Origin of the sequence: Streptomyces marincola, assembly GCF_020410765.1 — a bacterium.
GTDB lineage: Bacteria > Actinomycetota > Actinomycetes > Streptomycetales > Streptomycetaceae > Streptomyces > Streptomyces marincola.
This window is the reverse complement of sequence record NZ_CP084541.1, coordinates 6,245,630-6,300,615: the sequence shown is the minus strand read 5'-3', so window position 1 is coordinate 6,300,615 and position 54,986 is coordinate 6,245,630. Positions and strand designations below refer to the sequence as shown.

55 protein-coding genes and 1 pseudogene (2 of these 56 running past the window's edge) are annotated in these 54,986 nt (G+C 73.3%); 25 read left to right on the top strand and 31 right to left on the bottom strand.

The annotated features are described in order from the left end of the window. Positions 1-113 (top strand): annotated as a pseudogene (locus tag LC193_RS27855) (two-component system response regulator); its annotated part reaches 52 nt to the left of the window's first position; the annotation flags it as partial. Positions 114-175: 62 nt separating this feature from the next. Here LC193_RS27855 and LC193_RS27850 read toward each other — a convergent pair. The 4 genes from LC193_RS27850 to LC193_RS27835 form a co-directional block, all read right to left on the bottom strand. Then, complete coding sequence (locus tag LC193_RS27850) at positions 176-2,350, bottom strand: MMPL family transporter (protein WP_226078139.1); 2,175 nt, start codon at positions 2,348-2,350, stop codon at positions 176-178. A gap of 56 nt (positions 2,351-2,406) precedes the next feature. Further along, complete coding sequence (locus LC193_RS27845; RefSeq protein WP_226078138.1) at positions 2,407-2,970, bottom strand: TetR/AcrR family transcriptional regulator; 564 nt, start codon at positions 2,968-2,970, stop codon at positions 2,407-2,409. A 95-nt stretch (positions 2,971-3,065) separates the two neighbouring features. Next, positions 3,066-3,413 (bottom strand): plasmid stabilization protein, encoded by a 348-nt coding sequence (locus LC193_RS27840; RefSeq protein ID WP_226078137.1) that lies wholly within the window; start codon positions 3,411-3,413, stop codon positions 3,066-3,068. A 126-nt stretch (positions 3,414-3,539) separates the two neighbouring features. Next, the gene (locus LC193_RS27835; RefSeq protein ID WP_226078136.1) at positions 3,540-4,187 is read right to left on the bottom strand and encodes a ScbR family autoregulator-binding transcription factor; all 648 of its coding nucleotides are present in this window, start codon (positions 4,185-4,187) and stop codon (positions 3,540-3,542) included. A gap of 207 nt (positions 4,188-4,394) precedes the next feature. Here LC193_RS27835 and LC193_RS27830 point away from each other — a divergent pair, with 207 nt between their 5' ends. After that, on the top strand, positions 4,395-5,336 hold the full coding sequence (locus LC193_RS27830) for a ScbA/BarX family gamma-butyrolactone biosynthesis protein (protein WP_226078135.1): 942 nt from the start codon (positions 4,395-4,397) through the stop codon (positions 5,334-5,336). A 77-nt stretch (positions 5,337-5,413) separates the two neighbouring features. On the opposite strand, the gene LC193_RS27825 is transcribed toward LC193_RS27830, so the two are convergent. Both LC193_RS27825 and LC193_RS27820 read right to left on the bottom strand, forming a co-directional pair. Continuing rightward, complete coding sequence (locus tag LC193_RS27825) at positions 5,414-7,303, bottom strand: calcineurin-like phosphoesterase C-terminal domain-containing protein (RefSeq protein WP_226078134.1); 1,890 nt, start codon at positions 7,301-7,303, stop codon at positions 5,414-5,416. 249 nt (positions 7,304-7,552) lie between these two features. Further along, positions 7,553-8,179, bottom strand: a complete 627-nt coding sequence (locus LC193_RS27820) for a LysE family translocator (RefSeq protein WP_226078133.1) — start codon at positions 8,177-8,179, stop codon at positions 7,553-7,555. Between the two features lie 225 nt (positions 8,180-8,404). Between LC193_RS27820 and LC193_RS27815 the strand changes: the two genes are divergently transcribed. The 8 genes from LC193_RS27815 (at position 8,405) to LC193_RS27785 (ending at position 17,719) form a co-directional block, all read left to right on the top strand. Further along, positions 8,405-8,719, top strand: coding sequence for a putative quinol monooxygenase (locus LC193_RS27815; RefSeq protein ID WP_226078132.1), 315 nt, complete (start codon positions 8,405-8,407; stop codon positions 8,717-8,719). Positions 8,720-9,467: 748 nt separating this feature from the next. After that, on the top strand, positions 9,468-10,478 hold the full coding sequence (locus LC193_RS27810) for a transcriptional regulator (RefSeq protein ID WP_226078131.1): 1,011 nt from the start codon (positions 9,468-9,470) through the stop codon (positions 10,476-10,478). Between the two features lie 128 nt (positions 10,479-10,606). Continuing rightward, positions 10,607-11,305 carry a class I SAM-dependent methyltransferase gene (locus tag LC193_RS27805; RefSeq protein WP_226078130.1) on the top strand — a complete coding sequence of 233 codons (699 nt, stop codon included), beginning with the start codon at positions 10,607-10,609 and terminating at the stop codon, positions 11,303-11,305. 483 nt (positions 11,306-11,788) lie between these two features. Further along, entirely contained in the window at positions 11,789-13,069 is a 1,281-nt protein-coding gene (locus tag LC193_RS27800) for an MFS transporter (RefSeq protein ID WP_226078129.1), read from the top strand. Then, positions 13,066-14,910 carry an alpha/beta hydrolase family protein gene (locus tag LC193_RS27795; RefSeq protein WP_318842195.1) on the top strand — a complete coding sequence of 615 codons (1,845 nt, stop codon included), beginning with the start codon at positions 13,066-13,068 and terminating at the stop codon, positions 14,908-14,910. Before LC193_RS27800 ends, LC193_RS27795 begins: the two co-directional genes overlap by 4 nt. A 5-nt stretch (positions 14,911-14,915) precedes the next feature. Next, the gene (locus LC193_RS29040; RefSeq protein WP_264086285.1) at positions 14,916-15,038 is read left to right on the top strand and encodes a hypothetical protein; all 123 of its coding nucleotides are present in this window, start codon (positions 14,916-14,918) and stop codon (positions 15,036-15,038) included. A gap of 64 nt (positions 15,039-15,102) precedes the next feature. Beyond that, on the top strand, positions 15,103-17,055 hold the full coding sequence (locus LC193_RS27790; RefSeq protein WP_226078128.1) for a RiPP maturation radical SAM C-methyltransferase: 1,953 nt from the start codon (positions 15,103-15,105) through the stop codon (positions 17,053-17,055). A 13-nt stretch (positions 17,056-17,068) separates the two neighbouring features. Beyond that, complete coding sequence (locus LC193_RS27785; RefSeq protein WP_226078127.1) at positions 17,069-17,719, top strand: DUF5825 family protein; 651 nt, start codon at positions 17,069-17,071, stop codon at positions 17,717-17,719. Positions 17,720-17,825: 106 nt separating this feature from the next. Here the strand turns inward: LC193_RS27785 and LC193_RS27780 are convergent, their stop codons facing one another. From LC193_RS27780 to LC193_RS27770, 3 genes are all read right to left on the bottom strand, one after another. Further along, positions 17,826-19,340 carry a VWA domain-containing protein gene (locus LC193_RS27780; RefSeq protein ID WP_226078126.1) on the bottom strand — a complete coding sequence of 505 codons (1,515 nt, stop codon included), beginning with the start codon at positions 19,338-19,340 and terminating at the stop codon, positions 17,826-17,828. 17 nt (positions 19,341-19,357) lie between these two features. Beyond that, complete coding sequence (locus LC193_RS27775; RefSeq protein WP_226078125.1) at positions 19,358-20,557, bottom strand: AAA family ATPase; 1,200 nt, start codon at positions 20,555-20,557, stop codon at positions 19,358-19,360. Positions 20,558-20,655: 98 nt separating this feature from the next. Then, a complete protein-coding gene (locus LC193_RS27770; RefSeq protein WP_226078124.1) occupies positions 20,656-20,916 on the bottom strand; it encodes a helix-turn-helix domain-containing protein in 261 nt (86 codons plus the stop codon). Positions 20,917-21,044: 128 nt separating this feature from the next. Between LC193_RS27770 and LC193_RS27765 the strand changes: the two genes are divergently transcribed. After that, positions 21,045-21,233 carry a hypothetical protein gene (locus LC193_RS27765; RefSeq protein ID WP_226078123.1) on the top strand — a complete coding sequence of 63 codons (189 nt, stop codon included), beginning with the start codon at positions 21,045-21,047 and terminating at the stop codon, positions 21,231-21,233. 253 nt (positions 21,234-21,486) lie between these two features. Here the strand turns inward: LC193_RS27765 and LC193_RS27760 are convergent, their stop codons facing one another. After that, positions 21,487-22,386 (bottom strand): bifunctional helix-turn-helix transcriptional regulator/GNAT family N-acetyltransferase, encoded by a 900-nt coding sequence (locus LC193_RS27760; RefSeq protein WP_226078122.1) that lies wholly within the window; start codon positions 22,384-22,386, stop codon positions 21,487-21,489. Positions 22,387-22,558: 172 nt separating this feature from the next. Between LC193_RS27760 and LC193_RS27755 the strand changes: the two genes are divergently transcribed. Further along, positions 22,559-24,778 (top strand): NADP-dependent isocitrate dehydrogenase, encoded by a 2,220-nt coding sequence (locus LC193_RS27755; RefSeq protein WP_226078121.1) that lies wholly within the window; start codon positions 22,559-22,561, stop codon positions 24,776-24,778. A gap of 98 nt (positions 24,779-24,876) precedes the next feature. Further along, a complete protein-coding gene (locus tag LC193_RS27750) occupies positions 24,877-25,422 on the top strand; it encodes a GNAT family N-acetyltransferase (RefSeq protein WP_226078120.1) in 546 nt (181 codons plus the stop codon). Between the two features lie 69 nt (positions 25,423-25,491). On the opposite strand, the gene LC193_RS27745 is transcribed toward LC193_RS27750, so the two are convergent. Both LC193_RS27745 and LC193_RS27740 read right to left on the bottom strand, forming a co-directional pair. Further along, complete coding sequence (locus LC193_RS27745; RefSeq protein WP_226078906.1) at positions 25,492-26,502, bottom strand: sporulation protein; 1,011 nt, start codon at positions 26,500-26,502, stop codon at positions 25,492-25,494. Between the two features lie 87 nt (positions 26,503-26,589). Next, positions 26,590-26,808 carry a hypothetical protein gene (locus LC193_RS27740; RefSeq protein WP_226078905.1) on the bottom strand — a complete coding sequence of 73 codons (219 nt, stop codon included), beginning with the start codon at positions 26,806-26,808 and terminating at the stop codon, positions 26,590-26,592. 324 nt (positions 26,809-27,132) lie between these two features. On the opposite strand from LC193_RS27740, the gene LC193_RS27735 reads away from it, so the two are divergent. The 4 genes from LC193_RS27735 (at position 27,133) to LC193_RS27720 (ending at position 31,968) form a co-directional block, all read left to right on the top strand. Next, entirely contained in the window at positions 27,133-28,443 is a 1,311-nt protein-coding gene (locus LC193_RS27735; protein ID WP_226078119.1) for a hemolysin family protein, read from the top strand. Continuing rightward, positions 28,440-29,462: a hemolysin family protein gene (locus LC193_RS27730; RefSeq protein WP_226078118.1), complete on the top strand. Its 1,023-nt coding sequence runs from the start codon at positions 28,440-28,442 to the stop codon at positions 29,460-29,462. Before LC193_RS27735 ends, LC193_RS27730 begins: the two co-directional genes overlap by 4 nt. A gap of 145 nt (positions 29,463-29,607) precedes the next feature. Beyond that, positions 29,608-30,645: a sodium:calcium antiporter gene (locus LC193_RS27725; protein ID WP_226078117.1), complete on the top strand. Its 1,038-nt coding sequence runs from the start codon at positions 29,608-29,610 to the stop codon at positions 30,643-30,645. Between the two features lie 291 nt (positions 30,646-30,936). Then, on the top strand, positions 30,937-31,968 hold the full coding sequence (locus tag LC193_RS27720; RefSeq protein WP_226078116.1) for an arabinan endo-1,5-alpha-L-arabinosidase: 1,032 nt from the start codon (positions 30,937-30,939) through the stop codon (positions 31,966-31,968). A 39-nt stretch (positions 31,969-32,007) separates the two neighbouring features. Here LC193_RS27720 and LC193_RS27715 read toward each other — a convergent pair whose 3' ends face one another. From LC193_RS27715 to LC193_RS27685, 7 genes are all read right to left on the bottom strand, one after another. Further along, a complete protein-coding gene (locus tag LC193_RS27715; RefSeq protein WP_226078115.1) occupies positions 32,008-32,688 on the bottom strand; it encodes a GntR family transcriptional regulator in 681 nt (226 codons plus the stop codon). A 98-nt stretch (positions 32,689-32,786) separates the two neighbouring features. Beyond that, positions 32,787-33,428: a DUF1648 domain-containing protein gene (locus LC193_RS27710; RefSeq protein ID WP_226078114.1), complete on the bottom strand. Its 642-nt coding sequence runs from the start codon at positions 33,426-33,428 to the stop codon at positions 32,787-32,789. Between the two features lie 66 nt (positions 33,429-33,494). Further along, the gene (locus LC193_RS27705) at positions 33,495-33,815 is read right to left on the bottom strand and encodes a hypothetical protein (RefSeq protein ID WP_226078113.1); all 321 of its coding nucleotides are present in this window, start codon (positions 33,813-33,815) and stop codon (positions 33,495-33,497) included. 262 nt (positions 33,816-34,077) lie between these two features. Next, on the bottom strand, positions 34,078-34,950 hold the full coding sequence (locus LC193_RS27700) for an ABC transporter ATP-binding protein (RefSeq protein WP_226078112.1): 873 nt from the start codon (positions 34,948-34,950) through the stop codon (positions 34,078-34,080). After that, positions 34,929-35,993, bottom strand: a complete 1,065-nt coding sequence (locus LC193_RS27695; RefSeq protein ID WP_226078111.1) for a FecCD family ABC transporter permease — start codon at positions 35,991-35,993, stop codon at positions 34,929-34,931. The genes LC193_RS27700 and LC193_RS27695 overlap by 22 nt, the downstream gene beginning before the upstream one ends. Beyond that, positions 35,990-37,036, bottom strand: a complete 1,047-nt coding sequence (locus tag LC193_RS27690) for a FecCD family ABC transporter permease (protein ID WP_226078110.1) — start codon at positions 37,034-37,036, stop codon at positions 35,990-35,992. The genes LC193_RS27695 and LC193_RS27690 overlap by 4 nt, the downstream gene beginning before the upstream one ends. A 23-nt stretch (positions 37,037-37,059) precedes the next feature. Next, entirely contained in the window at positions 37,060-38,109 is a 1,050-nt protein-coding gene (locus LC193_RS27685) for an iron-siderophore ABC transporter substrate-binding protein (RefSeq protein ID WP_226078109.1), read from the bottom strand. Positions 38,110-38,328: 219 nt separating this feature from the next. Between LC193_RS27685 and LC193_RS27680 the strand changes: the two genes are divergently transcribed. Continuing rightward, entirely contained in the window at positions 38,329-39,414 is a 1,086-nt protein-coding gene (locus tag LC193_RS27680; protein ID WP_226078108.1) for a Gfo/Idh/MocA family protein, read from the top strand. Between the two features lie 92 nt (positions 39,415-39,506). Here LC193_RS27680 and LC193_RS27675 read toward each other — a convergent pair whose 3' ends face one another. Further along, entirely contained in the window at positions 39,507-39,734 is a 228-nt protein-coding gene (locus LC193_RS27675) for an alpha/beta fold hydrolase (protein ID WP_226078107.1), read from the bottom strand. Positions 39,735-39,954: 220 nt separating this feature from the next. On the opposite strand from LC193_RS27675, the gene LC193_RS27670 reads away from it, so the two are divergent. Further along, the gene (locus LC193_RS27670) at positions 39,955-40,398 is read left to right on the top strand and encodes a nuclear transport factor 2 family protein (protein ID WP_226078106.1); all 444 of its coding nucleotides are present in this window, start codon (positions 39,955-39,957) and stop codon (positions 40,396-40,398) included. A 126-nt stretch (positions 40,399-40,524) separates the two neighbouring features. On the opposite strand, the gene LC193_RS27665 is transcribed toward LC193_RS27670, so the two are convergent. From LC193_RS27665 to LC193_RS27640, 6 genes are all read right to left on the bottom strand, one after another. Beyond that, positions 40,525-41,196: an AIM24 family protein gene (locus tag LC193_RS27665; protein WP_226078105.1), complete on the bottom strand. Its 672-nt coding sequence runs from the start codon at positions 41,194-41,196 to the stop codon at positions 40,525-40,527. Positions 41,197-41,390: 194 nt separating this feature from the next. After that, entirely contained in the window at positions 41,391-41,723 is a 333-nt protein-coding gene (locus LC193_RS27660; RefSeq protein WP_226078104.1) for a histone-like nucleoid-structuring protein Lsr2, read from the bottom strand. A 215-nt stretch (positions 41,724-41,938) separates the two neighbouring features. Next, complete coding sequence (locus tag LC193_RS27655; protein ID WP_226078103.1) at positions 41,939-43,066, bottom strand: Gfo/Idh/MocA family protein; 1,128 nt, start codon at positions 43,064-43,066, stop codon at positions 41,939-41,941. Continuing rightward, complete coding sequence (locus tag LC193_RS27650; RefSeq protein WP_226078102.1) at positions 43,063-43,824, bottom strand: ThuA domain-containing protein; 762 nt, start codon at positions 43,822-43,824, stop codon at positions 43,063-43,065. Before LC193_RS27650 ends, LC193_RS27655 begins: the two co-directional genes overlap by 4 nt. A gap of 105 nt (positions 43,825-43,929) precedes the next feature. Then, positions 43,930-44,520 (bottom strand): TMEM165/GDT1 family protein, encoded by a 591-nt coding sequence (locus tag LC193_RS27645; RefSeq protein ID WP_226078101.1) that lies wholly within the window; start codon positions 44,518-44,520, stop codon positions 43,930-43,932. A gap of 348 nt (positions 44,521-44,868) precedes the next feature. Continuing rightward, positions 44,869-45,591, bottom strand: a complete 723-nt coding sequence (locus LC193_RS27640; RefSeq protein ID WP_226078100.1) for a GNAT family N-acetyltransferase — start codon at positions 45,589-45,591, stop codon at positions 44,869-44,871. A gap of 208 nt (positions 45,592-45,799) precedes the next feature. Here LC193_RS27640 and LC193_RS27635 point away from each other — a divergent pair, with 208 nt between their 5' ends. Next, on the top strand, positions 45,800-46,618 hold the full coding sequence (locus tag LC193_RS27635) for an SAM-dependent methyltransferase (RefSeq protein ID WP_226078099.1): 819 nt from the start codon (positions 45,800-45,802) through the stop codon (positions 46,616-46,618). A 7-nt stretch (positions 46,619-46,625) separates the two neighbouring features. Here the strand turns inward: LC193_RS27635 and LC193_RS27630 are convergent, their stop codons facing one another. Then, positions 46,626-47,372 carry a class I SAM-dependent methyltransferase gene (locus LC193_RS27630; RefSeq protein ID WP_226078098.1) on the bottom strand — a complete coding sequence of 249 codons (747 nt, stop codon included), beginning with the start codon at positions 47,370-47,372 and terminating at the stop codon, positions 46,626-46,628. A 375-nt stretch (positions 47,373-47,747) separates the two neighbouring features. On the opposite strand from LC193_RS27630, the gene LC193_RS27625 reads away from it, so the two are divergent. The 4 genes from LC193_RS27625 to LC193_RS27610 all read left to right on the top strand — a co-directional run bounded on the left by LC193_RS27625 (position 47,748) and on the right by LC193_RS27610 (position 50,524). Further along, positions 47,748-47,888 carry a lasso RiPP family leader peptide-containing protein gene (locus LC193_RS27625; protein ID WP_226078097.1) on the top strand — a complete coding sequence of 47 codons (141 nt, stop codon included), beginning with the start codon at positions 47,748-47,750 and terminating at the stop codon, positions 47,886-47,888. Positions 47,889-48,013: 125 nt separating this feature from the next. Further along, the gene (locus tag LC193_RS27620; protein WP_226078096.1) at positions 48,014-49,876 is read left to right on the top strand and encodes an asparagine synthase-related protein; all 1,863 of its coding nucleotides are present in this window, start codon (positions 48,014-48,016) and stop codon (positions 49,874-49,876) included. Further along, the gene (locus LC193_RS27615) at positions 49,854-50,114 is read left to right on the top strand and encodes a lasso peptide biosynthesis PqqD family chaperone (protein ID WP_226078095.1); all 261 of its coding nucleotides are present in this window, start codon (positions 49,854-49,856) and stop codon (positions 50,112-50,114) included. The genes LC193_RS27620 and LC193_RS27615 overlap by 23 nt, the downstream gene beginning before the upstream one ends. Beyond that, a complete protein-coding gene (locus LC193_RS27610) occupies positions 50,111-50,524 on the top strand; it encodes a lasso peptide biosynthesis B2 protein (protein WP_226078094.1) in 414 nt (137 codons plus the stop codon). Before LC193_RS27615 ends, LC193_RS27610 begins: the two co-directional genes overlap by 4 nt. 27 nt (positions 50,525-50,551) lie before the next feature. On the opposite strand, the gene LC193_RS27605 is transcribed toward LC193_RS27610, so the two are convergent. From LC193_RS27605 to LC193_RS27590, 4 genes are all read right to left on the bottom strand, one after another. Next, positions 50,552-50,848 (bottom strand): hypothetical protein, encoded by a 297-nt coding sequence (locus tag LC193_RS27605; RefSeq protein ID WP_226078093.1) that lies wholly within the window; start codon positions 50,846-50,848, stop codon positions 50,552-50,554. Positions 50,849-51,021: 173 nt separating this feature from the next. Then, positions 51,022-52,479, bottom strand: coding sequence for an MFS transporter (locus LC193_RS27600; RefSeq protein WP_226078092.1), 1,458 nt, complete (start codon positions 52,477-52,479; stop codon positions 51,022-51,024). A 322-nt stretch (positions 52,480-52,801) separates the two neighbouring features. After that, positions 52,802-53,623, bottom strand: a complete 822-nt coding sequence (locus LC193_RS27595) for an SAM-dependent methyltransferase (protein WP_404819499.1) — start codon at positions 53,621-53,623, stop codon at positions 52,802-52,804. Beyond that, positions 53,610-54,473, bottom strand: a complete 864-nt coding sequence (locus LC193_RS27590; RefSeq protein WP_226078090.1) for a helix-turn-helix domain-containing protein — start codon at positions 54,471-54,473, stop codon at positions 53,610-53,612. The genes LC193_RS27595 and LC193_RS27590 overlap by 14 nt, the downstream gene beginning before the upstream one ends. Positions 54,474-54,869: 396 nt before the next feature. Between LC193_RS27590 and LC193_RS27585 the strand changes: the two genes are divergently transcribed. Beyond that, positions 54,870-54,986, top strand: the 5' end (the start) of a protein-coding gene (locus LC193_RS27585) for a LacI family DNA-binding transcriptional regulator (RefSeq protein ID WP_226078089.1). Its footprint extends 1,056 nt past the window's final position; the window shows 117 of its 1,173 coding nt (coding positions 1-117); its start codon is at positions 54,870-54,872; its stop codon lies off the right edge, out of view.

Here is a 54,986-nt window from a genome sequence, read left to right as displayed (position 1 = left end):
TCAGCGCCCGCAGGTACCTGGAGTACTGGGCCTCGACGGGCCGGGCCAGGGTGTCGCTGCGCTACGGCGCGACCGGCCGGCCCGAGCGCCGCTTCCACTGGTCGGGCGGCTGAGCAGGGGCGCGCGGACCGTTCGCGCGCCCGGGGCCGGGCGGGCCCGCCCCGGGCGCGGCGGCTCAGGTGCCGGCGTGCTCCCGGCGTTCCTGCTCCTCGTGCTCGCCGGCGAGCCGGTGCCGCAGCCGTTCGCCCTCGATGTCCAGGTTGGGCAGCGCGCGGTCCAGGGGGCGGGGCAGCCACCAGGCGGCCCGGCCGAGCAGGGACATCGCGGCCGGCACCAGGGTCATGCGGACGATGAACGCGTCGATGACCACGCCGAGCGCGAGCGCGAAGCCGATGGACTTGATGATGGGGTCGTCGGTCAGGACGAACCCGGCGAAGACCGCCGTCATGATGACCGCGGCGGCGGCCACCACCCGGCCGTTGTGGCCGAGGCCGTTGATCGTGGCCTGGCTCGGCGTGTCGCCGTGCACGTAGTCCTCGCGCATGCGGGAGACGAGGAAGACCTCGTAGTCCATGGCCAGGCCGAAGAGGATGCCGATCAGGAGGATCGGCAGGAAGCTCACCAGCGGCCCCGTGGTGTCGAGGCCCACGAGGTCGGCCAGGTGGCCCTGCTGGAACACGGCGACGGTGATGCCGAACGTCGCGCCGACGGTCAGCAGGAAGCCGGCCGCCGCCTTGAGAGGCACCAGGACGGAACGGAAGACGAGCATCAGCAGCAGGACCGAGAGGCCGACGACCAGGAGGAGGTAGACGGGCAGGGCGTCGGACAGCTTCTCCGAGACGTCGATGCCCACAGCCGTGGTGCCGGTCAGGGCCACGTCGGCGCCGTCGATGCCGGCGACGCGTTCGCGGATGTCGTGGACCAGGTCCTCGGTCGCGGCGTCCGACGGGCCGGTGGCGGGCGTGACGTTCAGCAGGGCCGTGGTGCCCTGCTCGTTGGGCTGCGGCGGCGTCACGGCCACGACGCCGTCGGTGCCGGAGATCAGCGCCTCGGCCTCCTGCGCCGCCGATGCCGTCCCCTCCGGTGAACCGGCGGTGACGACGGCGACCAGGCGCCCGTTGAACCCGGGCCCGAAGCCCTCGGCGGTCAGGTCGTACGCCTGCCGCTGCGGGGTGTCCTCGGCCGCGGTCGAGGCGTCGGGCAGGGCCAGCCGCATGTCCTGCGCGGGCAGGGTGAGCGCCCCGAGCCCGACGACGCCGGCCAGCAGCACCGGCACGCGCAGCCGCGTGACCAGCCGGCCCCACGCGAAGCCGGCGCCCTCGCGTCCCGGCTGCCCGGTGGACCGGCCGGACCGCTCCTTGCGGGAGAGGACCCGCGGCCCGGCGAAGCCGAGGATGGCGGGCAGCAGCGTCAGGGCCACGAGCACCGCGACGGCGACGGTCGCGGCGGCGGCCAGGCCCATCACGGTGAGGAACGGGATACCGACCACCGACAGACCGCACAGGGCGATCACCACGGTGGCGCCGGCGAACACGACGGCGGAGCCCGCGGTGCCGGTGGCCCGCCCCGCGGCCTCCTCGGCCGGCACGCCCTCGGAGAGGTACTGGCGGTAGCGGGAGGTGATGAACAGGGAGTAGTCGATACCGACGGCCAGGCCCAGCATCAGGGCCAGGATGGGCGCGGTGGCGCTCAGTTCCACCGCACCGCTGAGCGCGTAGAGACCGGCCATGCCGACGCCGACGCCGATGAGCGCGTTGAGCAGGGTCATGCCGGCCGCGACCAGCGAGCCGAACGTGATGACCAGCACGACCGCCGCCACGAGGACGCCGACCACTTCGGCGGCAGAGGCGTGCGGCCCCGCGTGCGCGGTCACGGCCTCGCCGCCGTGCTCGACGCGCAGCCCCTCGGCGTCCGCGCCGACCTGCTCGAAGGCCTCCGTCTGCGCCTCCGACAGGTCCTGCGCCGCGGCGTCGAACTGCACCTGGATCAGGGCGTACCTGCCGTCGGGCGAGACGGCGCCGGTGGTGAACGGGTCCATGGCGGCGGCGACCCCGGGCACCTCGGCCGCCTCCCGGACGAGCGGGGCGAGCGCGGCCTGGTCGAGCGTCTCGCCCTCAGGCGCCGCGACGACGACCGTGCCCCCGGCTCCCGACGCCTGCGGGAAGTCGCGTTCCAGCAGGTCCATGGCCTCCTGGGCCTCGGTGCCCGGCATCGTGAAGTCGTCCGACATCGTGCCGCTGAAGCTCGCCGCCGCGCCGCCGAGCAGGGCGAGCATGAGCAGCCACAGGGCGAGCACGCGCCCGCGGCGGCGGAAGGATATCCGGCCGAGCCGGTACAGCAGGGTAGCCATGGTGTGGGGTCGTCCTTCGGTAGTGCGCTGGGGGGTGGGGGCCGTGGCGCCCGCGGTCAGGTGCCGGGGGGCGGGTCGGGCGCGAGGCCGAGCGCGCGCAGCGCGGCCTCGACCAGGCCCGCCCTCATGTCCTCGCCGCGGTCGGCTCCGTCGCCGAACGCGGACATGACGATGCCGCCGAGGACGAGCCCGGCCGCGGCCCGTGCGCGCGGCCCGGGGGAACCGGCGGCCAGGGCGCCGAGCAGGCGTTCCGCCGCGTCGGGCACCGGGTGCATGCCCGGGTCGGCGACCAGCCGCGGCAGGTCCTCGAACAGCAGCCGGAACTCGGCGCTGTGGCCCAGTGCGAGATCCACCAGGCCGGACACGGCCGCCCGCGCCTTGCGCTCGCCCGTCAGCGCGTCGAGACCGGCCAGGAGCGCGGCCGTGCGCTCCCCGACGGGGGCGAGCAGCTCGGAGAGGATCGCGTCCTTGTTCGCGAAGTGGTAGAGCAGCGACGCCTTCGAGCAGCCCGCGTCGGACGCGATGTCCTGGAGCGAGGTGGCCCGGAAGCCGTGCTCGGCGAACAGCCGCAGCGCGGAGGCTCGGATCTGGCCGCGCAGCGCGGCGGGAGAGCGGGGCATGCCCCCCACCGTAACTGACCGATCGGTCAGTGAACTGGCTCACGCCCGCCGCCCGGCGACACCGGTCGCCGGGCGGCGCGACCCGTGGACGCGCGTCAGCGGCCGAGCGCCTTGGCCAGCTGCTGTTTGGTCATGGAGGAGCGGCCCTTGATGTCGCGCCGCTTGGCCTGCTCGTACAGCTCGTCGCGCGTCGCCGTTCCCCCCTTCGCGCCGCTGCCCTGCGCGCGCCCGCCGCCCGACGCCTTGCCGCCGCGCCGGGAGGGCGAGTCGCCGCGGGTGGATGAGCGGCTGGCCGAGGCCGCCTGTCCCGAGCGCGCGCGCTCCTTGTTCACCGTCCGGGCGGCGATCTCCTTGGCGCGCCCCGCGGAGGCGCCGCGCTTCTTGGCGCCCTCCTTGATGTGTTCGTACTGACGCTCCTGCTTGGAGGTCGATCCCTTGGGCATCGCCACGACTCCCTCGCTGGTCCTGCGCCTTGTCGTTCCGGCCGCCCGCGGACGGCGCGTTCCGGCCGGGTGCCCGGCGACCGGGGGCGGGAAACGGCCCGGCAGGCCGGAAGGCGGCGCGACCGGTCAGTCGGCGGGAACGGCCGCCCTGACCTGCGCGAGCAGCCGCGCCGGCCGGTCGGCCGACACCTCAAGCCTGGCGAGGACCGCGGGCACCGCGATACCGGGCAGGAGCAGCGCGAACAGCGCGACGATGTCGTCGACCAGCGCGGGCGCGTCGGGCTGCGAGCCGCTGACCAGCTGGACACCGGTCCAGGAGGCGACCGTCACCCGGGAGGCGACCAGCGGGTCGACATGCGGCATGACCTCGCCCCTGGCCTTCGCCTCGGCGATCAGGTCGCGCCCCAGCGCTATCCAGTCGGGCCACCGGGTGCCGAGCAGGCCGCGCGCCCTCGGATCGGCGGACAGCCGGATGGAGGCGCTGAGCACGGGCTCCCTGGGCAGGCGGTGCGCGAGCAGCAGCGCGGTGTCCACCCACTCCTGCAACTTCAGCGGCTGCGGCATGACCCCCTCGGCGGTCACGGCCTCGGCGAGCACGCCGCGCGCCAGCTCCTCCTTGGAGGAGAAGTGGAAGTACAGGGCGCCGCGCGTCAGCCCCGCCCGCTCCAGGATCGCGGCGATGGACGCGCCCTCGTAACCGCACTCGTCGAAGATCTCGGCGGCTGCCTCCAGGCAGATCCGCCGCGTGCGGATGGCCCTGTCCTGTCTCGCCAACTGGGTCCCCCCTGGCCCGTTTTACCTGCTCCTTGCACAATACCGGAGAACCGGTATCTTATCAGTGCCGCTTCGCCGTCCGGATTGTCCTGGGGGGAACTCGTCGTGGATCAGGCCCCGTTAGCCCTGCGCGCGTCGTCCTCTCCACCGGCGCCCCGGCGAAGACCCGAGCCGCACGGCCCCGCCCCGGTGACGAGGGCGGTGCCGATGGAGCACCTGCATCTCACGCGCGAGGACAACGTTCTTGTCACCGGGTACGCGCGCCTCGGGCCCCACACGTTCCTGCTGTCCGGGCGGTGGCCGCGTGACGACGCGGTCGCGGCCGACGATCCGAGGGTCCTCACGCATGCGGTCCGGCAGAGCGGGCTCGCCGTCGCCCACGCCGAGTACGGCGTTCCCCTGCACCACCAGACCCTGCTGCACTCGCTCGACTTCTCCTTCGCCCCGGCGCCGCGCGCGGCCGGCCGCCCGGCCGCCCCCCTGCTGATCGAGGCGGACGTGCTCGGGGCGCCGCGGCCCGGCCGGACGCTGAGGTCGCTGGCCATGGCGGTCAGGCTCGTGCGGGACGGCGCGGCCGTGGTGGAGGCGCGGGCCCGCTTCGGCTGGGTCTCCCCCGCCGTCTACCGGCGCCTGCGCGGTGACCGCGTGACCCCGGCCGGGACCTGGGGCGCCGGGCCGGTGCCCGCGCCGGCCGCCCCAGGGGCCGTCGGCCGCGCGCGCCGCGAGAACGTCGTGCTCGCCCCGGGACCCGGCCCGCGCGTCTGGCGGTTGCGGGCCGACGTGACCGACACGCTGCTGTTCGACCACCCCGTGGACCACGTTCCTGGGCTCGTCCTCGTGGAGGCCGCGCTCCAGGCCGCGCACGCGCACGCACCCGGGCTCGGTATCCGCACCGTCGCCTGCGACTACGAGCGGTTCGCCGAACTCGACGCGCCCTGCTGGATCGTGAGCCGGGCCGAGCGCCCGCCCCGCCCCGACGGGCGGACGGTGATCGAGGTCGACGGAACGCAGGGCGGTCGTCCGGTGTTCCGCGTCGCGGTGGGCGGCACGCTGCCGGTCGCGGGGGCCGCGGCGCCGCCGCCCGCCACCCGGAACGGCGCGCCGGTGCCCCTCGCGGCGCGCGACGTCGCCGCGTGCGCGCTGCCCTGAACCGCGCCGGGGCCGCCTGAACCGTGCGGCCCCGGGCCGCCACCCGTTCGCGGCGGCGGCCCGAAGGCGCGGTGGCGCTACGGCTGTTCGACGACGCGGAAGTGCAGCACGTCGGTGTACTCGCGGCCGTGGACGTCCGTCGCGGTCACCTCGGCGCGGTGCCGTCCCGCGTCGAGGTCGGCGGGCAGTTCGAGGCGCCACAGGTGCATGGTCCGGTCGGCGACGCTGCCGCCGTGCACCAGCTGCTGGGCGACGGCGTGCGGATCGGACCACTCGGGGCCGATCAACTGGTCCTCGCCGCGCATCGGCTGGGTGCGGACGGCCTCGCGGGAACGACCGCCGTCGATCCGCACCTCGACCGTCGAACCGGTCGAGCCCATCCAGAAGTTGGTGGTCAGCCAGGTCTGCCCGGCCAGGTCCGCGCGCGTCACCACGTGCGGGTCGCCCAGTTCGGGCGCGGGGCCCTGGGGGTCGTCGTTCCACGCCTGGCGCTCGGCGTACCAGTCGCGGTAGGTGGGACTGTTGATGCCGAGCTGCGTCTGCACCCGGTCGCTCTCGCCGGTCACCGTGTACCGCTCCCGGAACGAGTCGCCCCTGATGTCGAGCGTGAGCAGGCCGGGCCGGCCGCCGTCGCGCCCGACCGCCGCGGGGTAGCCGTGCTCGGTCAGCTCGCCCGAGTACCAGTCACCGGAGATCGCGCCCGCCGTGATGTGCGGGAACGGCAGCCCCTCGACGCCGAAGAGGTCCTGCCAGCCGCGCATGAGGTCGCCGGTGCGCATGTTCTCGATCGAGTGGGTGTGCCCGGCGACGGAGACGGCCTCGCGGCCTTCGAGCAGCGCGTAGATCTCGCGGACCTGGTCGACCTGGTGGATGGGGCTGCCCTCGTCGGCGAAGGTCAGCAGCGGGATGTGGCCGGCGAGCACGACGAGCTTGTCCTCGTCGACCGCGGCCAGGTCCCGTTCGAGCCAGGCGAGCTGGTGCTCGTCGAGCCGGCCGTTGTAGCGCGGACTGTTCTCCGGGTCGTCGCACTGCGGGCGCAGGCCGTCGGCGTTGTCGACGTCCGGGGTGCAGGGGTAGCGCACGGTGTTCAGCGCGACGACGTGCACGTCACCGACGTCGTAGGAGTAGTAGGCGGGCGCGAGCTGCGCGCGGAAGGTGTCGAACGCGTGCTCGGCGGTGGTGGAGTCGAAGTCGAGGTCGTGGTTGCCCGGGAGGAACCTGGCCGGGCCGTTGATGCGGCTGGTGAGTTCCTTGACGTCCGGGTAGAGCGACAGGTCGTCCCCGACGACATCGCCGATGAACAGCGTGCCGCAGCCCTGGTAGTCGCGACGGCCCGCGAGGTCGTTGATCGCGCCCCGGCGCGCGTACTCGACCTCGGTGCGGTCGTAGGTCTGCAAGTCGCCGGCGATGACGCAGTGCTGCTCCTGCGCCCGGGTCAACTGGCTGCGCACGAGCGGAAAGTTGACCGCGTCCGGCAGGGGCCCGGTCGGCGCGATGCCGCCGTAGCGCAGCTCGGGCGAGCCCTCGGGCAGGTGGTTCCAGTGGAACTGGGCGACGTTCGACTCGTCCACCGGCACCTGGTAGCCGGACGGCTGGGTGATGAAGACCGTCATGTTGTCGTACACGGGCAGCCGGTAGCGGCCGTGGCGGTCGGTCGTCACGACGTCGCGCCCGTTCGACACGACGACGCCCGGCAGGCCGCGCTCCCCGCGGTCGCCGACGCTGTCGCGGTCCCGATCGACGAAGACCCTGCCGGTCAGGTGCTCGGGGTCGGCGGGGCCCTCGGGGGTGCGCACGACCTCGACCTGGCCGCGGTAGGCGTTCTCGTCCCAGGACGCGGGTGCCGGGCCCGGCGTCGCGGTGGAGGCGGTGGGGATCGCCACGAGCCCGCCCGCGACCGCCAGGGTCGTGAGCGCGGTCAGGGCGATACGGAGGCTGCTGTGTTCTCGCGCGGGGAAACTCACCATGTGCGGTTCTCCGGTTGTCGTGGGGGCGCGGTACCGGCGCGGTCGGCCGGCCGCGGCGACGATCCTTCGTCACGAGCCTGAACGCGGCACGCTCAACGGAAGAACAGCAGCCGTACCGGCGCCACCCCGCGCGCGAACGTGTGGCGAACGTGTGATGTCCCGCGCTCCCGTGACGTCCCGTCCGCCGCGGCCGACGACACGCCTCACCGCCGAGGGCTTGCGGCCGGCCAGCCGAGGGCTCACGGCCGGCTACCGCGGGGAGGCCACCAGCCGTATCGCCAGCCCCGTGAACACCGTTCCGCTGAAGATGTTGAGCCCGCGCGCGACACGGCGGCTGCGGCGCAGCAGCAGGGCGAGCCGCCCCGAGAGCAGGCCGACCGTTCCGTCGACGCACAGTCCGATGACCACGATCGTGATCCCCAGCGTCAGCAGCTGCGCCGGCACCTGCCCCCGGCCCGGGTCGACGAACTGCGGCAGGAAGGCGACGTTGAAGAGGATCACCTTCGGGTTGAGCAGGTTGATGACGGCCCCCTGCCAGAAGGCGCGCCGGTACCCGGGCCCGGCGCTCCCCTCCCCGCTCCCGAGGGGTCCGCGGTCGCGGAACGCCTTGACCGCCAGGTACAGCAGGTAGGCCGCGCCGGCCCAGCGCAGCACGTGGTAGAGCGCCGGCAGGGCCGTGAACAGGGCGGAGAGCCCCAGGGTCGCGGCCACCGCGTGCACGCACATGGCGCCGGCCACGCCGAGCGCGGCCATCACGCCCACCGCGGGGCCGCCCCGCCCGCCCATCGCCACGATGAACATCATGTCGGGGCCCGGCGTGACGCAGAGCGCGAGGGCGGCCACGAGAAAAGCCGCGTACAACGATGAATCCACCATGCGGGGCATCCTCGCCGCCCTGCCCCCGCGCGGCGACCGGATTTCCGCTGCGTGGGACGGGCGGGGTGGCGGACCCTCCCGCGCGGAGCGGCGGGCCCGTGGACATGGCAGCCCATGTCGGCCAGCGTCGAGAGTACGGCAACGCACTTTTGGTGCGGCTCGATGGCCGCATAGCGTGCGCCGTGGGAGTGCCAGCCCGAGACCGCCGAGGAGAGAGGAATTGCCATGTTCGGACTGATGGTGCGCTTCACCTGCAAGGACGAGGAGGCGGCTGCCGCGTTCGACGAGCTGGTGGCGCAGACCGGAGCACAGATCCGTGCGAACGAACCGGGCACGGTGATCTACACGGTCCACCGTGTTGACGGCCAGCCGCTCCAGCGGATCTTCTACGAGCTGTACCGGGACGTCGACGCGTTCGAGACGCACGAGTCGCAGGACTACGTGCGCCGCTTCCTCGACGAGCGGAACCAGTACCTGTCCGCGACCGAAGTCGACCGCCTGGACCTCATGTCCGGCAAGGGCGTGGACGTTGAGCACTGAGTACGAGTTCAGCGGCGTATCCGGGGGTCCACGAGACGCGCGGCCCACAACACGGTGGCGGGGTTCATCGTGAAGATCTCACCGCTGGTGAACACGAGCCGCTTGCGCCCGGCGCCCAGCGCGGTCATGTCGCCGACCGTGAATGCTTGGCCCCCATCAGCAATTGGTCGCCGCGCCGCACGGTACGGACATCGATCTCGATCGACACCAGCACGGAAGCACCTGGCGAGGTGGTTGGGCGATGCGCGGGGTGAGGTCTCATGACGATTGCACTCCGGGGACGAGAACACTTGGACGATGATGTGGCCGCCGCCGCGCCGGACATCCGGCGAGCGACTCCTGTGGGAGTACGCCGGGCCCGTTGACATGGCCGTACAACGCCGACCGACCGCGCGTGTCGGACTCCGCGACAACGCCGGTCACGGCACCCCGGCCTGTGATGGGGACGCGCAGCGGCGTGCAGCCTCCTCGCATGCGAGATGAAGCAGGTTGCCCATCTCACACGGCGCACCAAGGCCGCACGTCTCACACTCCTCCATGTGGTACCGGTGTACGGCCCGGAGTTGCGCGACATCCGCCGGGCGGGGACTCGCGGACACCTGGCATCGAAGATCCCCGGGCAGCGTCCTGTTGCACCCGGCGAAGCCGGTCTCCCGCCGCTTTCCGGGCATCCGAACAATCAAGCGGGCAATACCGTCGAAGAGTTGGAGGAACTAGCGAGGAGCGACATGGACCCGCCCGCCGTGGGGTGCTGCGTACCGGCCTCTACTCCGTCGCGCTGACCGTGCCAGGACGGTCGGAGATCGTCGACCGCGTGCAGGCGTTCCGCGGCGGACGCCTGTCGAGGATCGGCATGGGCGAGGTCGCCGTGGTCACCGCCATGACCCGGCGGATTCAGGAACTCGACGATCAGTTCGGCACCCGCCACGCACGCCCGCTGGCGGCCAACTTCCTGGTGAACACCGCCGTTCCCTACCTGCGGGCGGACGCCGACGCGAGCGTGCGCGCCGCGCTGCTCTCCGCAACGGCCCGCCTGTGCCACCTGGCCGGCTACATGGCCGTCGACGAGGGGTTGCACGGACTCGCTCAGCGCTACTACGTGAAGGCGCTGGAGTTCGCCGACGCGGCGGACGACCGCTTCGCCTACAACGGAACCCTGCGCGGGATGAGCGTGCAGGCGACCGATCTCGGGCACGCCGCCACGGCCCTGCGGCTCGCCGACACGGCAGCGGAAGGGGCCCACGGCGCCCCGCCGCCCAGGCGGGCGTTCTTCGCGGGGCAGCAGGCGCACGCCGCCGCGCAGACGGGCGACCGGCGGACGGCGCTGAGGCACCTGGCCACGGCAGAACGCGCCATGCATCGCGCCGACCTGGGGGGCGCGGCGTTCGCGTCCTACGACCCGGCGGCCCTGGACTACCACGTCAGCCAGGTGAGGTGGGAACTCGGTGACATCGCGGGTGCGGTGGCGTCGTTGCGCGCGTCGAACAGGGGACTGCATGTCGGATACCAGCGCACCACGGTCCGCCGCCGGTTCATGCTGGCGGAACGGTACCTGCGGCTGGGGCATCTGGACGTCGCCTGCGCCACCTGGGCACGCGCGCTGGACGATTACCCGGGGATCGACTCGGGCCGCGTGGACGAACGGGTCGCCGTCATGAAGGCGCTGCTCCGGCCGCACCGGGACAACGGTGCCGCTCGTGCCGTCCTCGCACGAGCCGACGCGCCCGCCAAGGCAGGTGGGGCGGCCGGCGTTCCCTGACCCGCGTCGCGGGCCCTTCGGGTCGGCGTGCCGCCGGGAATGGTTCGCCCGGGGCGGAACGGCGGGAGCCGCCTCGCGCGTGCGGGTAGCGACGGTTCGGGGACGACGGCTACGGGAGGCGGGGCACGATGCCGGAAGCGGCCTATGACGAGATCGCCGACTGGTACGAGACGGAGTTCACCGCAGGACAGCGGTACGGCGCCGCGCGCGCGGACCCGCTCGGTCTGGACGCCTTGGCACGCGACCTCCTCGGCGCGGGCTCGGGTCCTTGCCTGGAGATCGGCTGCGGCACCGGAATCCACGCCGGGCGCGTGCGCGACCTGGGCTGGACGCCCGTTGGTGTCGATCTGTCCGGCGGTATGCTGCGCCACGCGCGCGGCCGGCTGCCCGTCGCGCGCGCGGACGCGGCGCGGCTGCCGGTGCGGGACGCCTCCGTGTCCGCGGTGCTCTCGGTGATGGCGCACACCGACATGCCCGACTACCCGGCCGTGGTGCGGGAGGCGGCGCGTGTCCTGCGGCCGGGGGCCGCCCTGACGCACATCGGCGTGCACCCGTGCTTCTGCGGCGCGTTCGCCGACCGGCGCGACGCGGAGGCCGTCGTGATCAGGCCCGGCTACGGCGAGAGCCACTGGAGTCGCGAGTCCTGGACGGACCAGGGCGTGCGCGACAAGGTCGGCGCCTCGCACCTGCCGCTGCCCGCCCTGCTCGGCGCGTTCACCGCGGCCGGTCTGGTCCTCGAACGGTTCGCGGAGGGCGGCGGTCCGACGCCCGTGGTGTTCGGGCTGCGCGCGGTCCGGCCGGACGACGGGGCGGTTTCGCGCCCCTGACGCGGCCACCGGCCGCGGCTGGGTAGTCGGCCGCGCGGCCGGAACACAGCGTTCCGGCGGCGGTTTTCGGTCAAGGCGACGGAATCGGCCGCCGGTTCGGCATTCGGGGGCCTTTTCGCCGCGGCGAACAATCGGTTCTTCACCGGGCGGGTACGAAACGGACACCCCCGCGCCCCCGCCCACCCACCCGTCCCGGGGCGCCACACGCGCCCCGCGCGCCACCGGAGCAGTGAACGAAGCTGGGAGAACGCGCCAACGCGCGGGCCGCGCGCCGCTGTTCCGTCACGGCAAACGGCCCGGGCCGCCGGCCCGCCGCCGCGCACCTGGCGTCATCCCCCGGTGGGAGGCCCGTTCGCAAATCCTCCCTCACTTCCGCACACACCCCGCGGCGGCCCGGTGGCGGCTCTACGCGCGTTCTTGTGGCACTCCCCGCGCCCTCCTATCGTCCGTCCCCCCGGCACCAGGGAGAGCGAGGGAGGTGGCATGACCCGCGCACACACCGAGGACACGAATCTTTCACGTGACTTCAGGCTGCTGTGGACCGCCTCCGCCGCCGACTCCCTCGGCACCCAGACCTCCGGTGTCGTCCTGCCGCTGCTGCTGCTCGCCGCGGGGCATTCGGCGACCGTCGCCGGCGCCGTCGTCTCGGTGTCGCTCCTGGCCGGGCTGCTCGCCGGCCCCTTCGCCGCGGTGCTGGCCGATCGCGGCGGACGGCGCACCGTGATGACCTGGTCCGCGCTGACGGCCGGGGCCGCCATGGCCGTGGTCGCGCTCCTCGCCGTCTCCGCGCGTCCGCCGCTCGGGGCGCTGCTCGCGGCGGTCACGGCCGAACGGGTCGCCACCTCCGCCTTTGCCGCCGCCGCCCAGGGCTGCGTGGCGGCCCTGGTGCCGCCCGCCGCCTACCCGCGGGCGGTGTCCCGGCTCCAGGCCGGCGAGCAGGGGGCGCTGGTGGCGGGGCCCGTGCTCGGCGGGCTGCTGTTCCAGGCGGCGCGCTGGCTGCCGTTCCTCGCCGACGCCCTGACCTACCTGGTCGCCGTCCTGTGCGTGCGTTCGATACGTGGCGACCTCTCGCCCGGCGCGGCGAGGGAACCGGGGCGGCGCGGCGTCGGCGCGGTGTTCGCCGACCTGCGCGACGGGCTGCGCTTCGTCCGCGGGGAATCGTTCCTGCGGGGCGTGCTGTGGTGGATGACGGGCGTCAACGGGGTGCTGGCCGCTCTGTACTACGGTGCCGTGTTCGCGCTGGAGCGGCAGGGCGCCGGCACCGCGGCCATCGGCACGGTGCTCGCCGTCTCAGGGGCGGCCGGCGTGGTCGGCGCGCTGCTCGCCCCGCGGCTCGCGGCGCGGATTCCCGCCGCGCGGCTGGCGGTACTGGTGTCCTGGGCCGTCGTTCTCGTGGCCCTGGGCCTGACGGCCGCCACCGGGCCCTGGTCCTACGGCCTGCTGTTCGCGGTCGTCTCCCTGCTCGTCCCGACCCTCGCGGTGCTGCTGGCCGCGCAGGCCATCGCCGTCACCCCGGCCGCGTTCCAGTCCCGGGTCGGCACGGTGCTGAACACCGTCTCCGGCGTCGCCGCGACGGCCGCTCCCCTGGCGGCCGGCGCCCTGGTGGCGCTGGCCGGGACCACGGGGCTCGCCCTCGCGGGCGCGGGCATGATGGCCCTGGTCGCGGTGTACGCCTCCCGCGTGGTGGCGCCAGGACTGCGCGCGGCGGCGGCCCGTCCGCCCGGCGCGGCGGCCTCCCCCGCGGGACGGGAGGCCGCGCCGTGACGGCCCGCGCGGCACAGCCCGCCGGGGAACGGCGCGCGTACGCCGTGTCGCGGCCCGTGCTGCCCGCCGTCTGCCGGGACGCGCCCGAGCTGATGGCGTTCGCCGGGGACGCGGAAGGTCGGTGCGAGATCTTCGCGTGGCACGCGGGCACCGGCGAGCGCAGGCAGGTCACCGACCGGCCCGAGGGCACCGCGCGGTGCGCGATCGATCCGGACGGCGTGATCTGGTGGTTCGCCGAGCGGGCCGACGGCACCGGGACGTGGCTGACCCAGGACTTCGCCGGGGGCGCGGACGTCCCGGCGTTCGGCGGGGAACCGGCTCGGGGTCGGCCCGCGGGGCTCGCGCTGCCCGGCGGTACGGCCGCCGCCGGCCTCCTCGACGGCGACCGGCTCACCGTGCGCGTCGGCCGGCGCGGCGAAGGGCCGCTGCGCACGCTGCGGTTCGACGGCCAGGCGCGGCTGGCCGGCTACGCTCCGGCCGCCGGGCTCCTCGCGGTGGCCCGCGCGCCCGGGCACGAACGGGCGGTCACCCTGCACACGGTGGACGGCGGCGCGGTCGCGGTGCTGTCGGGACGCGGCGGCCGGATCTGGCCGCTCGGTTTCGCGCCGGAACGCGGCGGGGCAACGGCCGGCGGCGCGCCGGAACCGGCTGCCGGCGGCGCGGAGTTGCTGCTGGTGCGCGAGGACGAGGACGGCTACCGGCTGGCGACCTGGACCCCGGAGGGCGGGCTGCGGGCGCACGCGTGGTGCGCGTTCGACACCGAGATCACCGCCCAGTGGGTGCCGGGCGGGCGCGAGGTGCTGGTGCGCCAGGAGCGGCACGGGCGCAGCCTGCTGGTCCTGTGCGACCTCACCGCGCGCACCCGCCGCGCGGTGCCTGTGCCCGGGGGGACGGTGCTCGACGCGGCGGCCGACGAGGGGGGCGCGGTGCACTGCCTGTGGACCGACACCCGCACGCCCGCGCGGGTGCTGTCCACCGGAACGGCGGCCCGCCGGCTCCCCCCGCCGCCCCCCGAGCCGCCGCCGCTCGATGCCGAGCTGCGCGACCTGTGGACCCCGGGCGAGGACGGCCCCGTGCACACGCTGCTCGCGCTGCCGCCCGGCCGCACCGGCCCCGGGCCCGTGGTGTTCCTCATCCACGGGGGCCCGGCGCGGCACGACAAGGACGCCTACGACCCGGCCGTGCACTCGCTCGTGGCCTCGGGGCTCGCGGTGGCCCGGGTCAACTACCGCGGCTCCACCGGCTACGGGCCCCGCTGGCGCGCCGCGTGGGGCCGGGGCGTCGGGCTGACGCAGATCGAGGACCTGGCCGCCGTCCGCACCGACCTGGTGGACCGGGGCATCGCCGATCCCGGCGCGACCGGCCTGTGGGGCACGTCCTGGGGCGGATATCTGGTGCTTCTCGCCCTCGGGCGCCAGCCCGGCCTGTGGCGCGCGGGCGTCGCGGTCAAGCCGGTGGCCGACTACGCCGCCGCGTGGGCGCTCGGCACGCCCGAACTGCGCGCGCTGGACACCGCGTTGTTCGGCGGCACGCCCGACGAGGTGCCCGGCCGTTACGCGCGTTCCTCGCCCGTGACGTACGTGGCCGGTGTCCGGGCGCCCCTGCTGGTGATCGCCGCGACGCGGGACGCCAAGTGCCCGCCCGAGCAGGTGCGCGGCTACCTCGCGGCGCTGCGCGCGGCCGGCGGCACGTGCCGCGAGCTGTGGCTGGACTCCGGGCACGACGGCCACGACGGTGCCGGGCACGTGCGCGTGCTGCGGCACAGCCTGTACTTCCTGGCCCGGGAGTTGCGCGCCTCCCGGGCCGGGGTTTCCGCACCACGAGACCGAGAAGGGAGGTGATTCCCGTGGAGAAGGACGTGATTCAGAACGACCCGTTGGAGCACGAGTCCGAAGGCCGTTCGCCGACCGTCACCGTGTCCATCAAGGTGCCGCTGATGGCGCCGGAGGACGAGGACCTCGACGTCTGACCCACCCGCGGCCGGCCCGGCCCCCGGGCCGGCCGCCCCTTACGGATACCAGGAGGGAGCAGCCGTGCGGGTGCTTCTGATCAACATGCCGTGGTCCCCGATCGACCTGCCGTCCCTGGCCCTTGGCATCCTCACGCGCAGCGTGAACGAGAAGGTGCCCGGCGCGCGGGCCGAGGTGCTGCACGGCAATCTCGACTACTTCGACTGGCTGACGGCCAGGCCCGGCTTCGCCGACTTCGCCGCGGACGACTACGACTACTACGCCCTGTCCTCCTACTTCCTCGGCTGCGGCGACTGGGTTTTCTCCTCGGCGCTGTACGACGACCCCGAGTGGCGGGTCACCGAGTTCAGCGAGGCGATGCGCCGGCCCGTCGGTGCGCGACGGCTGGCCCAGGCCGTCGAACTGCACCGGAGCGCGCCGGAGTTCGTGCGCGAGTTGGCGATGCGCGTGGTCGCGCAGAAGCCCGACGTGGTCGGGTTCACCTCGACGTTCCAGCAGAACACCGCCGCGCTCGCCGCCGCCCGCATGATCAAGGAGCTGGCACCCGGGACGATCACCGTCATGGGCGGCGCGAACTGCGACAGCGCGCAGGGCGAGGCCACGCACCGCAACTTCCCGTTCGTCGACTACGTCGTCCGCGGCGAGGGCGAAGTGGCGTTCCCCGCCCTCCTGAACGCACTGCGCGAGGGCACCGGCCTCGCCGGGATCACCGGTCTGTGCTGGCGCGACGGCGATGTCTCCCGGGCCAACCCGATGGCGACGGCTCCCCTGCCGCCGGCGGCGATCGTCTCGCCCGACTACCGCGGCTACCTGGACCGGCTGGCCGCCTCGGCGGCCCGGCACATGATCGAGCCGAAGCTGGTGATCGAGGGCGCCCGCGGCTGCTGGTGGGGCGAGAAGCACCACTGCACGTTCTGCGGCCTCAACGGCTCGTTCATGCAGTTCCGCAGCAAGTCGCCGGACGCGTTCTTCGACGAGATCGTCGGCATGGCCCGCGAGCACCGGGTACTGGACATGTACATCGTCGACAACATCCTCGACATGGGCTACGTGACCACGTTGCTGCCCCGGCTCATCGAGACCGGCTACGACCTGCGGATGCACGTGGAGATCAAGGCGAACATGCGCCGCGAACAGCTGAAGACGCTCGCGGACGCGGGCCTGGTCTTCGTGCAGCCGGGCATCGAGAGCCTCAACACCCGTGTGCTCGGCCTGATGGACAAGGGCGTCAGCGGCTGCCAGAACGTGCGCATGCTGCGCGACGGGGCCAGCACGGGCCTCTCGGTGTCGTGGAACTACCTCTACGGCTTCCCGGAGGAACGCGAATCGGACTACGAGCCGGTGATCGCCCAGATCCCCGCGCTCGAACACCTCACCCCGCCGACCGGGCTGTCCGCGCGCATCGCGATCGAGAGGTTCAGCCCCTACTTCAACCGGCCGGAGCTCGGTTTCAGCGAGCTGCGCGCCGCCAAGCCGTACTGGCTGACCTACGACCTGCCGGAGCAGGAGCTGTACGACCTGGCCTACATCTTCGACGCACCCCAGCGCGGCATCGGCGCGGCGACGGCGAAGCGGCTGAACGAGGCGCTGAGCGCGTGGATGGACGCCAACCCCACCAGCCGCCTGGTGGGACACGACCTCGGGGAGCGCCTGGTGCTCCTGAACCGCCGCCGCGCCTTCCCCTGGACGACCCTGGTCGTCGACGATCCGCTGGAGCTGGCCGCGTTCCGGCTGCTCGAACAGCCTCGGTCGCAGCGGACGCTGGTCCGCAAGCTCGGTGAGCTGTTCCCCGGCGCGGACGCCGGGGCGCTGGTGCCGCCGCTCCTTGAGCGCTGGTCGGAACTCGGGCTGCTGTTCACCGACGCCGGTCAGTACGTGCACGTGGTGCCCGCGCCCGTCAACGACGAGATGCTGCGCCTGGGCTTCATGCGCGGCGTGGTGGCCGACGCCGCCGCCCCGCGGCCGGACGACGCCGCCCGGGACACCGACCGGACGCCCGCCGCGCTTCCGGCCTGACCTTCGAGGAGTGATGACCGTGAGCACTTCGCCTCCGGCCGTCAGGGCCTGGCGCGACTACGACGCCCACACGCTGGACACGCCCGGCATGTTCCTGGGCGAGGTACCGCTGTCCGGGCCGACGGACACGCTCGTCGACCGGCTGTGGGATCTGGGCGCCCGCCGGGTCGAGCTGCCGGGACGCGTCGATCTCGCCGACCCGGGCGACCCGGAGGGCACGGTGCGCGCCCTCGGACTGGTCAGGGACCTGACCGCGCAGGCCGTCTACACGCAGTGGCGGCTGCGGCTGCCCGCCTCGGCGCCGGACTGGGTGCCGTTCTGCCACCTCCAGCCACCCGCCGTGCTCGACGGCGTACCGGATGCCGAAGCGGCGCTCGCCCGGTGGCGCGAGACCCACTACCTGGGCAAGTGCCAGTGGAGGCGAGGGCCCGGCTTCTTCCAGCTGCGCGACCGCAGGTGGGGCGACCTGCGACGGTTCACCCTGACGGACGACGCGTACCTCGCGGCCGTCGAAACGCTCGTGCCCGGCGCGCGGGCGGACGATGTACCCGCGCCGGTGCTGGCGGCGTTCGAGGCCGAGAAGCTGGCCTGGCGCGTCGGCGACCGGGTCGCCTGGCTGCCCTACGCCAAGCGCCGCTGGACGCAGTCCGCCATGCTCATCTGAGGGCGGCGGCGGTGGCGTGAGGGCCGGCGGGCCGGCCGGGTCCGACGGCGACGGGGGGCCGCCGGACCCGGCCGGACGCCACGGGAGGCGCGGTCCTCCCGCCGGGTCAGATCACGCGGAACAGGTCGGCGGCGGCGTGCACGTCGGTGAGGTCCTCGATGGAACGCACGTTGTCGCACAGGACGTCGAGGACCGACCCCGCCGCGGTGGCGCCGGGGGCGCCGACGGACACGCCGAAGACCCGGAACGCCAGCCGGCGCTTGGCCTCCCGCCAGTCGCGCAGCCACTCCTGGGTGACGTCGCACTCGTCGTCGGTGATCATCACGATGTCGCCGCGCGTGCGGGCGGCGGCATCGAACTCGTCCGCCAGCAGGTCGCGGGCCGCCGTCAGCGGGGTCTGGTAGCTGGTGCCCCCGCCGAGGAAGGTCTCGGCGAAGTCGAGGACCCCGTCGATGCCGGCGGGCGCGCCGGCCGGGAAACGGAAGACCCGCGTCCGGTCGGCGGAGGAGAACAGGATGCCGACGAAGTCACGCCCGGCACGGCGGGCCTGGTCGAGCAGCGCCAGCGCGCACGCCTTCGCCCACGCCTCCCGGGTGACACCGCCGGGCCCGGCCGCGTACATGGAGTGCGAGGTGTCCACGCAGGCGATGACGGCCCCCCGGCCGGCGGGCCGTTCCGCCGTGGTGTCGTAGAGCATCAGCTCCCCGGCGGCGTAGCGCGCGGCGAACACCGCGCGCGTCGCGGGCAGTCCGAGGTGGGCCAGCTCGGAAGGGATGACGCGGGAGAGGTCGTCGCCGAGCGTGACGCCGACCAGTTCACCCGCGGTGCTCTCCACCGCGCGGGCGTGCTCGCCGACGGCCATCTGCCGGAAGCGGCCGATGAGTTCGGCCCACTGCGCGAACCGGCCCGTGCCCAGCCGCTCGGCGAGCCTGGCCCGCCGGTCGAACGGCATCCGTTCGAGGTCGCCGGGGCCGACCCCCCACGCCCGCATCAGCGCGGCCTCGTGGCGCACGGCCCGGGCGGCCCGCGCCGCCGCGTTCCGCGCGGCGGCGTCAAGGCCGGGGGCCGCGGCGGCGACGGCGCGCGCGGCGGCCTCGGCGGCCTGTCGGGCGCCCCGGTCGGCGGGAGCGTCCGCCGTGGGCCCGGCGGCGTGGGCGGCCTCGGCTGCTTGGGCGGCCTCGGCGGCCTGTTCCTGGGCGGTCCTGGCACGCTCCAGCATGCCGCGCAGCGCGGCGGCCTGGGCGAGCACGGCCATGGCGGCGGCGTACGGGTCACCCGCCGTCTCCCGGTGCAGGTCCGCGAAGTGCGGCGCCGCCACGAGCGAGCCGACGATCCGGTGGTTGACCAGCCGGGTGGGAGCCATCTCCCGAAAGTCGCGCAGCCGCGGGCGGGCCTGGTAGGCGGCGAGGAACACGTCGGCCATCAGATCGGCCGCCCCGGCGTGGCGCGCGCCGAGTTCCGCGGCGAGTTCGCGCAGCGCGGCCGACTGCTCGCACGTGTCGCGCCAGGTGATCCGGTCGAACCGGTCCGCGACCACGGCCGCGGTGTGCCGCTCGCGGGCGGCGCCGGGCGGGCCGGCCATGCCCGGCGGCTCGCCAGGTCCGTTCGGTGCCCCGCTCATCTCCGGCTCCCGCCGCCTCAGAGCCGGTCCTGCACCATGCTCGCGTCCACGCCCAGCGCTTCGGTGAGCACGCGGGCCCGGACGGCCCGCTGGCGGCCGGTGATCCGGTCGATGGCGGCGGTGGAACGGCCGGCGCTCGCCGCCTCCGCGCGCAGTTCCTCAAGCCGCCGGCCCGCGGTGGCCAGCTTGTTGTGCGCCTTCTTGATGACCCACTCGCTCAGCGCCTCGCGGGACTGCCCTGCCATCGCGTCGAGCTGGGCCTCCACCTCATCGATGCCGTCGGCCAGGTCGAGCGCCTCCCCCGCGTCGGGGTTCACCACGAGCAGCACCTCGCGCTCCACGGCCGGCCGTTCGGCCGGCGCGTTCCACAGCACGTGCGTCAGCACGGACAGGTCGGTCACGGCGACGGCCCGGCGGCCGTCGAGATGGGCGGACGCCTGGAGCAGGCCGACCGCCTGCCGCCAGCGGCGGTCGGAGGCGACGAGTTCCCTGCGGCGCAGGGCGGCGCGCAGGGTGCACACCGCGTCCACGACCGGGTCGGGGACGTCAACGGCGGGAACGGCTTCGGTCACGGCGTGTCGCAGCGCGGCCAGTCCGACCGTGGTCCGCTTCCGCGCCACCGGGCGGTCGACCGCGGAGCGCACCAGCGCCGCGAAGTTCGACGGGTCCGCGAGGTAGCCGACCTCGATCCGTACCAGCAGGCGGTCGTAGATCGCGGCCGTGTCCTCGCCGGCCGGCAGCTCGTTGCTCGCCGTGATGGCGCCGATCAAGGGGCAGCGGATCGGCTCGCCGCCGCTCTCCGGGTGGTAGATCCGCTCGTTGAGGAAGCCGAGGGTCTCGTTCAGCGCCGCCGTCGAGCACTTGAAGATCTCGTCGATGAACGCGACGTGCGCGGTCGTGGCGCGGCCCTCGTAGATCTGGCGGTACTCGCCCCGGGCCAGCGCGGCGACGTCGATGGGCCCGAACATGCGGGTCGGCGCGGTGAACTTGGACAGCAGTATCTCCCAGTAGGCCGCGCCGTCGATCCGGCCGGTCAGCTCCCTGGCCAGCTCCGACTTCGCGGTGCCCGGCGGGCCGAGCAGCAGCGAGTGCTGCCCCGCGAGCAGCGTCACCACGAGGGTCCGCACGACGTCGGCACGCTCAAGGAAGCGTTCCGACAACTCGTCGCAGATCGCCCGCAGTCGCGCCGCCGTGTCCCGCGTGTCCTGTGCGTCCATGATCCCTCCGCCTCGCGACGCACCGCATCCTGGGACGCCTCCCAGGCCCCCAGGGGCCTGGGGGAGCGGCCGTATCCACGAAGATCCGAACGAAGAGCCTAGACGCGTGAGTTCCTGGAGATCTGGTCGACTCGGCCAGGGCTGAGGCCGACCGCCTCGGCGACCTGGCGGATCGTCATGCCCTGGCGGCGCAATTCCAGGATGGCCTCGCGTCGCACGTCCCGCAGGCGTTCGTCGACCTCGGCCATGGCCTGGAGGATCTTCGCGACGGCGAGCACTCGCGGAAGCGGCTCCTGTCCGGTCAGCTCGGGGGATTCCGGGACCTCGCTCAGACGGGACAGCGCTTCCTCAATGCTCATGGGCCCACCCTAGCCACGCGCCATAAGCCTGTCCAACTCGCTTGACGCGCCCGGCTCGTGTTCCCTACCGTCTCAGCTCGTCCCCCTTCCGGAGCCGAAGGGACCGGCAACAGAAAAGGAGTGGGGGCATGGCCGGAGCGATACGGGAGCGGCGCGCGAGAATCGGTGTGGCCGTGTGCACGGGTTCCGGCCTGGTGAGCATGATCGCCTACACGGTCTCCTCAGAACCGACCTGGGTCATGGGGGCGCTGTGGGCCTGGTGGGCGGCGCTGGTCGGCGCCACCGCGTGGTACGTCGCCATGCGACGTGACCACTGAACCGGGCTCTTTCGCGTTTATCGCGACGAGGTCGCCGGGAGGCACGGCAGGATTTCCCGGATACGCGACTCGGCCGCCGCGTTCGGCACTCTCTCGCCTCCCATCGCTTTCCCCTCTTCCTCGCATTCCCTCGCATTCCCTCGCATTCCCTGCTTTTCCCCGTTGTTCCCCGGTACCCGAGTATCCCTTTCGGGCCGCCCGGCGAGGCAGGCCGCTTTCCGTTTCCACCGCGCCTCGACCCGACTTCGGCACGTCATTCCGCGGCCTTCGGCCCGATCCGCTTCTCGAACCAGTGGTGGGCGTAGCGCTCGTCGTTGAACGCGGGCACCTCGCGGAAGCCGCAGGCGCGGTAGAGGGCGACGGCCGCGTCCAGGGCCCTGTTCGTGTCGAGGCGCAGCAGGTCGTGACCGTGGCGGACGGCCGCCGCCTCAAGCTCGGCGACGAGGCGGCGCGCCAGGCCGAGGCCCCGGCTGCCCGGTGCGACCCACATGCGTTTGATCTCGGCCGGAGCCCCGGCCGGCAGCCTGAGACCGGCGCAGCCCACGGGTTCCCCGTTCAGCCTGGCGACGAGGAACAGGCCGCGCGGCGGCTTGAGTTCTCCCGCGTCGGGCAGCAGGCTCAGGGCCGGGTCGAAGCCGGTGTCGAAGCGTTCCGCCAGCTCGGCGGCATAGGAACGCAGGCAGTGCGCGGCGTCGGGGTGACCGGGGTCGACGGCCTCGACGCGGACGGTCGCGGCGGTCAGCAGCCGTTCGACCTCGGCCATGGCGGCGACCAGCCGGTCGCGCGCGGCCGGGTTGAGCGGCGCGAGCAGGGCGCCGGCCAGTTCGTCGCTGCGGTCGTCGAGGACGCGGCGCTCGGCCCGGCCCGCGGCGGTGAGCCGGGCGGTGCGCACGCGGCGGTCGCGCGCGTGCGGCTCGACCGTCACCAGGCCGTCGGCCTGGAGGGAGCGCAGGAGCCGGCTGAGGTATCCCGAGTCGAGGCCGAGGCTTTCGCGCAGGCGCCGCACGTCCTGCCCGTCCTCCCCGATCTCCCACAGCAGTCTGGCCTCGCCCACGGGCCGGTCCCTGCCGAGGTAGTGGTCGTGCAGGACGCCGAGGCGTGCCGTGACGGCGCGGTTGAACCGCCGGACCCGATCGATCTGAACCGCATCCATTCTCTGACCATAGTCAGAAGTTCCGCCGCGGGCCAGGGCGCCGGCGGCGCCGGGGGGCGGTGACCGGAAAACGACGGGGAGGGCGCGGTGGAGGCGGAGCCGGGTCGGACGCCGCGCGGGCACAGGATATCTTGATGTCGAGCAATGTTGCATACGTGGAGCGGAGCACCCGGTGACTGACTCGACCATCATCTACACCCACACTGATGAGGCCCCGGCCCTGGCGACGTACTCGTTCCTGCCCGTGGTGGAGGCGTACGCCGCCACCGCGGGAGTGCGGGTCGAACGTCGCGACATCTCCCTCGCCGGCCGCATCATCGCCGTCTTCCCCGAATACCTGGAGCCGGAGCAGCGCATCGACGACGCCCTCGCCGAGCTGGGCGAGCTGGCGCAGACGCCCGCGGCCAACATCATCAAGCTGCCGAACATCTCCGCCTCGATCCCGCAGCTGAAGGCCGCGATCGCCGAGCTGCGCGAGCAGGGCTACGCGCTGCCCGACTACCCGGACGACCCGAAGACCGACGAGGAGCGCGAGATCCGCGCCCGCTACGACAAGGTCAAGGGCAGCGCGGTGAACCCGGTGCTGCGCGAGGGCAACTCCGACCGCCGCGCGCCCGCGTCGGTCAAGAACTACGCCAAGGCGAACCCGCACCGCATGGGTGCCTGGTCCGCCGACTCGAAGACGAACGTGGCGCACATGACCGCCGACGACTTCCGCTCCACGGAGAAGTCCGCGCTGATCGCGGAGCCCGGTTCGCTGCGCATCGAGCTGGCCGGGGACGACGGCAGCACCACGGTGCTGCGCGAGTCGGTGCCGGTGCTCGCGGGCGAGATCGTGGACGCGTCCGTCATGCGCGTGGGCGCCCTGCGCGAGTTCCTCGCGGCCCAGGTGGCCCGTGCCAAGGCGGAGGGCATCCTGTTCTCCGTGCACCTGAAGGCCACGATGATGAAGGTCTCCGACCCGATCATCTTCGGCCACGTGGTGCGCGCGTTCTTCCCGCGGACGTTCGCCGAGCACGGTGCGACCCTCGCCGCGGCGGGCCTGACCCCCAACGACGGGCTGGGCGGCATCCTCAAGGGCCTTGAGGCCCTGCCGGACGGCGAGGCGATCAAGGCGTCGTTCGACGCCGAGCTGGCCGAGGGCCCGGCGCTCGCCATGGTCGACTCCGACCGGGGCATCACCAACCTGCACGTGCCGAGCGACGTCATCGTCGACGCCTCGATGCCCGCGATGATCCGCACCTCCGGTCACATGTGGGGCCCGGACGGCGAGGAGGCGGACACCCTGGCCGTCATCCCGGACAGCAGCTACGCGGGCATCTACCAGGTCGTGCTCGACGACTGCCGCGCCAACGGCGCGTTCGACCCGGCGACGATGGGCTCGGTGCCCAACGTCGGCCTCATGGCGCAGAAGGCCGAGGAGTACGGCAGCCACGACAAGACCTTCGAGATTCCGGCCACCGGCACCGTCCGGGTGCTCGACGGCGAGGGCAACGCGATCCTGGAGCACGCGGTGAGCGCGGGCGACGTGTGGCGCATGTGCCAGACCAAGGACGTGCCGGTCCGCGACTGGGTCAAGCTCGCCGTGACCCGCGCGCGGGCGACCGGTGACCCGGCCGTGTTCTGGCTGGACGAGACCCGTGCGCACGACGCGGCGCTCATCGAGAAGGTCAGGTCCTACCTGCCCGAGCACGACACCGAGGGCCTGCGCATCGAGATCATGGCGCCGGTCGACGCCATCGCGTTCTCGCTTGAGCGCATCAGGCGCGGCGAGAACACGATCTCGGTCACCGGCAACGTGCTGCGCGACTACCTGACCGACCTGTTCCCCATCCTGGAGCTGGGCACGAGCGCGAAGATGCTGTCGGTCGTCCCGCTCATCAACGGCGGCGGCCTGTTCGAGACCGGGGCCGGCGGCTCGGCGCCCAAGCACGTGCAGCAGCTGGTCAAGGAGAACTACCTGCGCTGGGACAGCCTGGGCGAGTTCCTCGCGCTCGCGGTCAGCTTCGAGCACCTGGCGCAGACCACGGGCAACGCGCGGGCGCAGGTACTCGCGGACACCCTGGACCGGGCCACCGCGACGTTCCTGACCGAGAACAAGTCGCCCAGCCGCCGCGTGGGCGGCATCGACAACCGCGGCAGCCACTTCTACCTCGCCCTGTACTGGGCGCAGGAGCTGGCCGCGCAGAGCGAGGACGCCGAGCTGGCGAAGGCGTTCGCGCCGCTGGCGAGGACGCTGGCGGAGCAGGAGGACACCATCGTGCAGCAGCTCGCGGCGGTGCAGGGCTCCCCGGCCGAGATCGGCGGCTACTACCAGCCCGACCCGCAGAAGGCGGCGGCCGTCATGCGGCCCTCGGCGGCGTTCAACGAGGCGCTCGCGACCCTCGGCTGACCGGCGCGTGCGGCGCGCCCCGGCCGGGGCGCGCCGCTGCTCCGGGCCACCCGCACGGGGCCGGAGCACGGCCGGGAGTCCGGCCGGAAGGAGACACCATGTCCGCAACCGCGTCGGCGGCGGCCGTCAGGCCCGCCAGGACCGGTGACCTGCCGGCGGTGGCCGGTATCCACCGGCACTACGTCCTGCACAGCGTGGCCACCTTCGAGGAGGAGCCGCACAGCGTGGCGCGGTGGCGGGCGCGGTACGACGAGCTGTCCCGGCTGGGGCTGCCGTTCCTCGTGGCGGACGCCGACGGCGGCGTCGCCGGGTACGCGTGCGCCGGCCCGTGGCGGCCGAAGCCGGCCTACCGGCACACCGCCGAGGTCTCCGTGTACCTGGCCCCCGGGCGGACCGGACGGGGGCTCGGCACCGCGCTGCTCGGGCGGCTGGTCGAGGACTGCGCGGCGGCGGGGCTGCACTCGCTGGTGGCGGTGATCGCCGAGCCCGGCGGCGACGCTTCGGTGGCGCTGCACCGCCGCCTGGGGTTCACGCCCGCCGGGCGGCTGGCGGAGGTGGGGTACAAGCACGGCCGCCTGCTCGACACCGCCCTGATGCAACTGCTGCTCCCCGCCGCGCCGGGGCCGGGAGCGCCGGGACCCTGAGCCCCGTGGGCCGCGGGGCCCGGAGCGCCGGGCCGCGGGTGCCCCTGCCGCGGCCCGGCGCGGCCGGTGTCAGCCCTCTTCCTCCTCGTCGCCCTCGAAGAAGTCGCCGACCTCGTCGATGACTTCGGCGGCCACCATGCCGCCGACCACGCCCACGGCGAGCCCCGCCGCACCCGCGGCGATCACGGTGCCCATGCCGGGGCCGCTCCGGCCGCCCTGCTCGTCGTGTCCGCCGTGGCCCCCGTCGTCCTTGTGGGCGTAGCCGCCGTCGTACGGCTGGTGGCCGTGCTGCGCCGCGAACGCGGCGTGCCGCTCGACCAGGGCCCTGATCCAGCCGTCGACCTCGGCCGTCCAGTCGGTGTGCGCGACGGCGGCGTGGTCGACGAAGTGCCGCTGGAGGGCGTCGTGGCCGCCGGTGAACAACCCGCCGCGCTTGTCGGCCTCAAGCACGACCTCGACGCCGCCTGGCGAGGCGAGGAACGTCACCTCGATCTCGTTGACCGTGTGCGCCAGGTGCGGCGGCGGGGTCAGCTCGATCTCCTGGTAGAACGGCAGCTGCTGCCCGGTGCCGTGGATCTGCCCCAGTTCGAGGTCGGCCGAGACGAAGCCGAAGCCGAGGTTCCCCAGTGCTTCGAGGACGGCCTCCTGCGCGGGCAGCACCCCGACCGTCAGCGGGTCGAGGTCCCCCTTGTCGCGCGCGCCGGCGACGGACAGCTCGGTGCGGACGCCGAGCACGATGCCGAGCGGCTGGCCGTACAGCTCGGTCACCGGGGTCTCCCAGGGCAGGACGACCGAGAAGGGAACGGAGGTCCGCTCGCCCTCGCCCAGCCGGAAGGCTCCGGCGACCGTGAACCGCTCGAAGGTCACCCCGCCCTCCTGCTCCTCGCCGTCGTGGCCCTCGGCCTCGACGTGCGCGAGCAGCTCCAGCGTGATGTGCTCGATGTCGACGTCGGCGTTCCCGCCTTCGAGGTGGACCTGCCCGTTCAGCTGCCCGCCGGGCGGCACCGGGCCGCCGTCGAGCACTGTGTCCACCGTGGGGCCGCCCACCCCGAGTGAGCCGAGCAGCCGTTTGAACACCATCGTGGCGTCCACTCCTTTACACGTTCGTACGGATCCTGGCCGCCGCGCGGCCGGGCACTCCGCCCGGCCGCGCGGCGGGAGTCCGGGTTACTTCGCCGCGTCCAGCGCGGCCAGGGCCTGGGCCCAGCGGACGTACTTCAGGTCGGCCAGATCGGCCACCGTCTTGACGCCGAACGCCTCGTCGAGCAGTTCGCCGTCCCGGTCGGAGACCCCCTTGAGCGCCGAGACGGGCGCGGCCAGGACCTCTTCCAGGGGCTTGTCCGCCCACGCCTTGTCCAGCACCTTGTCCAGATCGACCGAAGCCATCGAGAAGCCCTCCCTGATCAGTGCAATGACGATGCGCGCGAGACCATCACTCGCAGTCTCTACACGCATGTAGAAGAATAGGCGGGCACAGGCGGGGCACAGGCGCCTACAGGTCCACGGCGGAAGAACGACCGAAAACCGACCAGTGGATCCCCACCGCGGCAGCCCCGCACGCCGCACGGCGGGCACTTTACCGATCCTTTACTATGAGCGGAACGTCCGTCCGACGACCGAAGGAGCAGCTGCCCTCATGGGCGAACCACCCAGTACCAGCCGTGCCGTTCCCGGCCAGGCCACGACGAGCATCGGGGCGGGGGTGGCACGGTGACCGAAATCCTGCTGCTGCTCGTGGCGCTCGCGCTCGTGCTCGCCTGCGCCGTGTTCGTCGCCGCCGAGTTCTCCCTGACCACCCTGGAGCGCGGTGAGCTGGAACGCGCCGCGCGCGCCGGTGAACGCGGCGCGGAGGGCGCCCTCGCGGCCGTGCGCCGCCTCACCTTCCAGCTCTCCGGCGCCCAGCTCGGCATCACGGTGACCTCGCTGGTCATCGGCATGCTCGCCGAGCCGTCCATCGCCACGCTGCTGCGCGGCCCCCTGGAGTCCGCGGGGCTCGGCGACGCGTCCGGGCCGGTGGCCACCGTGCTCGGCGTGGTGCTCTCCACGATCGTGCTCATGGTGATCGGCGAGCTGGTCCCGAAGAACTGGGCGATCTCGCGCCCGCTGGCCGTCGCCAAGGTCGTGGCCGGGCCGCAGCGCGGCTTCACCGCCGCGTTCGGGCCGCTGATCCGGCACCTGAACACCATGGCGAACCACCTGGTGCGCCGCGCCGGTCTCGAACCCGCGGAGGAACTGGCCTCCGCCCGCACCCCCCAGGAGCTGGTCGCGCTGGCGCGGCACTCCGCGGCGCAGGGGGTGCTGCCGCCGGACTCGGCCGAGCTGTTCGTGCGCACGCTGAACCTCAGCGAACTCACCGCGCAGAACGTCATGACACCGCGCGTGGACGTGCACGCGCTGCCGGTCTCCGCGACCGCGGCCGAGGCCGCCGCGCTCACCCGGAGCACGGGGCACTCCCGCTTCCCCGTCTACCGGGACATCCTCGACGAGGTCGTCGGCACGGTCCACATCAAGGACGTGCTCGCGCTCGAAGCCTCGGAACGGGCCACGACGCCGGTGACGCGGCTGATGAAGCAGCCCCTGCCGGTGCCCGACACGCTGCCCGTCGACCGCCTGCTCGACCAGTTGCGCGGCGCCTCGTCGATGGCCCTCGTCATCGACGAGTACGGCGGAACGGCGGGTGTGGCGACCCTGGAGGACATCATCGAGGAGGTCGTCGGCGAGGTCCGCGACGAGCACGACCCGGTGGAGACACCCGACCTCGCGCCGGCCGGCGCGGGCCACTGGAACGCGGACGGGGGCCTGCGCGTCGACGAACTGGCGGCCATCGGCCTGTCCGTGCCCGACGGCCCCTACGAGACGGTCGCGGGACTGCTGGCGGCGCTGCTCGGCCGCATCCCGGAGACCGGTGACACGGCCGAGGTCGAGGGCTGGCGCCTGACGGTGCTCGCCACCGCGCACCACCGCGCCGACCGGGTCCGCGTCACCGCCCCGTCCGACACGACCACGGGGGACCCCCGATGACCGCGCTGCAACTCACCATCGGCGCCCTGACCCTGCTGACCAACGCGTTCTTCGTGGGCGCCGAGTTCGCCCTGATCTCGGTGCGCCGCGATCAGATCGAGCCACGGGCGGAGGCCGGGCAGCGGCGGGCCAAGACCGTGCTGTGGGCCCTTGAGCACCTCTCCCCCATGATGGCCACGGCCCAGCTCGGCATCACCGTGTCCTCGCTGGTGCTCGGCGCGGTCGCCGAGCCGGCCATCGCCCACCTCATGGAACCGGCCTTCGAGGCGGCCAACGTGCCGCACGCGCTGGTTCACCCGATCGCCTTCACGATCGCCCTGGCCCTGGCCACCTACCTGCACATGCTCTTCGGCGAGATGGTGCCGAAGAACATCGCGCTGGCCGCCCCCGAGCGCACCGCGATGGCCCTGGGTCCCGCGCTCGTGACCGTCACCCGCGCGCTGCGCCCGGTGATCTTCGGTATCAACGCGTTCGCCAACGTGCTGCTGCGGCTGATGAACGTGGAGCCGAAGGACGAGGTCGCGTCCGTCTTCACGGACGACGAGCTGGCCAGGATCGTGAAGGACTCGAGCGACGCCGGTCTCCTTGAGGCCGCGGAGAGCGAGCGGCTGCGCGACGCGCTCGCGCTGGGCACGAAGACGGTCGCGGAGATCACGGTCCCGGTCGGGCGGATGACGACCGTCGACCACCGCATCACGCCGCGCCGCCTGGAGCGGGCGGCGGCGGCCTCGGGCTTCTCCCGGTTCCCCGTCACCGGCCCAGGCACCACCGTGCTCGGGTTCCTGCACGTCAAGGACGCGCTGGAGGCGGACGTCGCGGACCGGCCCTTCCCCAGGGAGGCCCTGCGCCCGGTCACGCGCATCCGGCCGGAGACCCCGCTGGACGACGCGCTCACCGCGATGCGGGCGGCCAGCACCCACCTGGCCGCTGTGACCAGCGACAAGGGAACACTGCTCGGTTTCGTCACGATGGAGGACGTATTGTCCGAGCTGGTCGGCCCCCCGCCGGCCGCGGCGTGACCGACGCCCCGCGCGGAGCGGCCGGGAGGATTGACCGGCGCCCGGAGTGGTACTCACCACCGTTCCGCGCGGGGCGCACGCGTCGTGCGGGGCGGTGGTCCCGCACGGCGCGGGCACCGGAAGGACGAGACCAAGGAGCGCGAACGTGCCCGATGTTCTCACCGGTCAGTGGCCACTGAGCTGGAGCATCGCCCTCTTCGTACTCGCGGGGGCCCTGACGGTGGTGGGCAGCGTCAGGCTGGCCGCACTCGGCGATGTGCTCGCCGACCGCACGGGCCAGGGCGAGGCCGTGTTCGGCGCCGTCTTCTTCGGCCTCGTGACCTCGCTGTCCGGCATCGTCATGACGGCGGTCACCGCCGCAGCCGACCACCCCGACCTGGCCTACAGCAACGCCGTCGGCGGCATCGCCGCCCAGACCCTGGCCATCGCCGCGGCCGACGCCGCCTACCGCCGCGTCAACCTGGAGCACGCCGCGGCCTCGCTGCCCAACCTCCTCTTCGGCTGCCTGCTGATCGGCCTGCTCGGCATCGCCCTGATGGCGGCGTTCAGCCCGGACGTCACGGTGCTCGGCCTGCACCCGGCGTCGTTCGCCATGGTCGCCTTCTACTGGGGCGGCATCCGGCTCATCAGCGACCGGCCGCGCCCGATGTGGGTGGCCGTGCGCACCGTGGAGACCGTGCCGGACGAGCCCGAGGCGGCCGAGGACGGGCACACCCGCCGCACCGGCGCCCTGTGGGCCGAGTTCCTCGGCATCGCGCTGGTCGTGGTCATCGGCGGCTGGGTCATCGCCCGCGCGGCCGAGACCCTGGTGTCGAGCACCGGGCTGAGCGCGGGGTTCGTCGGCGCCGTGCTCATGGGCGTCGTGAACGCCCTGCCCGAGACGGTGACCGCGATCGCCGCGGTGCGCCGGGGCGCGGTCACGCTGGCCATCGCGGCGGTCATCGGCGGCAACTGCCTCGACGTGCTCAACCTGGTGATCGGCGACCTGGTCTACGGGGGCGGCTCCCTGTTCCACGCCGCGGGCCGGGACGAGCTGTTCCTGACCTCGGCCGCCCTGGTCATGACGGGCGTCCTGCTGGGCGGCCTCCTCGTGCGGCAGGAGCGCGGCTGGTGGCGGCTCGGATTCGACGGCGTGCTGCTCATCACCGTCTACGCCGGCACCGTCGCGGTCCTCGCGTTCTGACCCCGGGACGCCGCCCCGGCAGCACCCGCGTTCCGCGTCGCGCGCGGGGGCCGGGGCGGCGCCCGGCGCGGGCGCCGGCGGTCAACCGCGCGGCGTGCGGCGGGGGTTGACGGCCCCTGGAGGCTGCTCTACGGTCCGCCCAGTATTACGAATGCCGTTCGACATATCGAACATCGAGCCGCCGGCATCTGCCCGCATCCCCCACCCCTCGCGCGAGCGCCGCGCCGCCGCGCGAGGCGAACCCGGCCACGGGCAGGCGCCGACACCGGACAGGAAGGTCGGACCAACGCAATGAGCGGACCGAACGGACATCGCACACCGGGCAGGCCCCGGCGCCTCTCCCGGCTGATCGGCTGCCTGCTGGCCGTCTTCGCGCTCGCCGTGACGGCACCGGCCGGCGCGGCCGGGCTGCCGCGCGCCGAGGACGGGATCGACGCCGCCGCCTACCCGAACCCCGGGCTTGTCACCGGCGACATCGGCGTGCACGACCCCACGTTCGTCAAACGGCCCTCGGGCGACTACCTGGTCGCGCACACCGGGGACAACATCGCCCTGAAGACGTCGACCGACAGGACGGCGTTCCGCAACGCGGGCAGCGTCTTCCCCGGCGGCGCGCCGTGGACGACGGAGTACACCGGAGGCAGCCGCAACCTGTGGGCGCCGGACCTCTCGTACCACAACGGGCAGTACTACCTGTACTACTCGGCCTCCACCTTCGGCTCCAACCACTCGGCGATCTTCCTGGCGACCAGCCCGAGCGGCAACGCGGGGACGTGGACCAACAGGGGCCTGGTGATCGAGTCCTCGCGGTCGGACAACCACAACGCCATCGACCCGCACCTGCTCGTGGACGACGACGGGCGCTGGTGGCTGTCGTTCGGCTCCTTCTGGTCGGGCCTGAAGCTCGTGGAACTGAACCCGGCGACGGGGAAGCCCGCCGGCGGCCCCCTGCACTCCATCGCCGGGCGCGGCGGCGGCGCGATCGAGGCGCCGACCATCTTCAAACGCGGCGGCTACTACTACCTGTTCGTGTCGTTCGACTCGTGCTGCCAGGGCGCGGACAGCACCTACCGCGTGATGGTGGGCAGGTCCACGAACGTGACCGGCCCCTACCGCGACCGGAACGGGGTGGCGATGACCTCGGGCGGCGGCACGGAGATCCTGGCCGGGCACGGGAACATCAACGGCCCAGGGCACCAGGACGTGTTCGCCGACGCCGACAGCGACATCCTGGCCTACCACTACTACGCGAACGACGGCAGGTCGCTGCTCGGCATCAACTGGCTCGGCTGGGACGCGAGCGGCTGGCCCTACGTGCACTGAGCCCGCGCCGGGCGCCCGGGCCGCGCGGCCTGATGCGGCTCAGGCGCCCGTCCGCGCGTGGTCGTCCCCCACCGCGCCGGCCAGCCGCTCGCGGGCGCGGCGCAGGTGGGTGCGCATGCGGGCCGCCGCCGTGTCGGCGTCCCGCTCGCGCAACGCCTGGAGAATGCGCTCGTGTTCGACCAGGGTCGCGCGCGCCATGCCCGCCCGGAAGAACAACCGGTACTGGTGGGCGTGCGCGTGCAGGCGGCACAGCGTGGTGCGCAGCAGCGCGTTGCCGCCCAGGGCCGCGATCCCGTCGTGGAACGCCGCGTCGTTGCGCAGGTAGACGAGCATCGACTCGCGGCTGCCGTCGTCCCTGGCCGCCTCCGTCTCGGCGAGGGTGCCGGCGAGCCGGACGAGGTCGCCGGGCGCCGTGCGGTCGGCCGCGCGGGCGGCGACCGCGGGTTCGAGGAGCAGCCGGACGTCGAACAGCTCGTCGAGATCGCGGGGCCCGAGCAGAGGAGCCGCCGCGTACCCGGCGAGGGAGCGCTTGACGACCAGCCCCTCGGCTTCGAGTCTGGCCAGGGCCTCGCGCAACGGGGTCGGGGAGACGTCGAGTTCGGCGGCGAGGGTGTTGATGTTCATCCGCGAACCGGGTGGGATCTCGTGATCCACCAGGCGCCGGCGGATCAGTTCGTACGCCACCTCCGCGAGCACCTGCCGCTGCGGCCTGGTCGCCATGCTGCTGCCTCCCGTCGGGGCCAGTCGCTCCGCCCCTCCGCAAGGAATCTAGCCCACGGGCACCACGCGGCCCGCGCCCACCACCGGCACCCGCGGGCTCAGCCCCCGGCCGTGCGGCGGGCGCCGGTCCGCTGCTCCGGTCCGGCGGCGGACCGTTTCCTCTCGCCGTGGTCGTGCCACCGCGCCACGGCGACCGGGGCCGTGGAGAGCAGGATGAGGCCGAGGGTGACGGGCAGCACCCAGCCGGGCACGTCGGTGGCCTCGACGCCGCGCCACTGGAGCCAGGCGAGCGGGAGCAGCGCCACGCCCAGCACGGCGTTGGTCTGCAACAGGGCTTTGGCCAGGCGGCGGGCCGAGGCCCTGCTCGCCGGGCGGTTGCTCATGGCCGCCATGGCCGCGGACCAGCGGTCCGCCGATTCCGGCAGCTCGTCGCGCGGCGTGGTGCGGGCGGTCAGCGCGACGCACCCGGCGAGGGCCAGGGTGAGCCCCGCGTAGACCCAGACGGGGATGAACGCCGACAGCACGGTCTTGTCGGCCCAGGCGTCCACGCCGCCCGGCCCGATGTGCTGGGGCACCCGGTCGGGCAGGTCCTGGTAGCGCAGCACGCCCCACACCGCCATGCCGCACAGCAGCAGCACGCTGGGGGCCAGCCACCCCCAGGGCAGCCGGCGTTCCGCTTCCGCCCCCGCCGGCCGGGACCGCTCCCCGCTCCGGCCATCCGCCTTCGGCCCGCGCCGCATGCCGCCCCCGTCCGTCCTCGTGTGTCCCGAATCGCCCCCCAGCTTAGGTACCGCGGACGGGCGGCGTCACCCGCGGTCCGCCGATGCCCGCGTCCTGCGGCCGCCCGCCACGAGGTGCCGTTGCGGCTCGATGTGGCGCAGCTGGTAGACCGCGCCCGACCGCCGCAGCACGCCGCGGCGTTCGTGGGCGTCGATGAGGAACGGCATCGGCCTGCGCGGGAGTCCGTGCGGCAGGGCGAGGTACAGCCGGGCGATGGCGAACGGGCCGCAGGCCGTCTGCTGCCAGGCCGCGGCGAGCGCGACGACGGTGCCGAGAAGCGCCCCGGTCAGCGGGCCGCGCACCAGTCCCGCGGCCGTGGGCTCCGGGTCGATGTGCTCCCAGCGCACCGCGCCGCCCCCTGCCGCGCAGGGGCTCGGGAATCCCGCGGACGTCCGGGGCCCGGTGCACGACGGCGTAGGCGGCGGCGATGGGCTCCGCGGCGTCGGGTACTCGAAGGGGCTGCGGCCGAGGCAGGCGCAGGAGAGCACCGAGCCCGGGGCGAACATGTCGGCCCGCGTTCCCACGGCGTGCGGCCGGCCGCCGGCTCCCCTGGCTCCGCCATGCGCCCCCAGGGGAACGCGGCCCCCGGTTGCCGACGGGCCGCTCCCGTCAGGGGGCGACGCGGCCCGGCGCGCCCTGCGCACCGGAGACGCCGACGCGGGGGTGGCGCGCGTGCGGCACCACCATCGGGGTCAGCGTCTGCGGGTCGGGCACGATGTCGCACGCGAGGCCGAACACCTCCCGCACGAGCGCGGCCGTCAGCACCTCGGCCGGCGGCCCCTGGGCGACGACGCGTCCGGCGTGCATCACCACCAGGTGGGTGGCGAAACGCGCGGCCTGGTTCAGGTCGTGCAGCACGGCGACGACCGTCCGGCCCTCGCGGTGCAGTTCGGCGCACAGCTCAAGCAGCTCGTACTGGTGCGCGATGTCGAGGAACGTGGTCGGCTCGTCAAGCAGCAGCAGCTCCGTCTGCTGCGCCAGCACCATGGCGATCCACGCCCGCTGGCGCTGCCCGCCGGAGAGTTCCGCGGCGGAGGCGTCGGCGAGTTCCGTGAGCCCGGTGCGCTCCAGCGCCTGGGCGATGGCCGTCTCGTCCTGCGGCGACCACTGCCGCAGCAGCGTGTGGTGCGGGTACCGGCCGCGGCGGACGAGCCCGCGCACCGTGATGCCCTCGGGGGCCAGCGGGCTCTGCGGAAGGAGCGCGACCTGCCGGGCGACGTCCTTGCCGCGCAGCGAGCGGACGTCGGCGCCGTCCAGCAGCACGCGCCCGCTCTCCGGCTTCAGGACGCGGGCGAACGCTTTCACGAGGGTCGACTTGCCGCACCCGTTCGGCCCGATGATCATCGTGAGCTCACCGGGCGGGATGTCGAGGCTCAGCTCGCGCACGACGGGCGTCCCGCCGTAGGAGAGCGTCACGTCCCTGGCGGCCAGGCTCGCGCGGCGCGGCGCGGCTTCGGTGCTCACAGACTTCCCTTTCGCCATTCGCGCGTCAGCAGGTATCCGAGGTAGACGCCGCCGAACGCCAGCGTGTAGATGCCGACGGGGAGATTCTCCGCGATCGGGAGTTGCTGCGCGGCGAGGTCGGCGAGCACCAGCAGCAGCGCGCCGATGAGGGCGGCGAGGGTGAGATGGGGGCCGGAACCGCGCGTCAGGCGCCGCGCGATCTGCGGGGCGGTCAGCGCGACGAACGCGATCGGTCCTGCCACGCTGACCGCGCCGGCCGACAGCACGAGCGAGAGGACGACCGCGAAGGCCCGGGTGCGCTGCGGGTCCGCGCCGAGCGCGGCGGCCATCTCGTCGCCCATCTCGGCAGCGTGCAGGCGCCCCGCGAGGAGGGCGGCCAGCGGCGCGACGACGAGCAGCACGACCCAGATGGTGACCGCGTCGTCCCACGCCTTCGCGGCGAGGCTGCCGTTGAGGTAGGCGGTCAGCGCGGTCGCCCGGTCCCGTTCCACGGCGTACACGACGTACTGGGTCACGGCCGCGGCCATGGCGGCCACGCCGATGCCCGCGATGATGAGCCGCCCGGGGCTGCGGAACCCGGTGCCCGTGGACACGTAGACCAGCGCCACGGCCAGGGCCGCTCCGGCGACGGCCCCGACGGGCACGGGCACGGTCCCGGGAAACAGCAGCGCCGCGATGGCCGCGCCCGCGCCGGCGCCCGCGCCGAGCCCGATGACGTCGGGACTGCCGAGCGGGTTGCGGGTGACGGACTGGAACAGCGCGCCCGACAGGCCGAGCGCCGCGCCGGTGGCGACGGCGACGACGAGCCGGGGCCCGCGGAGGCGTTCGAGCACGAACTCCTCCTTGCCGTCCGCGCCGCCGAAGAGTGCGCCCGGGAGGTCGCCCGGCGGGATGCCGAGCCGGCCGAGGGCCAGGGTGGCGACGGCCGCGACCGCGAGCAGCAGCACGGTGAGCAGGCCGACGACGACGGCGGGGACGTTGACGGGAACGGCCACCGCGCGGCCCGCGGTCAGCACCCGGCGCGGTGGCGCGGCCGGGGTCGCGGCCCTGGCCCGTGTCATGTGCTCTCCTTCATCCGCCGCACGGCGTACAGCAGGACGGGGGCGCCGACGAAGGCGGTGACGACCCCGACCATCAGTTCCTGCGGGCGCATCACGACGCGGCCCAGCACGTCCGCGAGCAGCAGCAGGGTGGGGCCGACGACGGCAGAGAACGCGATCTGCGCCCGGAAGTCGACGCCGGCGAAGGCCCGCACGATGTGCGGGACGGCCAGGCCGACGAACGCGATCGGGCCCACGGCCGCGGTGGCGGCGGCACTGAGCAGGGTGGCCGCGACGAGGCCGCCCGAGCGGACCAGCGCGGGACTCGCCCCGAGCGAGGAGGCCGACTCGTCGCCCAGGGCCAGGGTGTTGAGTCCCGGCGCGAGGAGCAGGGCGAGCACGAGACCGGCCACGGCGAACACGATGACCGACCGCAGCACGTCGAAGTCACGGCCGCCGAGCGCGCCGACGACCCAGTAGCGGTAGCTGTCGAAGGTGTCGGGTTTGCTGAGGGCGACGGCCTGGATGTAGGCGGTCAGGACCGCGGTGACGACGGCGCCGGCCAGCACGAGCCTGACCAGGCCCGCGCCGCCCGAGCCCGCGGACCCGATGGCGTACACGAGGAACCCGACCAGCAGCGCGCCCGGCATCGCCCACCAGACGGTCGCCGACTGCCCCGAGGCGCCGAAGAACGCGGTGCCGGTCACGACCGCGGCGGCGGCACCCGCGTTGATGCCGAGCAGCCCGGGGTCGGCGAGCGGGTTGCGGGCGATGCCCTGCATCAGGGTGCCGGCGACGGCGAGGCAGACCCCGGCGAGGACGCCGAGGGCGGTGCGCGGGTAGCGGCTCTCGACGACGGTCGCGACGTAGTCGTCCGCGGTGCCGTTCCAGACGTCGAGCACCTCGGAGAAGGAGGTCGTCCGGCTGCCGAACATGACGCTGGCGAGCACGGCGAGGGTCAGCAGGACGAGCCCGGCGAGCAGGGCGCACACCAGCCGGGCGGCACCGGCGGCGGGCTTGCGCGCGGTGCCGCCCGACCGGGCGGTTGCGGTGGTGGTGGCCATGGAAAGCCGGTGGCGTCGTGCGGTCAGCCGTCGAGGGTGGCGACGGCCTCGTCGATCAGCGGCAGGTAGCGGTCGATGACCCAGGGCACCGTCAGCGGGTTGATGATCGAGGAGGCGGTGACGAACGCGTTGTCGTCACTGGCGACCACGGCGCCGCGCTCGATGGCGGGGATCGAGGCGTACAGCGGCTGCTCCTCGATCTCGGCGCGGGTCTCGGCGTCGGTGTAGAACGTGAAGATCAGGTCGCTCTCGGCGAGCTGCTCGGCGTTCTCCAGACCGATGAGGGCGGAGTCGGTGCCCTCGGTCTCCTCGAAGGTCTCGACCACCGGGTCGACGGTGAGGCCGAGGCCGCTCACCATCTCGACGCGCTGCTCCTCGGGGAGGAAGACGCCCAGCGTGCCGGGACCCGAGGTGTAGATGTACGAGAAGCTGACGCCCTCGTAGTCGGGGCGGGTCGCGGCGGCGTCGGCGAGCTGCTGCTCGATGCCGTCGATCAGCTCGGCGCTGCGCTCCGGCTGGCCGAGCGCGGTGGCGATCAGCTCGATCTGCTCGTCCCAGTTCGTGCTCCACGCCAGGTCGGGGTAGGCGACGGTGGGCGCGATGTCCGACAGGATGTCGTACTGGTCCTGGGTGATGCCCGACCAGGGGGCCAGGATGACGTCGGGTTCCAGTTCGAGGATGGCGTCGAAGTCGATCTCCTCACCGCCGGTGAACTGGGTCGGCAGCTCGTCGCCCGCCTCGGTCACGGCCTCGTGGATCCAGGGCAGGTAGCCGGTCTCGTCGCTGCCCCACTCGTAGCTCTCGATGCCCACCGGGGTGTGCCCGAGCGCGATGGCCGTCTCGGCCGAGCCCTGGCCGAGCGTGACGACCCGTTCGGGCTGCTCGGTGATCTCCGCCTCGCCCAGGGCGCTTTCGATGGTGACAGGGAACGCCCCGCCGCTCTCCGCCGCCGGCGCCGACGTGTCGTCTTCCTCCTCCTCGCCCGAGCAGGCGGTGACGGCGAGAGCCAGCGCGGCGAGGGCGGCCGGGAGGGCGAGCGCCTGACGGCGTATGCGGGTGGAGCTGGACGGCATGGGTATTCCTTATGGGTTCCGGTGACTGCACGGCCGCAGCGCGGATCGCGCGAGCTTAGGTTAGCCTAAGCTCACTCTCCTCCGCTTTCAAACGGCCCGCCGCGCGCGGATCCCACCGGGCCGCCGCCCGGGAGCGGTTGAACGGCGCGGCCGGTCGGTACCCTGCCCGCTGTGCCCGCGCGGACACCGCCGCGCGGCCGGACGCGAGGAGCGAGGCCCATGAGCGAGGACCCCGTACGTTTCGGCATCGTGGGCAGCGGCTGGCGCGCGGAGTTCTTCCTGCGGCTGGCGCGGGCGCTCCCCGACCGGCTCGCGGTGACCGGCGTGGTGACGCGAACGGCCGCGCGCGGCGCGGAGGTGACGGCCGCCTGGGGCGTGCCCGCGTTCCGGAGCGCCGCGGAACTCGTCGCGGCCGACCGCGCACCGGAGTTCGTGGTGCCGAGCGTGCCGTGGTCGCGGACCGGCCCGGTCACGGCGGAACTCGTCGCGCTCGGCGTACCGGTGCTCGCCGAGACGCCGCCCGCGGCCGACCTGCCGGGACTGCGCGAGGTGTGGCGCGCGGCCGGCGGCTCTGGACTGGTCCAAGTCGCCGAGCAGTACCCGCTGATGCCGGGGCACGTCGCGCGGCGCGCCGTCGTCGAGGCCGGCGCCGTCGGCGAGGTGACGTCCGTTCAGCTGTCCTCCACGCACTCCTACCACGCGGTGTCCCTGATCAGGCACCTGCTCGGCACCGGCTTCGAACCGGCCACGGTGACCGCGCGGTCCTTCACCGCGCCGCTGGCCGACCCGCTGACCAAGGACGGCTGGTCGGACGACCTGGCGCCGCGCCAGGCCGCCACGACGCTCGCCCTGCTCGACTTCGGGGGCCGCACCGCCCTGTACGACTTCACCGACAACCAGTGGTGGAACCCGTTGCGCGCGCGCCGCATGGTGGTGCGCGGCTCCCTCGGGGAGATCGTCGACGACACCGTGGTGCGCATGGCGGATCCGCGCACGCCCATGACGTCCTCCCTGACCAGGCGGACCACGGGCACGGACCTCAACCTGGAGGGCCGCGAACTGCACCACATATCCTTCGACGGGCGGGTGGTGTACCGCAACGCCTACGTGGGGGCGTCCTTCTCCGAGGACGACCTCGCCGTCGTCGACCTGCTGTGCCGCACGGGCGCGTGGGCGCGCGGGCAGGGCCCGGAGCCCTACCCGCTCGCGGAGGGCTGCCAGGACCACCTGATCGGGCTGGCGATCAGCGAGTCCGCGCGCACCGGCACGCCCGTCACCACCACCAGGGAGCCCTGGGCCTCCTGACCGTCCAGGTCACGGCTTCCGACGGGTGGGGCGGCGGACGCTAAGGGCCGTGCCGAGGCGCGGTCGCTCGCGGTGACGCGCACGGCCGCCGGTCACTGGCCCGGGGGACGGGACGGCCCGTTCACGGCGGCGTGCAACTCGTTCACCATCTCGGCGACCGTCGCGGGCTTCTCGTCCAGTACCAGGTGCCCCGCGCCGTCGACGACCCTGAGCCCGGCGCCCAGCCGGTCGCGTACCGCCGGCGCGAGAACGCGTGGCGGGAAGAAGGCGTCGTGGCGCCCCGTCGCCACCACGCACGGCACCGAGCGCCGCGAGTCCATCGGCGCATCGCGGCAGTCTGGTCCCTGGTGCGCTACCGGTCGATGATCGCACTTGATCGATCTCGGCAAAGCAACAAGCGGTCCCGTCCGGTCGAAAGCGGGCTGGTGTGTCATGAAGTCCCCGTCGCCGCTTGTTATTTGACAGACTGCGATCTCCGGTGACCGTCGCACGGTTGCCGAAGACGAAAGCCCGATCAGCGAGTACAGCGAGAGGACGCCCATGTCCCCCCAACCCGAAGCGGACGCGACGCGCGCCGTGGTGCAGGATCTCCTCGTCCGGCTGGGCGAGGGCCCGCCCGAGCGCATCGCCGAGTTGTACGCGGAGCAGGTCGACTGGAGGCTCGACTGGCCGGAGTCCGCGCACGGCCGCGCCGCCACGCCCTGGATCCGCCACCGCACCACGCGTGCGGACGTCGCGGACCACTACCGCGAGCTGGCGGGGCACCACGTCCGCGGCGAGGCGGACACCCAGGTCGAACGCGTGCTCGTGGACGGCGAGGACGCGGTCGTGCTCGGTGAGATCCGGCAGACCGCGGAGTCGACGAAGCGTGCCTACCGGGCCCGTTTCGCCCTGCACCTCACGGTGACCGACGGTCTCATCACGCGCCAGCACACCTACGAGGACAGCCTCGCCGTCGCCGAGGCGTTCGACGAGAGCGCGTAGCCACCGGCACACCGTGGCCGCCGCGGGAGCACCCGTCCCGCGGCGGCCACGGCGTGCACCGCGCCGGGCGCGGAGTGCCCAGGAGCTAGCGCGGGGAACGCGGCCGGCGCCCGGCGGAAGTCCGTCTCACTTCTCGACGGCCGGCTGGGCCTCGCTGGGCTGGACGATGACGAATCCCTCGCCTTGCAGCACGAGTTGGAACGCCTCGCCGGAGCCGCCGCGGAACATGGACTTCAGGCTCTGCGACCGGTTGATCGAGCTGCTCAGTCCGCTCGACCAGCCGACGACGGCATCGGTGTCCACGTAGACGGGCGCTTGGGACGACACGGGTATGACGATCGGCGCGCCGTCCGATATCAGGCCGATCCGGCCCTGTCCCTCGAACTCGCAGTTGAACAAGCCGCCACCGGCCATTCCGGCACCGCTGACCATCTTGATCCGGTACCCGAGTGAGGAGTCGAAGCACAGGACGTTGCGGCCGTTGATGGTCAGGCCGTCGCCCTGCTCCAGGTCGATGATGAAACAATCCTGGGCGTTGTGGGCGAACCACACCTCCCCCTGCCCCTTGGCCACCATGAGGGGCAGCCCCTCGCCGGTGACGGCCCGCTTCAGGAAGTTGCCCACCCCCTGGGACTTCACCTCGAATTGCAGATTGCCGCGAAAGGCCACCATGGCCCCCTGGCGCGCGTGGCACTCACCGTCGACGACGTACTTGATGGACCGGCTGTGTTGCAGACTCATGCCGACCGCGGCCGGGGGCTGGGCCTGATATTCCGCTGAGAAGAGATCGCTTCGCATGGCGCGAATGGTACGTCCTGGCACCCCGCGGGCGGGCCCCGACCGGCCAGGTCCCCGGCAACTCCCCTGGCCGACGCGGCCGTTCACGGGTGCCGCCCGGCGTATCCCGCGGTGTTTTCCCGGTCACTCCCCGGCAGGAGCGAGCTGCCCTTTTCGCCGCCGGCCCCTCTCCCCCGGCAGGGGCCGGCCCGCCTTCAGTGCGCCTGCTCGTACGCCTCCCGGACGCTGGCCGGCACCCGCCCGCGTTCGTTCACATCGAAGCCGTTCTCCTTGGCCCACTGGCGAATACGAGCCGTGTCGACCGTTTGCCGATCGCGCTTGGGAGCGCTCCCAGAACGCTGGGTCCTGCCGGTCTTCCTGGCCTTGTTCACGAACGGGCCGAGAGCCGAGAGGAACTGGTCGAAGGAGTCCGGTGCGAGGTCGATCTCGTAGTTCACACCATCGATCGAGAAGGTGTGGGTACTGACCTCATCCGTGTCTTCGCCCGTGAGGTCATCGGTGTAGATAGTGACAACTTTCCTAGCCATGGCCGGGAGTATACGGCCAATGGAGTGGCGGCCCCCATAGGCGCCGAACACGTGCGCATCGCGATGTACTCGGCCCGCCCGTTCCGCGGTCGGCCGGTCCGCGTCCTGCCGTTCAACCGCGAACCCCATGAGGGGGCGCCGGGCCGTACGGCCCGGCGCCCCCTCACCGCGGCGGGGAAGTGCGGCGGCGCCCGCGGAATTCCCCCGGCCCGCGGTTATCCGGGAAATCCGCTCCCCGTTTTCTCCGGGGCCGGATAGGGCGACTGGGCCGGGATGCCCGCTTCGGCGCGCGCGGAAGCGAGCACGTCGGCCACCCGGACGCGGGCGCCTGCCGCCGAGGAGGCGATGGCGGCGTGCACCATCGCCAGGCTGAGCAGGTTGTCGTGGCACTCCCCCATGGGCACCCGCCCGGTCCGCAGCGCGGTCACGAACTCGGCGAGCGCGCCCGCCGTTCCCGCTCCCGGCGGCAGGGGCGCAGGGCCGTGGTCCACCGCCGCGCCCGGCGCGTCGTCCGCCAGCTGCGTCACGGGCTCGTCCTCGCCGTCCCACGTGGCGCTGCCCCGGGCCCCGGACAGCCGCCACCGGCTGTTCCACGAGGTCTCAAGGCCCGGCGCGCACCAGCTTCCCGTGTAGACGAACCGGACGCCGCCGCTCATCTCGAACACGGCGGTGGCGCCCGCGGCGCCCCGGTACCAGCTCCAGGAGGGGTTGAACTCCTCGCAGTAGACGCTGACCGGATCGCGGCCCAGCACGAAGCGGGCCGCGTCGAAGTTGTGCACGGCCATGTCGAGGACCAGGGGGTGGTCCATCGCCTCCCGGAAACCGCCGAACCTCGGCGCCCGGAAGAACTCCTGGGTCAGCACGCCGAGGTCCCCGAGGCTCGCGGCGCGGTCCCGCAGCGCCCACAGGCCGCGGTCGTAGCGGCGGGACTGGCTGACCATGAACAGCAGGCCGCTGTCCGCCGCCGCCTTCACCAGGGCGGTCGCCTGCGCGAGATCGGCGGCCAGCGGCTTCTCGCCGAGGACCGGCAGGCCGAGCCCGAAGGCTTCCAGCGTGACCGGCAAATGGGCCTCGGGAACGGTGACGTCGATGACGGCCTGGGCACCGCCCCGGGCGGCCACTTCGGAGAGTGAGGCGCCCACCGGGACGGCGACGTCCCCGAGTTCCTCCGTGACGGCACGGCGGGCGGTCGCCGGGTCGAGATCGACCACACCGGCGAGCGCCACCCGGTCGTCGGCCGCGACCGTGCGCAGCCAGGCGCGGCCCATGCCGCCGGCCCCGACCACGAGCACGCGCAGGGGTCCTTCCCCCGGCACCGTGGCGAACGAGGGCGGCGCGCTCACCGGCCCGTTCCCTCGAACCAGCCCGCCTCGCGCCGGTGCAGCTCCGGCAGCCGCCGCTGCTCGGCGTGCCCCCTCGCCCAGCGGACCCCGTTCGCGATCACGCGGCGGACGCCCGGGTGGTGGTACACGGGGTACGCCTGGTCGCCCGGGCTGAAGTAGAAGATCCGCCCGTGGCCGCGCCGGAAGGTGCAGCCGGAGCGGAAGACCTCGCCGCCGCTGAAGGAGCTGATGAACACCAGCTCGTCGGGCGCGGGGATGTCGAAGAACTCCCCGTACATCTCCTGTTCGGGAATGATCAGCGGGCTGGGTATGCCCTCGGCGATGGGGTGCGTGGGGTCGACGGTCCACACCAGTTCGCGGTCCTCGCCCGAGCGCCAGTCGAGGTTGCAGGTGGTACCGAGCAGCGTGGTGAAGATCTTCGACAGGTGGCCCGAGTGCAGCACGACCAGGCCCATGCCCGCCAGGACGTGCCGGCGCACGCGGGCCACGACCTCGTCCGCCACCTCGCCGTGCGCGCGGTGGCCCCACCAGGTGAGGACGTCGGTGGCGGCCAGGACCTCCTCGGTCAGGCCGTGCTCCGGGTCGGCCAGGGTCGCGGTGCGGACGTCGGCGTCCGGCACGTGCTCCCGGACGGCCGCCGCGATCTCGCCGTGGATGCCCTGGGGGTAGCGGGCGCGGACCTCGGGTTCCGTGGTCTCGTGGACGTTCTCGTTCCAGACCGTGACGCTGAGGGGGCGCTGCGTCGTCGAGGCGGTCATGGTGGTCCTCACCTCCGTGTTCGTGCTTCCGCGGGACCCTACCCGCGACAGCGTGCCCCCACCCGGCCGGACGCGCCCGCGGGGGGCCGGGCCGCGACGGCCGCCTCAGCCGGCGAAGACCTCGATCAGGGACCAGACGGCGAGGCCGAGCATGCACACCCCGCCGATGCGCTGCACGGTCCGCAGGGGCACGCGCCGGGCGATGAACCGGCCGACCAGCAGGGCGAGCGCGGACACGCTCATCAGGGCCGCGGCGGCGCCGATGGCGGTGGGCAGGGCGCCGTTGGTGGCGGCGAGGTTCGCGGTGGTGATCTGGGTCAGGTCGCCCCACTCGCTGATGAACACGGCGGTGAACGCGGTCGTCCAGACCGGCAGGAAGCCGGTCACCGTCCCGGCGCCCCCCGCGTTCCCGTCCTCCTCGTCGTCGCCCCCGCCGCGCAGCAGGAGGAACGCGCCGAGGCCGAAGAGGACCGCGGACACCAGCCGCACCGACCAGTCGGGCAGCAGGCCGATGAGGCTGCCCGCGCCGACCGCGATCGCCACGTGCACCGCGAACGCGGTCGAGGTGCCGAACCAGACGTACAGCGGTCGCATGCGGGTGCCCATGGCCAGCGACGCGAACATCGTCTTGTCGGGCAGCTCCGCGAGGAAGATGAGGCCGAAGGCGGTGAGCACCGCCAGGAGGTCGAGGGACATGCCGGTGAGCTTTCTGTGCGGGCCGGGTCGCGTGGCACCTCACGGAATGTCCCAGCGGGAGCGGGGAGGACCACTCGGCCCGGCATGTCGTCCGGCCCGCACCGGAAGGTGCGGGCAGAGTCGTGCCTGGCCGAAGGTCTCGTCCACCGGGGCCCTGGCGGGCCGCGGCCCGGCGGCCGGGCCATCCGCGTGCGGATGGCCAGTATGTCGACCGGCCGGTGTTGCGGGACTACTCCCCTTCGCTGCCGCCCATGCTACCGGGCGCGGGACCGGCGCGGCCCGGGCGGCCCCCGGGGGCGTACGCGCCGGTCCCGGGCGCGCGCGGCCGGGGCCCGGTGGCCCGCCGGCTCACGCCCCCGGGGGCCTGAGTCCGGAACGCCCCTCCCGCCACATGGGCTGGAGTCGCGGCCCGCCGTCCGGCAGCTCGACCGGCGCCCCGAGCGCGAGGAAGCCGTACCGCTCGTACAGCGCCTGGCTGCGCGGAGTGCTGGCCTCCAGGTAGGCCGCCGCCCGCTCCTCGTCCACGCGGTCCAGGTGGTGGCGCAGCAGCGCACCGCCGAGGCCGCGCCCACGCAGCTCGGGCACGATCACGGTCTGCGACAGGTGCCAGTGCGGGACGCCGCTCGGGTGCCGGCGGCCCACCGCCTCCCGCACCTGGGCCATGCGGGCCAGGCCGTCCGTTCCGTAGACGCGTATCAGCGCGTCGGTGCCGGCCGCGTCCGCGCCGCCGTCGCCCGGCCCGTCCGCGTGCTCGTCGCCGTCGCCGTCGCCGGCACCGTCGACGAAGTGCCACATGGCGAGCCCCGCGATGCCGTCGTCACCGCTCACGAGCAGGACCTCGGCGCTCCGGCGGGTCGTGTCGAGCCAGGCGGCGATGTCCTGCCCCGCCTCGGCGCCCCGCCGTGCGCGCGTCTCCTCGTCCGGCGTGATCCACGCCGCCACGGCCTCGTCCACGGAGGCCGCCGCGAGCGCCCGCGCCGCCGCCTCGATGTCCTCTCCCCCGGCCCGCCGGACCGTGCCGAAACCGCGCACCACCATCACCTTGCCCGTCGTTCCCTTTTGCTCTCTCACCCAACAAGACCCCGGGCACGGCCCGGAAGGTTGCCGGGAACCGGCTGTGCTCCGACGGCGGCCGGGCCCCGCGTCAACTTCCGCGGCGGTGAGCGAGGTTGAGAGGGGAACGGGTGCGCGAACCGGTCACCCGGAGGTTACCCTGTGCGCCACGGCACGGGCGGGCCCGCCAACGACGGGCCGCGAGACGGAAGTTGGGACCTCTTCAATGGCGAACGAGAACGGCGCGGCCACGGCCGGTCAGGCCCAGGACATCGACCTCAGCAGGCCGAGTATCGCGCGGGTGTACGACGCGGTCCTGGGCGGCAAGGACAATTACGAGGTCGACCGCGTGGTCGCCGACGAAGTGCGCCGCACGATGCCGCACATCAGCGACGTCGGGTGGTACAACCGCGCGGTGCTCGGCCGCGCGGTGCGCCACCTGGCCGTCGAGGCCGGGATCCAGCAGTTCCTCGATCTCGGGGCCGGCCTGCCGACGTTGGAGAACACCCACCAGGTGGCCCAGCGGCACACGCCGCACGCACGGGTGGCCTACGTCGACAACGACCCGATCGTGCTGGCCCACGGCCGGGCCCTGCTGGAGGAGAACGAGTACACGGGCGTGGTCACGGCCGATCTGCGCGATCCGGAGGCCGTCCTCGCGCACCCCGGCGTGCGGCGTCTGATCGACTTCTCCCAGCCGGTCGGCGTGATGCTCGTCGGCATGCTGCACCACCTGCACGACGACGAGGACCCGCAGGGCATCGTCGACGCCTACATGGGGGCCGTACCCCCGGGGAGCCACCTGCTGCTGACGCACTTCTGCGACACGGGACCCGAGGCCCGCACGGTCGAGGAGACGATGCTGGAGTTCCTCGGCACCGGGCGGTTCCGCACGATGGAGGAGATCGAGGCGTACTTCCGCGGCCTCGAACTGCTCGAACCCGGCGTGGTGTCGCTGCCGCTGTGGCGGCCGGACTCCCCGGTCCCGCTGCCGCTGACCGTGGCCCAGCGGCTGATGGCCGGGGGCGTGGCACGCAAGCCCTGACGCCCCGTCAGGACGCGGGCTTCCCGCCCGGGCGCCGCGCCAGCACCAGGCGGCAGCGCGGGCTCCCGTCGGGCAGGGTGCCGAGCGCGGTGAGCGGCACGGTGCCCACGGAGAAGCCGGCGGCGGCCAGTTCTGCGCGCACCCGGGGCAGCGGGAACGTGCGGTAGTACATGACGAACGGCGGGCGCCACAGCGCGTTGCGCAGCCGCATCGCCGCGTCGAACCCGGCGAGCGCCCAGTAGGGCGCGGACCCGACGCGCGGCGGCGCGGCCACGGGGAAGGCCAGCAGGCCGCCGGGCCTGAGCGCGGCGCGCACGCCCGCGAACAGGGCGGGCCGTTCCGCCGGCAGGAAGTGGCCGGCCGCGCCGAAGCTGACGACCAGGTCGAACGCGTCGAGGAACGGCAGCGCCCTGGCATCGGCCCTGACCAGGTCGAGGGCGGGCCCGCCGGGCACGGCCCGGTGGGCGGCCCCGGCCACCCGGAGCATGCCGGAGCTGAAGTCGACGCCGGTGACGCGCTCCTGGCACAGTCCGGTGAGCACGCCGAGGCCGGCGCCGGTGCCGCAGCACAGGTCGAGGCCGCGGCGGAACGGCCCGAGCGGAGTCAGGGCGTCGCGGACGGCGGCGAGCACCGCGTCCGGGGTCCGGAACGGTGTGTGGTCGAACTTCGGCGCCAGCAGGTCGTAGCCGCGTTCGACCGACGACAGCGCCTGCACGGCCAGTTCGTGGAACGCGGGGCCCCGGGTGGTGAACACGGGCCCACGGTAGCGAATCGGCCTGGGCGCCCGAGCACTGCTCCCGGGGCGAGGGGGGATCGGCCGGTCGCTTCGGGGCCCGGTGGTTGCCAACCTGCGCCGCCCTTTTTTCAGGCAGCTGCCCGGACCGGACTGCCACCAGCAGGCGACGGCGAGCTTTCCGGACAGCAAGAACACCGCTGCGTCACGGTGTCACCTCCTGTCCTCCTGGGCGCACGAAAATAGCTCATTATGCGGGAGGGTTCCGGGGACCCCTCCCGAACGGTCAGCCTTACCATTCCGCGAGTGGTCGCGTGGCCTGGGCTGTCGCGTCTTCCTGCCCGCCGGTGAGCGTGACACTTCCGTTGTCCTGACGCGTAGGACGAGAGAGGAAACATGATGAGCGAACGGGTCGAGAATTCGACGATGACGCCGTACGAGCCGCCCGAACTCGTGGAGCTGGGCGAGTTCAGCGAAGACACCCTCGGCAACAACGGCATCTGGTGGGAGCCCTTCAACCCCCAGTACGACTACTGACACTCGACCCGGTGGTGATCGGGCCACGTCCGATCACCACCCATTCCGCCGACCCGAATGTGAATCCCCACCATAAATAACGAGTCTCCTCCACGGTCAGTAGGGAAGTTAGGGGTTGATCGACGGTGCTGTCCGACGGTTTCCTGGTGCTGCCGGATGCCCCGTTCCCTCGCGCGTTCCTCGATCCGGTGATTCGGCTCGGGTCAGTGCCCTACCCCTCCGGTCGGCCATGGCTGCTGGGACGATGGGCTCCCGGTGAACTGATCGTCGCCGGGACGGACTCGATACAGGCAGCGGTGATCGGCACCTGTCCGCTCACCGCCGATCGATTGACTGAACTGATCTCCCGGGTGCGCCGGGTCGAAGACCTGGACATGGTGACCCGCGCGTTGCCGGGCAGTTTCCACTTGGTGGCGTCGGTCGCGGGCGTGCTGCGGGTGCAGGGCAGCCTGGCGGGCGTTCGCCGCGTGTTCCACACCAGCCGGGACGGCGTGGCGCTCGCAGGTGACCGATCCGATGTCCTGGCCACGCTGATCGGAGCGGAGATCGACGAGCAGACCCTGGCGGCCCGCGTGGCGTGCGGGATCCGGGCGCCCGCGCCGTTGGCCGAACGCTCGATGTGGCAGGGCGTGAGTCCGGTGCCGCCGGACTCCTACCTGCGGGTCGACGGCCGAGGGACAACGGCGACCACGGTGCGCTGGTGGGAGCCACCCGCGCCGGAGAGGTCGCTGGCAGAAGGTGCGGAACTGGTCCGTGAGGCGCTGCGGACAGCGGTGTCCGCGCGCTCTTCCTCGGCGGGCCGGGTCAGTGCGGATCTGTCCGGTGGGATGGACTCCACCTCGTTGTGCTTCCTGTCAGCCGAAGCCGGGGTTCCCGACCTGCTGACCTTCCGCTGGAGCGAGGCCGACGAGGCGAACGCCGATGCGGGGTTCGCGGCGCGGGCGGCCAGGGAATTGCCCGCTGCCGAACATCGGGAACTGGCGCAAGAAGCCATGCCATCGGTCTTCGCCGATCCCGGACGCATCACCGATACCGAGGCGCCGTATCCCTTCACACGTACCGCCGAGCGGACCAGGCAAACCGCCCGGACCCTGGCCGAGTGCGGGTCGCGGACACACCTGGCCGGGCACGGCTCCGACGAGTTGTTCCATGAGCTGCCCTACTACCTGCGGGACCTGCTGTACCGCCATCCGCTGACCGCACTCACTCACCTGCGTGGTCACCGGGCGATGTCCCGTTGGCCGTTGACCGCCACCATCGCCGCGCTCACTGATCGTCGCGACCTCCGCGCGTGGTGGCGGCAGCAGGCCGACCATCTCACCGGTCCGCCTCGCGCCCGCCGTACGCCCGATCTCGGATGGGGTTACGCGCCGCTGCGAGCACAGGAATGGGTCACGCCGTCCGCGATCGAGGTGACGCGCGGGCTGTTGCACAGCATCGCCGAGCAGGCGCGACCGTTGGCCGCGCAACGAGCGCAGCACGCGACGCTGATGGCGCTGCGCATCGCGGGACCCGGCTACCGCCAGCTCGCCAGGCCGTTCGCGCGGGCCGGTGTGCGGTTGGAGCTGCCGTACCTCGACGATCGGGTGATCGAGGCCGCGCTGTCCGTTCGATTCGCCGAGCGTCGAACGCCGTGGCGCTACAAACCGCTGCTGTCCGAGGCGATGCACGGCATCCTGCCCGCCGCCGTCGCGGGCCGATCCACCAAGGGTGAGGCAGGCGAGGACGTGCGCATCGGGTTGCGGCGCAACATGCCTGCCCTACTCGAACTGTTCGCCGATTCGGCGCTGGCCGACCACGGGCTGATCGATCCTGACGTGCTGCGTACCCGGCTGCTGGCCCCGCAGGTCGACAACGCCACCACCATGGCGTTGGAAGAACTGCTCGGGTGTGAGACCTGGCTGCGCGCCGTCAAGAAGACCTCGACGGAAAGCTGGACCCCGAAAGCCGACCAAGGGAGGGTCGATGAGTCTGCGACTACGATCTGACATCGCCACCACCAGCACCGAACACGGCACCGTTCTGCTCGATGAGCGCACCGGACGCTACTGGCAGCTCAACAACACCGGCAGCAGCGTTCTGCACGCGCTGCTGGCCGGTCAGAGCCAGGAGCGGATCGCGGCGGGCCTCGCCGAGCGGCACGACCTCGATCCCAGGCAGGCACGGTCCGACGTGACGGCGATCATCGATCGTCTTCGCGCGGCGAAGCTGCTGGTGACCTCGTGACCGTTCCCGTCGCACTCGAACACCAGCCCCGGCTTCCGGTCCACAGGCGGTTGGTGCCGCTGCTCGCGGTCGGTGCGGCGCGCCTGCTCAGCCGACTGTCACCGCGCAGGCTACGAGCCGTTCTGCTCTTCATCCGCCGCGGTGCCCGAGCCGCCACCGCCGACCAGGCACTCGCGGCACGTAGCGCGGTCGTCTCGGTCAGTCTTCGCTGCGCAGGTCAGGGCTGTCTGCAACGGTCCATCGCCGCGGCCCTGGTCTGCCGAACCCGCAATGTCTGGCCCACCTGGTGTACCGGTGTCCGTACGCATCCATTCGCGGCACATGCGTGGATCGAAGTCGACGGCGAACCCGTCGGAGAGCTATACCTCGGTAAACATTACCGGACGCTCATTTCCATTCCCCCCGCCTGAAAGAGGCCGAAAAAAGGCTCAGCGGTCTCAGTAACCCTGGATCTCCACCGGGACAGCGTCCTCGACCGTGATCGTGACGGCGACGTCCAGGGGCGACGACCAGTCGACGTGGAGGAGGTATTCCACTCCACCGGCCTGGCCGCTGAACTCATTGCGGTGAGGCGAGACGTTGGAGACCCATACGGGCGCCGCACCCAGGTGGTAGTGGAAGTTCTGGCCCGGCGTGACGGGAGTCGCCTCGGTCGTGCCGGGCAGAACTTCACCTGCGGTGATGTGCACCACGGAGCGAGCCGTGATGATGTCCCAATTGAAGTTCTGACGCACAACCCCTTGGACGCCCCGCCTCACGTAGCGTATGGATTGACCCATCGTCATGCTCCCTGCGGATTCCGGAACACCCCCTCCGTTGAATTTACCTCCGGAATACGGGCTCCGCATCCCGGGCTTTCTCCATTCCGCGGCGGCGTGGCAGCTGCGCCGTGCGGTGGCGCGCGGGGTCAAGGAGCCGGGTGGCGGGCGCCGGCCGGCGGGCGGGCCGCGGCGGGCGGCGCCGCGGAGGCGTCCGCGGGCGCGTGCCGCGGAATGGCCAGGATCACGGCCGTCGCGAGCAGCGCGGCGCACGCGCCGAAGGCAAGCACGGTGCGCAGGCCCTGCTCCGAGGGCAGCTCCGCGCCCTCGAAGCGGATGGTCATGCTGGCGAGCAGCGCACCGACCACCGCGCTCGACGTGGAGGTGCCGATGGAGCGCATCAGGGTGTTGAGGCCGTTGGCGACCGCCGTCTCCGAGGGCGGCACGGCGGCCATGATGAGGGCGGGCATCGCCGCGTAGGCGAGGGCGATGCCCACGCTGATCACCGAGGTGAAGGCCAGCACGCCCCACGCGGATCCGGAGAGGCCGAGCGCGATGACGTAGCCGAACGCGATGACGAGGGCGCCGGTGAGCAGGGAGGTCCTGGGGCCGCGGGCGGCGGACAGCCGGGCGCCCAGCGGCGAGACGAGCACGATGACCAGGCCGGACGGCGCCATCCACAGGCCGGCCGCCAGCATGGACTGGCCGAGGCCGTACCCGGTGGCCTCGGGCAGTTGGAGGATCTGCACGGGGACGAGCATCATGACGAACATGGCGAGGCCGACCAGCACGGACGCCAGGTTGGTGACCAGCACCTGCCGTTTGACGCTCGACCTGAGGTTGACCAGGGGCGCGGGGGTGCGCAGTTCCCACCCGCACCACAGCGCCAGCACGAGGGCCGCCGCGCCGAACAGGCCGAGGGTGACGGGCGCGTCCCAGCCCCAGTCGCCGCCCTTGGAGATGGGCAGCAGCAGGGCGACGAGGCCGCAGGAGAGCAGCAGGGCGCCGGTCACGTCGAACGGGCCGCCGGCCCGGACCCGCGACTCGGGCACCGCGCGCAGCACCAGCACGGCCACGACGGTGCCCAGCGCCGCCGCGCCCCAGAACAGCATGTGCCAGTCGGCGTTCTGGGCGACCGCGGCGGCGGCCGGCAGGCCGAGCGCGCCGCCGATGCCGAGCGAGGAACTCATCAGGGCGATCGCGGACCCGAGTCGTTCCGGCGGCATGAGGTCGCGCATGATGCTGATGCCGAGGGGGATGATGCCCATGCTCATGCCCTGGAACGCGCGGCCGAGGATCATGGGGGCCAACGAGTCGGCGAGCGCGCAGACCAGGGAGCCCGCGACCAGCAGGGCGAGACAGGTCAGGAGCATGCGCCGCTTGCCGTACAGGTCGCCGAGCCGCCCGACCACCGGTGTGGCGACGGCTCCCGTGAGCAGGGTCACGGTCACCACCCAGGAGGCGTTCGCCGCCGAGGTGCCGAGCAGCGCGGGCAGTTCGGGTATCAGGGGGATGACGAGGGCCTGCATCAGGGACGTCACGATTCCGGCGCCGGCCAGCACGCCCACGACGGTGCCGCTGCGCGGCGGGGACGAGGTCGGACTCATGCGGGTCTCCGCTCGGGGGTGGGGGCGGGAGGGCTCGTGCGCCGCGGCGGCGGACCGTGGCGTGCGCAACCTCCGTACGGTACACAAAAGATGCGTTATACATTCAATCGGATGACCAGTTGAACGTGTTCCGTACAGGATGTGTCGAAGCACGAGCTGATCCGGCCTTTCGCCGGATGACGACGGACACAACGTGACGTTTCCCGTCCGTCACGCCGACGCCGCGTTCCTCCGCCGCCCACCCCGCCGTTGAGGCCGCCACCCGCGCCGCATCGGCGCACCGCGCGCCAGGTCCAGGACCCGGCGCGCGGGCGGCCCGGGGTCACGGCCGGCGCGCGATCCCCGCCCACATGGACACGGCGGCGTGGGTGGCCCCCGCGGGCACCGGGCCGTCGGGACGCCAGTCCTGGGGCGGGACGAGCCCCGGCTCGACCAGCTCCATGCCCTCGAAGAAGGACAGGATCTGCTCGCGGGTGCGGATCTGCCCCGTCTGCCCGGTGTGCCCCCGGTCGCCCGAGGTGATCCGCTCCCAGGTCGGGGCGTCGAAGTCCGGGGTGACGTGCGTGATCAGCAGGTAACTGCCCGAGGGGAGCGCGGCGACGTATCGCGCGACCAGGTCGTGCGCCGTCACCCCCGTGACCGGATCGTCCGCGATGTAGTGCAGCAGGGCGTTCAGGCACAGGGCGACGGGCCGGGACAGGTCGAGCACGTCCCGCAGTTCGGCGCTGTCCAGAATGGACGCGGGTTCGCAGAAGTCGGCGTGCAGGTAGGCCGTGCGGCCCTCGGGCGTGCCCGTCATCAGCGCCTCGGCGTACCGCAGGACGATCAGCCGGTTGTCGGTGTAGACCACGCGTGTGTCGGGCGCCTCGGCCTGGGCGATCTGGTGCAGGTTCGGCTCGGTGGGCACGCCGGTGCCGATGTCGACGAACTGCCGGATGCCGGCCTCGGCCGCCAGCCACCGCACCGCCCGGTGGAGGAACGCGCGGTTGGCGCGGGCCGCGACCCGCACGCCGGGCCACATCGCCTGCACCTGGCGCCCCGCGGCCTCGTCGGCGGGGAAGAAGCTCTTCCCCCCGAGGAACCAGTCGTACACCCGGGCCGGGTCGGGGCGGTTGGCGTCTATCTGTTCCTCAAGCACGGGCATCCTCCCAGTCGGTCCGCCATGCGGAGATCGGCACGCTGTCCGGCACGGAGGCCGCGGAGTCCAGCGCGATCAGGTACTGCGCCACCACGTCGCGCCTGTCCTCGACCTCGATGCCGTCCAGGGTGTGCAGCAGCACCCGGTCGGGCAGCGTGGCCGGCCGGTAGCGGAGCAACTGGACCGGGCCGCAGAGCAGGGCGGTGTGCACGGTGTACATCGGGACGACGCGGATCGTGACGCCGGGGCGCGCGGCCAGCAGCCGCAGGTGCGCCAGTTGACCGCGCATCACCTCCGCGTCGCCCACCCGGCGGCGCAGCGCCGCCTCTTCGAGCAGCGCCCACACCACGGGGGGCGCCGGGTCGGCGCGTTCGAGCAACGCCTGCCGCCGCACGACGAGTTCCACCCGCCGGGCGATGCGCCGGTCGTCCTCCTCCGGGTGCCGCACCCGCTGCAACGCCTCGGCGTAGGCCGGGGTCTGGAGCAGGTCGGGCACGACCGCGGGGGCGTAGAGCCGGATCACGTACGCGTGCTCCTCAAGGCCGATCAGGTCGGCGGGCGAACGCGGCAGCACGTCGCGGTAGGCGTCCCACCAGCCGGGCCGGCTCGCCCGCTCGACGTCGGCGAGCACCGCGCCGGCCTCGCCCTCCCGGCCGTAGGCGCTCAGGAGTCTTCGTACGCGTCCCGGTTCGAGCCCCACGCCGTGGCCCTCCATCCGGTGAAGGGCCGAGGCCGACGTGCCGAGTTCGGCCGCGGCCTGGCGGGTGGAGAGACCGGCCTCGGTGCGAAGTTGCCGCAGGCGGGCACCGATCAGCAGCTGGGCGGCCGTGGGACGGCCGGAGCGCGACACCGGCATACCGCGCCCCCTTCCCCGGAGGAGTGACGACAATGTGCCGCGCCATTCTGCCAGTTGCAGAATGGCAGAGCCACCACAACGGTGGCTGTCCGTCCCGCGCGGGCCACGGCGCGTACACCGCGAACCGGGCGGGACCGCCGCGGGAGCCGGGCCGTTCGCCCCGACGTCACCGACCGGGCACCGCGAGGACACCCGCCGTTCGCCCGTTCGCCCCGGGCCGGCCGCGGGCGCGAACGTGATCGCGCGCGGCCTTGGCAGGTCCCCGTCCGTCGGCCTAGGGTCCGTCATCACAGGCCGTCCGATCGGCGGACGGCGGTCGGCTCCGCTCCGGTGGAGGCCGGATCGCGGCGCGCCGCCGGGCCGGCGCCGCGACCACAGAAGGGACCGCCGGGCACGATGCCGCACGGGTCAGGACAGGGGGCCGGCCGGCCGGGCCTCATGGCGGTCGCGGAACGCGCCGCGGTGAGCCCGATGACCGTCACCCGGGTCCTGCGCGACGACCCGCGGGTCCTG

Excerpts from the sequence above, each read along its gene's own strand:
- LC193_RS27765 (WP_226078123.1), top strand. The coding sequence starts at position 21,045 with ATGGCCGGAGCGATACGGGAGCGGCGCGCGAGAATCGGTGTGGCCGTG.
- LC193_RS27820 (WP_226078133.1), bottom strand. The coding sequence starts at position 8,179 with ATGGTGGATTCATCGTTGTACGCGGCTTTTCTCGTGGCCGCCCTCGCG.
- LC193_RS27625 (WP_226078097.1), top strand. The coding sequence starts at position 47,748 with ATGATGAGCGAACGGGTCGAGAATTCGACGATGACGCCGTACGAGCCG.
- LC193_RS27715 (WP_226078115.1), bottom strand. The coding sequence starts at position 32,688 with ATGGCGACCAGGCCGCAGCGGCAGGTGCTCGCGGAGGTGGCGTACGAA.
- LC193_RS27710 (WP_226078114.1), bottom strand. The coding sequence starts at position 33,428 with ATGCGGCGCGGGCCGAAGGCGGATGGCCGGAGCGGGGAGCGGTCCCGG.
- LC193_RS27850 (WP_226078139.1), bottom strand. The coding sequence starts at position 2,350 with ATGGCTACCCTGCTGTACCGGCTCGGCCGGATATCCTTCCGCCGCCGC.
- LC193_RS27665 (WP_226078105.1), bottom strand. The coding sequence starts at position 41,196 with ATGCGAAGCGATCTCTTCTCAGCGGAATATCAGGCCCAGCCCCCGGCC.
- LC193_RS27720 (WP_226078116.1), top strand. The coding sequence starts at position 30,937 with ATGAGCGGACCGAACGGACATCGCACACCGGGCAGGCCCCGGCGCCTC.
- LC193_RS27685 (WP_226078109.1), bottom strand. The coding sequence starts at position 38,109 with ATGCCGTCCAGCTCCACCCGCATACGCCGTCAGGCGCTCGCCCTCCCG.
- LC193_RS27595 (WP_404819499.1), bottom strand. The coding sequence starts at position 53,623 with ATGCCCGTGCTTGAGGAACAGATAGACGCCAACCGCCCCGACCCGGCC.
- LC193_RS27770 (WP_226078124.1), bottom strand. The coding sequence starts at position 20,916 with ATGAGCATTGAGGAAGCGCTGTCCCGTCTGAGCGAGGTCCCGGAATCC.
- LC193_RS27760 (WP_226078122.1), bottom strand. The coding sequence starts at position 22,386 with ATGGATGCGGTTCAGATCGATCGGGTCCGGCGGTTCAACCGCGCCGTC.
- LC193_RS27840 (WP_226078137.1), bottom strand. The coding sequence starts at position 3,413 with ATGCCCAAGGGATCGACCTCCAAGCAGGAGCGTCAGTACGAACACATC.
- LC193_RS27750 (WP_226078120.1), top strand. The coding sequence starts at position 24,877 with ATGTCCGCAACCGCGTCGGCGGCGGCCGTCAGGCCCGCCAGGACCGGT.
- LC193_RS27680 (WP_226078108.1), top strand. The coding sequence starts at position 38,329 with ATGAGCGAGGACCCCGTACGTTTCGGCATCGTGGGCAGCGGCTGGCGC.
- LC193_RS27615 (WP_226078095.1), top strand. The coding sequence starts at position 49,854 with ATGAGTCTGCGACTACGATCTGACATCGCCACCACCAGCACCGAACAC.
- LC193_RS27695 (WP_226078111.1), bottom strand. The coding sequence starts at position 35,993 with ATGACACGGGCCAGGGCCGCGACCCCGGCCGCGCCACCGCGCCGGGTG.
- LC193_RS27600 (WP_226078092.1), bottom strand. The coding sequence starts at position 52,479 with ATGAGTCCGACCTCGTCCCCGCCGCGCAGCGGCACCGTCGTGGGCGTG.
- LC193_RS27815 (WP_226078132.1), top strand. The coding sequence starts at position 8,405 with ATGTTCGGACTGATGGTGCGCTTCACCTGCAAGGACGAGGAGGCGGCT.
- LC193_RS27730 (WP_226078118.1), top strand. The coding sequence starts at position 28,440 with ATGACCGCGCTGCAACTCACCATCGGCGCCCTGACCCTGCTGACCAAC.
- LC193_RS27690 (WP_226078110.1), bottom strand. The coding sequence starts at position 37,036 with ATGGCCACCACCACCGCAACCGCCCGGTCGGGCGGCACCGCGCGCAAG.
- LC193_RS27650 (WP_226078102.1), bottom strand. The coding sequence starts at position 43,824 with ATGACCGCCTCGACGACGCAGCGCCCCCTCAGCGTCACGGTCTGGAAC.
- LC193_RS27675 (WP_226078107.1), bottom strand. The coding sequence starts at position 39,734 with ATGGACTCGCGGCGCTCGGTGCCGTGCGTGGTGGCGACGGGGCGCCAC.
- LC193_RS27830 (WP_226078135.1), top strand. The coding sequence starts at position 4,395 with ATGGAGCACCTGCATCTCACGCGCGAGGACAACGTTCTTGTCACCGGG.
- LC193_RS27700 (WP_226078112.1), bottom strand. The coding sequence starts at position 34,950 with ATGGCGAAAGGGAAGTCTGTGAGCACCGAAGCCGCGCCGCGCCGCGCG.
- LC193_RS27740 (WP_226078905.1), bottom strand. The coding sequence starts at position 26,808 with ATGGCTTCGGTCGATCTGGACAAGGTGCTGGACAAGGCGTGGGCGGAC.
- LC193_RS27745 (WP_226078906.1), bottom strand. The coding sequence starts at position 26,502 with ATGGTGTTCAAACGGCTGCTCGGCTCACTCGGGGTGGGCGGCCCCACG.
- LC193_RS27845 (WP_226078138.1), bottom strand. The coding sequence starts at position 2,970 with ATGCCCCGCTCTCCCGCCGCGCTGCGCGGCCAGATCCGAGCCTCCGCG.
- LC193_RS27800 (WP_226078129.1), top strand. The coding sequence starts at position 11,789 with ATGACCCGCGCACACACCGAGGACACGAATCTTTCACGTGACTTCAGG.
- LC193_RS27805 (WP_226078130.1), top strand. The coding sequence starts at position 10,607 with ATGCCGGAAGCGGCCTATGACGAGATCGCCGACTGGTACGAGACGGAG.
- LC193_RS27780 (WP_226078126.1), bottom strand. The coding sequence starts at position 19,340 with ATGAGCGGGGCACCGAACGGACCTGGCGAGCCGCCGGGCATGGCCGGC.
- LC193_RS27825 (WP_226078134.1), bottom strand. The coding sequence starts at position 7,303 with ATGGTGAGTTTCCCCGCGCGAGAACACAGCAGCCTCCGTATCGCCCTG.
- LC193_RS27775 (WP_226078125.1), bottom strand. The coding sequence starts at position 20,557 with ATGGACGCACAGGACACGCGGGACACGGCGGCGCGACTGCGGGCGATC.
- LC193_RS27785 (WP_226078127.1), top strand. The coding sequence starts at position 17,069 with ATGACCGTGAGCACTTCGCCTCCGGCCGTCAGGGCCTGGCGCGACTAC.
- LC193_RS27660 (WP_226078104.1), bottom strand. The coding sequence starts at position 41,723 with ATGGCTAGGAAAGTTGTCACTATCTACACCGATGACCTCACGGGCGAA.
- LC193_RS27645 (WP_226078101.1), bottom strand. The coding sequence starts at position 44,520 with ATGTCCCTCGACCTCCTGGCGGTGCTCACCGCCTTCGGCCTCATCTTC.
- LC193_RS27590 (WP_226078090.1), bottom strand. The coding sequence starts at position 54,473 with ATGCCGGTGTCGCGCTCCGGCCGTCCCACGGCCGCCCAGCTGCTGATC.
- LC193_RS27635 (WP_226078099.1), top strand. The coding sequence starts at position 45,800 with ATGGCGAACGAGAACGGCGCGGCCACGGCCGGTCAGGCCCAGGACATC.
- LC193_RS27670 (WP_226078106.1), top strand. The coding sequence starts at position 39,955 with ATGTCCCCCCAACCCGAAGCGGACGCGACGCGCGCCGTGGTGCAGGAT.